Source organism: Lysinibacillus sp. GW821-FHT14F06, from assembly GCF_058803665.1.
The window spans coordinates 1-50,179 of the sequence record NZ_JBXAPF010000037.1; the positions used below are offsets into that span (position 1 = coordinate 1).

Sequence of the window (50,179 nt, forward strand, 5' to 3'; positions counted from 1 at the left end):
TGCAACTTCTTTTACTAAGTCATCCACACACAATTTTTCTTTAGTGATTTGAGTTTCGATTTGTTTTAAAGGATCCACAATGCAAAACCTCCTACTATTGCTGGCACCGTTTGTGATAAGTGTGTAATAACATTCGCTACTTCCAATCCGAACATCATTGCTGTTCCAGCAAACTCAGATTCGGTAACTTTTAACCATTTAGCATAAGTGAAAATATCTATTGTCTTTCTGCCACTTTCTAATTTACTGATAGCTGATTGTGTACTATTTAATTTATCTGCCATTTCCTCCTGAGTAATATTTGCGTCGACTCGGAATTTTTTTAACATCTTTCCGACTTTCGCGAAATCTGCAACCATATTCATTTGCCCCTTTATTCCAATTTAGAATATATTCCATGAAGGAATACTAATTTCTACCAAGTTAACTTAATATAGTGATAAGAGGTAGTTGCCCCTACCTCTTTTACTAGATTGGTAGTTTGATTTACATTGAGGCCATTTGCCCTGGCCTCTCCTATGCTCTTGGTTGTTGTTTCAACCATTTGAGTAAAAATTCACTTGCTTCTTTGGCTGGTATTACCCATTTCGTTCCAACCTTATATCTAGGGAAATCAGGTAAAAAGAAGAATGTTTCTAATACAAAACTGCGTGACATACACGTTTTTTCACATAAGGTTTTTAAATCCCAAAATATAAATTCAGATTCAATAGTTTGTAATTTAGCTTTGATTTCTTCACGTGCCATGTCGATAACTACTTGTCTATCTACTTGTACTTGAATCATGTATGACACCTCCGATGTTAGTTCATGCTTTTCCCAAGTGATCTATTGTGGAGAATTCAGTTAAAAGTATGTTTGCAAGAGCCACTTGTCCTTTACCAGTGATTAATGGCGTTCCTGTTTGCATGTCGCCTTCTGTTCTAGCAACAATTGCAGGTCTTACACGAAACCATCCGTTCATGATATATTTTTGTTTAGGTAAATTGCGTTCAGCACCATGTTGTTTAATTAAGTAACCATTCTCACGTAACCAAGCCATCAGTTTGTTACGTCCAAGGTTTATACCATGTTTTTCATAAAGCATTTTAGCGAATGTACCAATATTTATAGCGCCATCAGATATAGCTACTACTTTTCCGAATTTCGTAAATGGAGCATCTTGCTCAATTTGTTGATGTAGTGCTTCATTCTCACGCTTTTGACGTTCAACTGTTTTTTGAGCGATTAGAAAACCTTTGGCTAAAATAGTCATTTCATCATCATCTTTTGTAGTTACGATGTAGCCACCATTAAGACGAATTTCCTTTAAAATGTCTTTAACTTGTTTTTTAAATTGTTTAGCGATGGGTTTTCGTGATTGCATTAACACTTCATACAAACCATCTTCTGTTAAAAACCATGTTTCTTGAGGTCCTCCATGGGTGTAAACATTGTTTACTACCTTCTCGTCTGCATCTACTGATTTCAACATCATGCGTGTATTACTGTGTTCAATCCAATCAGCTACATCCTTTGCAAGAAACAATGGATTTTCTGATGTTCCATATACCTTGAATTTTTTTGTTAAGACTTCTTGTTCGTGAATAATTTGTAGTTGAGTCATTTTTAAACCTCCTTATTGTAATAGGTGGATAATCAGGCTGTTTTATTCTTAGAAACTAAGAATTTTTCTTTAAAAAAATTTGCTTCTACATTTAAACCAACGCAAATCTGTTCATACTCATCCGCCGATAGGATTGAGTCACCATTAATAACGCGGTAAAACCTCTTTAATTCAATAGAAGATTTATCAGCAACATAATTCATTTTCAATCCATTAGTCTCTATATACCGACGAATTCTTTCGTGTACTTTCACGTGAATCACCCCTTTTTCTTAATATCTAAGAACTCGTTAAACTAACTATAATTCTTAAATTCTAAGAAGTCAATAAAAATTCTAAGTTTTTAAGAAAAATATTCTTTATTTTTGAGATTGTGATTAAATGTTCTTAAACTTAAAGAAAAAAAGGTGGTGTTATAATGAGTAATTTAGGCGATCGACTTAGAATGGCTCGTCAAAAAAGTGGTTTAAGACAAACGCAAGTAAAGGAAAGAACTAACATTAATAACAAAACGCTCAGTGGCTATGAAAATAACGTTAGCGAACCTGATATGAATACTTTGACTGTTCTGACTGAATTATATGGAGTTTCTTATAAATGGCTTTTAACTGGTGAGGGCGAAATGGTTGCACCTAATTTAACAACGAAAAAAACATCTTCTTTATCTGAAAAGGATGAACGCGATATAGCAAAACGGATGGCCGAACTACGTGAAGATTTATCATCTGCAAACGGTTTACTATTCGAGGGTGAACCTATGAGTGAAGAAGCAAGAGAATCTTTGTTGGAAGCTATGGAATTCGGAGTACGTCTTGCAAAGAAAAATAATAAAAAATATATTCCTAAAAAATATCGAGAAAATGATGAACAATAACATGATTCGAGGGGTTGCGGATGGGATGGATCAAAAAGAAGGTCCAGTGTTTATATGAAAAATATAATACTAGAAATCCATTTACATTAGCGAAGTATTTAAAAATAGAAATTCTTTATTGGGATTTACCTCCCGATATAAAAGGATTTTATCAATATGAAAAACGTAATCGATTTATTTTTATTAATAGCAACTTAAGTGTCGAAGAACAACTTATTGTTTGTGCTCATGAACTAGGTCACGCAATTTTACATACTAAATTAAATACTCCTTTTATGAGAGCCAATACTTTGTTTTCTGTTGATAAAATTGAAGTACAAGCAAATACATTTGCTGCATATCTATTAATCCCAGATGAAAATTTATTTGATTCATATGATCGAATGACAATTTTTGATATAGCTGCCTTATATATCGTTCCAGTAAAGTTAGTGGAATTAAAATTTAAGGGGCTATTTTAATACCTAGAAAAGAACATATATTCTTATTTTGAGGTGGTGAAATTATGGCTTACTTCCGTAAACGAGGCAACCACTGGGAGTATCGTATTAAATACAATGACGCTGGTAAACAAAAAGAAATATCGAAAGGTGGTTTCAGAACTAAAACTGAAGCACGTTCTGCTGCTGTTTTAGTAGAAGAAAAATTACTAAAAGGTGGAGTAGAGAAGTTAAGAAAAGGTGAAATTCTCTTCGAAGATTGGTTGGAAATACATAATAAAATGAATAACCAACATAGAAGAGAATCTAGTAACATTTCAGCTTTGAATGGACAAAGAAAATTACTTAATAAATTCAAAGGGTATAAATTGAATAGAATCAAGAGAGCAGAATATCAACTGTTTATTAATGATCTATTATTTCATTTTGATTATGCTAAAAACACTGTTGATAGAATTCATGGCGAAATGATGTCTATTATTAATAGTGCAGTGGAGCATGATGAATTAGAGAAAAATTTATTAAGAGGAATACAAATTACTAAAGATGAAGAAGAAGAAAAAACCGTATTTTTGAACAAAAATGAGGTAAAACAATTACTATCGGCGATTGAAACCGAAGATATTTTTAAGCGTGTAATGGTATTTACTTTACTTCATACTGGCTTACGAAGTGGAGAAATATTAGGTTTATTTTGGTCTGATATTGACTTTGTAAATAAAACACTTACAGTTGATCGTCAACGCACTAGAACAGGGTTAGGTCCACCGAAATCTAAATCAAGTTATAGAACAATCAGTATCGATGATAAATTAGTTAACGAATTACTTGATTATAAAGCTTGGCAAGAAGAAAATGAAACGTCCAATAGTAACTACCAAAAATCTGAATTTGTATTTGTTGACGAGAACGGAAAAATGTTTTATCAAACGAAACCTCAAGACATGATGAAAAATCTACTGAGGTATGCCAAGTTACCTCCTAGAAAATCTACTCACTTATTAAGGCATACTCATGCAGTTATGATGTTAGAGGCTGGTGTAGATATTAAAACTGTTAGTACCAGACTTGGTCACAAAAATATAGACATAACTGCAAACACCTATTTACATGTAACTCCTGAACACGAAAGAAATGCCCTCAAAAAATTCGGAGATTATCTAGAAAATTGATCTTTTGGGGGCAAAAAAGGGGCAATCTAATGATTACCCCTCTTCGAAGCCTTATATACCAACGTTTTGTTGCTGTTACCCTATAATTACACGTTCCTTCGGATAGTGATAGCTTGATTTTTTACCTCTTCCCCCACCACCAAGAGTATACAAGAAGGAAATTAAGCCGACACGACCAACAAACATTAAAATAATAATGATAATTTTGCCAACGATTGATAAATCAGAAGTGATACCTAATGACATGCCACATGTACCGAATGCTGAAGTAATTTCAAAAATAATTTGTATCAGTGATGCATGTGGCTCAGTTATAAGTAAAATAATAGTCGCAACTAAGACCATAAAGAAAGCCAACAGAATAACAACAAACGAGCGGAAGACATCAATTAAATGTATTTCTCGTCCAAATACTTGAATATCCTCTCTTCCTCGTGCGAAGGTAATGAGAAATAGGATAGCCATGGCGAATGTTGTTGTACGTATCCCACCACCAACTGAACTAGGTGAAGAACCGATAAACATGAGGAAACTCATAAAAATATCTGTCGCTTCACTAAATGATGTTACATCATATGTTGTAAGGCCAGCTGAGCGTGTCGAAACCGAATGAAACATAGCAGAAAATAGCGCTTCATGCCAAACCATTCCTTTAAATGAATGAAATGATTCCAGTAAAAAAATGACGATTGCACCAACTACAAATAATATTGCATATGTAGAGGTAGTAATTTTTGTAAATAAACTGAATCGGAAATTTGCATGACGATTCATCAAAAAAGTTTTTACTTCTATTAGTACTGGGAAGCCTATCGCGCCAAGGACAATTAGTACCATCGTTATCAATTGGACAAAATAATCGTTATGAAACGGTAGCAAGCTCATTCCTGTAATATCGAAACCACCATTAGTAGTTGCAGAAATAGAAGCAAATACACCATGTAGAAACGCTTCCTCTAATGTATCGAAATAATTAGTAAAGTGTAATGTGAGTATAAATGCACCTACAACTTCAATACCAATTAATATTTTTAATATTTCCCGTATTAATTGAACAACCCCAGATAAATTATATTGGTTATGGTCTATCATAATTAATTGACGCTCACGCATCCCTATTTTCTTCCCAACCAGTAACCAAACAAAGGTACCAAGTGACATAATACCAATGGCTCCTAGCTGCAGAATAACAAGCACCATCACAAGTCCAAAGGTTGTATATGTCTCTGATATATTAAATGTTGTTAAACCCGTTACACTAACTGCACTTACTGCTGTAAACAAGCTATCTAATAACGAAACTTTCACACCTTCTTGATGAACGCCTGGAAGTCGTAGTAACAGGAAGGAAATCGCTATGGCTATAAAATAATAAGATACTAGTACCTGAAACGGCGTTACAAGCCTATTCGAAGATTTTTTCCAAGGCACTTTCATAACTCCTTCCATACTCTAAACTCGATAGATATTAGTATAGAAAAAATACGTCAAAAAAGAAAGAGGAATAGATATGACTATTCCCATAGTGTTGAAAAATTAAATAGTCAAGGGACTCTTTGTGAATATTTAGTCAAAATGAAGGTGATTTCCGTTCCAGGGTCTCGTCTGTCTCGCTATCCCACGGGAGTCGAGTAGCCTTGCACTCCAATCAGCAATAGTGTAGAACTTTAAATATTTTCTTCCCTCAAAAGTAGCATATTACTCACCATCATTAAATGGATAGAATATTGGTACAATTCTACAGATGTTAACCTACATTTTATGCGGAAAACAAACTACTTTGTAACTTTACATAAAATACTCTTCTGTTTTCGCATAGAAAAATGTTATCAAAGCTCCATTTTTGCACAATATAGTGATAGCTAAGACTTCAAATTTATCACAATATATTTGTGTGAATTGCCAGAAGTAAATACGATGAGCAAAGGTTGATTGGAGTGTAGACTGAGTGACTCCTTGGGGATTCAGCGTCACAGATGAGACCCTGGAGCGAGCATATTAGGGGAACGAAGGCTAAAAGCATCACGTCCTGTGATAACGCCTTCGTGACCAACCTCCTGTTGCCCCAAGCGGCTCATCGGACGCCCCCAGGAAGCTCTGCTCTGCGCGAAAGCGAAGCGTCAGCGGCAAAGCACTCAGTCGGAACGGAGATCAACCCCTCGTTTTGAAAAAGGGCTATACTTTTTAATTTGTCACCTTGATTTCATTGACATAATAGTATTTCAACAACATGGGAATAAATATGACTATTCCTCAAAAAAATTAATGTGTCTGATTTTTATTCCGTACACCTACTAAATAACCTACTAGTGCAATGGCTACTAGTACAACCCAAAAAGTTACCTCCCACACTGTAGAATGAGGGAACTCCACTGGTAAAATACCAACTCTTTCGTGTGACAATGTTAACACAACAAGCTTCACACCAACCCATCCTACAATTAAAAACGCAGCCGTTTCAAGTGAAGGATAGTCATTTAATACTTTTACAAACCATTGTGCAGCGAACCGCATCATGATTACGCCAATAAATCCGCCAAGTAACATTACTGTAAATTGACCACCATTGATACCGCCAATATCAAAATGTCCTAGCTCTGGTAGCGTGACTGCTATTGCTACTGCTGCAAGCATAGAATCAATAGCAAATGCAATATCCGCAGCCTCTACCTTAAGCACCGTCATCCAGAAACCACTACCTCTTTTCGCTACTTTCTCATTCGTTTCATCTGTTGAATCCTCTTTATGGCGTAAATCATATATATTTTTAGCTGACATGAATAATAAATACGCTGCTCCAAGTGCTTGAATTTGCCAATAATTCACTAGCACTGTAATAATAAATAGCGCTGAAAATCGGAAAATTAATGCGCCAAATAATCCGTAAAATAATGCTTTTTTTTGTTGATCACGCGGTAAATGTCTTACCATTACAGCCATTACGACTGCATTATCTGCTGCCAATAACCCTTCTAAAACAATAAGTACAATAAGTACCCACCCATATTGTAATAAAATTGCTTCCACGTTAGTGCCTCCTCTTTCTCTGTATACCCAAATTAGTCATTACTATACAGGTACAAAAGAAAAGACCTCTGCCCTATGAAAAGGCAAAGGTCTCGCTAAGTAAATAAATCCCTTCTTCAAGAAACTTCATCTCTATACTAATGAGCATAGAGTTATTTACTATCACATCCGATGGTAAAAACCATGTCCTGACGAATGTGAAACCAGCTACAACGCTCGTATCTGCTAGCTACTCCCCTTTGACAAAATGTCGAAGGTGTTCTTCTGTAAAAATTATTATAGCACTATCATTAATTGGTGGCAAAATTATCTATCTACTAGTTCATCTAATAGCTGATTGGATATATGTGAGATGCTATTTTATCTGAATTTGATAGTTTTTATCTTCTTTATGTGCTAAATAGAAATCAATCATTATAGGCATCGTTTCTATAAAATCTGGACATGTAATCCCACCCTTTGTTAAAATCGCCGCTGCTTCAGTTGTATCGAAATGAGCATTCCACGTTAAGTAGTCTAACGTTTCCAGTTCTACCCCAAGCTTTTTTCGAATAAGCGGAACTTGCAAAGATACTTTTGCTAGAATCAAGGGTAATTGTCCTTTAGGATTTTGATTCGTTAACAACTTTACCATTGATCGATATACTTCCTGTATAGGATGTGGATTCGGATCTGTTAAATGTAAGGTCTTTCCTTCAGCAGACTTTTCATCAACTAGATACGTTGAAGCATTAATAATATAATCTACTGGAACTACATTAATTGTTGAGGTAGATTGACCGATATACGGGATAAAAGGCAACCATTTTAGCTTGTCCACCATATTTAAAAAGAAGTAGGGGCCATCAAATTTTATTGTTTCTCCCGTTTCCGAATGACCACGCACAATACCAGGGCGAATAATCGTTAATGGAATTTCTGATTTTAAATCTTCTACACGATGCTCTGCCTCATATTTTGTTTCCTCATAATAGTTTTTAAATGCAGGAGGACGAATGAGTTCATTTTCTTTTAAAACACCTTCACGTGTACCTGCCACATAGGCTGTACTAAAGTACATATAACGTCTTAAATTCGGAAGACTTCGAACAAAATCATTGACCATCGTTGTACCATGCACATTTACCTTCCAAGCTATATCACGTGGTACTGCTAAATCATATATAGCAGCTAAGTGCCAAAGCACTTCTATTTGAGATACAATTTCCTGTACTGTTTGATTTTCTAGCCCAAGATTCGGTAATGTAATATCTCCCTCCACTATGCGAATCGAACAATTTGGAAACTCCGCGATAATAGAATCTTTTTCAAAATTAGCCTTTATTAATTCTCCCGCCAAAACGATAACTATAACTTCCTGTGCCTGATTTTTTCGAAAAATCTCCCTTATCAATTGACTTGAAATGAATCCTGGAAAACCTGTAAAAAATTGAACTCCCATCTCTCATTCCCCCTGAGCCTACCGCATCTTCCGAGTTTCTTTATCCATTAAGCTATAAACTGTCGGTACAATATATAATGTCAGCAAAGTTGATGTAACAAGTCCGCCAATAACTGCAATACCCATAGGCTGATTCATCTCTGTTCCTTCACCAAAGCCTAGTGCAAGTGGTAGCAAACCTAAAATGGTCGTGAGTGCTGTCATTAAAATTGGGCGGAGCCTGTCCTGGGTAGCAAGTAAGATCGCATCATAGGTCCCCATTCCCTTAGACTTTTGCTGATTAATATAATCTACAAGCACAATTCCGTTATTAACGACAATACCTACAAGGACTAAGATGCCTATAACAGAGGTCACCCCAATTAGCGTATTCGTCATAAACATTGCTATGGCAACACCAATAATCATTAATGGTACCGTAAACATGATTACAAATGGATGCTTAAATGATTCGAATTGTGCTGCCATTACGATATATACAAGCACTACAGCTAGTGCAACGGCTAATAGCATATCATTGATGGCACTATCATAAAGTTCACGATCTCCACTAAAGACTACTTGTGTTTCAGAAGGTAATTTAGACTTTTGCAATGCTTGGTCTACTTTAGCCGAAATACCTCCTAAAGATTCCTTTGTTTCATACTCTACAAAAAATGCTACAGCGGCCGCTTGATCAGAACGTCTAATTGATACTGGCCCTTCTTGAACAGCAACAGTAGCTATATCCTCAAGCTTTACAAATAAGCCAGCAGGAGAACGTAGCTGCATTGATTTTAAAGATTCAATACTATCATTAAATAAATGTCCAAAGCCTGTATAGACAGGTAATACTGCACCATCCTCTGCAATGATTTGTGTAGTTAGCTGTCCCTTTGTCATTTGATTAACCATTTGTGCAATTTGTGCAGGAACAAATCCGTAATCTTTTGCCCTTTCTCGGTCTACCTCCACTTGAATTTCTTTTACAGTGTTATCTAAATCTGTGGAAACATTAGTCACAGCATTTACCTTTAAAAGCTCCTGTTGTACTTTATTGACAGCACTATGAAGCCTCTGCTCATCAGAATCTGTCAATCTAAATGTCAAGGTATTTGGAGATGAGCCAGTTGATGTGGAGACATTAAAAGTGATTTCTGCCTGTTCACCTAGCTCTGCATGTATATCTTGCTCAAGCTCCTCAACAAATTCAAAGATTGAACGTTTTCTATCTGCTAAAGGAACCAGCTTTACATAAAGCTCAGCCTGATTTGCACTTGTTTGTCCACGAGCCTGTGATTGTTGTGTACCACCGACTAAGCTGACATATACATCCACATCCTTCTCCTGTTTTAAGCGATCTTCAATTTTCGCAACTACTTTCTCCGTTTCAGATACAGCAACACCCTTCTCTAAATTTACATTAATAGAAGTAAACCCTTCATCGGTTGGAGGCAAAAACTCTGTACCAATTCGCATAAGACCAAACAGCGCGATGCCAAAACATACGATTGTTGAGATAAGGATAAGCATTCGATGTCTCAATACCCAAACAATGGAAGCTTTATAATTTTTATATAAGAATGACTCATTACGTTTCTCATAAATGTTCACAGCTTTTATTTTTAAAAGACGGCTTGCAAGCATTGGAACAACCGTTAATGCAACCACTAAAGATGCAATTAAACTAAAGGAAATCGTTAAGGCAAATTCTGTGAAAATCTGTCCTATTAATCCCTCAATAAACATGACAGGAATAAATACTGCAATTGTAGTAAGAGTGGAAGCAGTGATGGCAAGCGCTACCTCTTTCGTCCCTTCTTTAGCTGCTATTATAGGGTTTTTACCAATTCCTAGATGACGCTCAATATTTTCAATAACAACGATGGCATTATCAACAAGCATCCCAATCCCAAGTGCTAAAGCTCCCAATGTCATAATATTGAGGGAGAAGTTCGCAAAATACATTAAAACAAATGTGACAATTACCGAATATGGAATAGCAATGCCTATAATAATAGGACTTTTCACGCTACGTAAAAAGACAAATAGCACGAACATTGCAAATAAGCCACCTAAAAGTAATGACGATCCAATATTGCTAATCGCCAAATCTACATAGTTTCCTTGATCTGTTAATACATCAGCAACAATTCCTTGATATTGTTTCTTTGTTAATAATTCATTTAACGCATCTTGAAAAGCCTTCGATACCTCTGCTGTATTCGCATCTGATTCCTGTAGAACAGACATTAATACAGCCGGATGGTTATTTGCCTTTGTTGTCGTCATGGATTTTTGCTCTGCACGTTCAACAACTGCTACATCTCCAACTGTCAAGGCTTTACCATCTAATGGATTTACTGAAACAATTAAATCAGCAATGTCTTCAGGTGTACCTAATGTGCTCAGGATACGTGTAGTTAGCATTTTTCCATCGTTTGTTAATACGGGCTCCCCTGGAAGAGATACATTATTCGATTGAATGATTTGTATTATATCGGCTTGCGTTAATCCCCTTTCAACTAGCTTTGATTCATCTAAAGTTAGTTGAACTTCTTCTACAAGCTTACCAGAGACATTTACACTTGCGACTCCTGCTGTTCGACGAAGCTCTTTTTCTAAGTCCTCCGCCAATAATCGTACGTCTACATCATCATTTTCTGCACGAAGTGAAAGCTGTATAATCGGAAATTGAGATGGGTCAAACTTTAGAAAGCTAGGCTTCTCAGCATCATTCGGTAAGGGGGTCATATCAATTCGCTGTAAAATATCAAGCTGTACATTCTCTATATTGGTTGACCAATTAAACTCAAGTACAATTAAATTGGATCCTTCTTGCGAGGTAGACTGTAGTTTTTTGATACCTGGCAGGGTTGCAAGCGTTGTTTCTAAAGGCTTGGTTATCTTTTCATTCACTTCTGTTGGACTCGCACCAGGATAAGAAGTAACAACGACGCCTATAGGTGGATGTAGCTCAGGAATTAGCGTAATTGGTATTTTTAATAAAGAAACTCCACCTAAAATAATGACAAATAGCATTGTAACAATTGTAAAAACGGGTCTTTTAATTGAAAAATCACTAATGTTCATTTTGTACAAACTCCTTCTCTATCTCTTCCTTCCTATGATAACCGAAAAGGAGAATATTTTATAAATGGGTAAATGAATTAAACCTCTATTGACGAGTTTACTTGTAACGGCAATATTTTATAGATGGATACGGAATTTTTAGAAAAGTCTAAAAGATGTGAGGGTAATATCAATTATTACTCAAGCATGTCGACCTGACTTGTAGTGATAAACTGCATTTCCTAATATTGTATATATTCTACATGTTGCTCCAATTTTCCTTGTAAAAAAACACGAATCGCAAATTGTCGATTCGTGTTTGTAATTTATAAAAGACTATATAGTTTAATGTTTTCGTTTTTATCAGCAAACCAACGCATAGCAAACTCATTTTCAAATAAGAAAACAAGATTATCAAAGCGGTCTTTAACAAGCATTGAACGTCCTGAAGACATGGATTCTTTTACATCCTCTACATTTTCAATCCATCGTGCAATTTTCGAACCAACTGGCTCCATCTTCACTTCAACATTATATTCGTTTTTCATACGATGCTCAAAAACCTCAAATTGTAATTGACCAACTGCTCCAAGAATAACTTCTTCTGTATGCAATGTTTTATAATATTGAATGGCGCCTTCTTGCACTAATTGTAAAATCCCTTTATGGAATTGCTTCGATTTCATCACGTTTTTCGCTGTAACACGCACAAATAACTCTGGCGTAAATTGTGGTAATTTTTCAAATTGGAATGTTTTCTTACCACCTACAACAGTGTCTCCAATTTGATATGTTCCTGTATCATATAAGCCGATAATATCGCCAGCAACAGCTTCATCTACTGTTTCACGATCATCCGCCAGGAATTGTGTAGATTGTGTCACTTTGAACGATTTGCCTGTACGAGATAATGTCATATTCATACCGCGTTCAAATTTACCGGATACAATACGAACAAAAGCGATACGGTCACGATGAGCAGGATTCATATTTGCTTGGATTTTGAATATAAAGCCTGAAAATTCACCATGTTCAACAGGATCAATAAACAGTTCGTCTTCGGTAATTCTAGGCTGAGGTGTCGGGGCAAATTGTAAATAAGTTTCAAGGAATGTTTGGACACCAAAGTTCGTTAAAGCAGAGCCAAAGAAAACTGGAGTTAGCTCACCACGTCGAATCTTTTCTTCAGAATACGCATTTCCCGCTTCATCAAGCAACATAATATCATCCATCGCTTGTGAATAATAAGAAGTGACCTTCATAGGATGCTCAACAGCAAGTTCTCCATCTTCATCAATTGGCAAGAAACGCTCTTCTTCATCAGTACGGAATTGCTCGATACGTTTATTATAACGATCATAAATACCTAGAAACTCTTTACCCATACCGATTGGCCAGTTCATTGGGTATGCGTGAATGCCCAGTACCTCCTCAAGCTCTTCAATCAGCTCAAGTGGCTCTTTCCCTTGACGGTCTAGTTTATTGATAAAAGTAAAAATTGGAATACCGCGCATTTTACAAACTTTGAATAGCTTTAAAGTTTGTGCTTCAATCCCTTTGGCAGCATCGACAACCATAACAGCACTATCCACAGCCATTAATGTACGATACGTATCCTCTGAGAAATCTTGGTGGCCTGGAGTATCTAAGATATTGACACGTGAGCCATTATAATCGAATTGCATCACGGAGGAAGTTACAGAAATCCCACGTTGCTTTTCAATTTCCATCCAGTCAGATGTTGCAAATTTACCTGTTTTTTTCCCTTTTACTGTACCAGCATCACGAATCGCACCACCGAATAGTAAAAGCTTTTCTGTAATCGTCGTTTTCCCAGCATCAGGGTGACTGATAATGGCAAATGTCCGACGTGATAATATATCTTTTTCTAAATTTGAATTCATCTCGTCATTCTCCTTTTTTCATACTTACTAATAATAAAAGAAGACTTGCCTTTCGTACAAGCTTTTTACATGAATTCCCCAAAAAGAAAACCCTTTAGTGACTACTAAAAGGGTACTTTAACATCCATCAGTATGTCTGAGATATTGAAATTTGCATATTGTCGCTTAAAAAATTTCAAACAGACATTGATAACGGGTCATTCATTATACGAATTTTAATCGACCCGCTTCTATGGCAATCTCTGCATCACTATGTGGATATTTTGTATTCTCAATAATTTGGTAATCCTCATGACCTTTACCAGCAAAAATAATCATATCTCCTGGTTCAGCAATCTCAATTGCGTGACGAACAGCCTCTGCACGATCTCCAATACAAGCATAATGTTCATGAAGCATCCCTTTGGCAAGATCGCCTGTTATACTATCATAGTCTTCGTAGCGCGGATCATCTGTCGTTAAAATCACATAATCTGCTGCTGATGCCTTCTCCGCCATTGCTGGACGTTTTGATTTATCACGATTACCACCTGTACCCACAAGGAAGATGAGCTTTCCTTTTTTATACGGTTGCGCTGCTGCAATCGCTTTTTCAATCGCATCAGGGGTATGTGCATAGTCCACAAAAATTTGCACTGGTAAATCTGAGCAAACTTTTTCCATACGTCCTTTTACTGGCGGCAATTGCTCAATCTGCTCAATAATTGTTTCCATAGAGTAACCACGACCATAAAATGCAACCATTGCAGCAAGTACATTGTAAATATTAAATTCCCCTAGTAAATTCATTTTTACGCGGAATATCCCTTCCTGCATTTCGACGTCAAAGGAAGTCATATAATCATGGTACTCACAGTTAATGGCTCGGAAATCAGCTGTTTCATTTATTAAACCATATGTCCATACTGGGAAGGGTGTCATTGCAGCATAGCGTTCTGACCATGCATCATCAGCATTTAACACCGCAAATTTATTTTTTTCTAAATCTTGTCCAAGCTGAGAGAATAGTAAGCCTTTTGCATGGCCATATTCCTCCATCGTACCATGGAAATCTAGATGATCATGAGTAAGATTTGTAAAAATGGCTACATCATAATCGACACCAGCCAAACGCCCTAATGCTAAACCGTGCGAAGAAACCTCCATTGTCATAAGACGACAGCCTTCCATTTTGGCACGGAAAATCATTTGCTGTGTCGATAAAGCATCGCTTGTTGTATTAGCAGATTCATATAAAATTCCATTTAAGTTAAAGCCAATGGTTCCAGTTAATGCAGATTTCTCTCCCATACCATGCATAATATTCTGAATAATACCTGTAACCGATGTTTTGCCATTTGTTCCTGTTACTCCTATCATTGCCATATCCTTTGAGGGATAGTCAAAGAACTTAGCAGCTAGTAAGCCAACTGCTCTGTCGGTATCTTTCACAATAACCTGTGCAATCGATTCTCCTAATGGTAATTCACGTTCAGTCACTACGATTGTCGCGCCACCCTCGACTGCTTTTTCTGCATAATCATGACCATCCACTGTGTAGCCCTTTATACAAACAAACATGCTATTAGGTTGCACACTTCGAGAATCCACCACAATATCACAGACTTGGTCTGGTAACACTCCAATTATTTTTTTCAAAGGTAATGCACTTAACAATTCCTCTGCATACATTTCATAGTCCTCCAATCAATCTCAACACTCATTTCATCATCCATTGTTTTTTCGACAAAAAATGACAATATGAATTCCCCCACTTTCTATTGAATTTATTTTACTACTTATTTCTCGATAAATAAAATGTCTCATGAGTCGTTTTTTCAATGAAAACGCTATCATTTCAATATAAAGTTAATAATCCGTCAAAATTGGTCTTTCTTATTAATAATCGCCATTTATCGACAACCATAATTCAAGTAAGTAAGAAAATGTGGTCTTTGGAGAATCAAGCACATAAAACAGAGAGGTGTCAAAAATTTTATAGTCTGACACCTCTCTCAATGCTATTTCATAATTGTTCGCACAATCTTAACTTTTTGTTTATATGGTGGAAAAAGAACATTTGTCTCCAATTTCGAAGATTTTTTTAGAATGGACTTTGGATGTGTAAAGTTTTCAAAGCTGGCCTTCCCATGGTAAGCTTTTACTCCTGACGGTCCAACACCGCCAAATGGTAGATGTAAATTGCCAACATGTGTAATCGTATCATTAATGCAACCGCCGCCAAATGGCAGCTCCTCTAAAAAGTACTGGATAGCCTTGTCATGCTCTGAGAAAAAATAGGCCGCTAAAGGCTTTGGTAACTGACGTATTTGATGAATTGCTAATGGTAAATCGTCATACATCATAACCGGTAAAATGGGGCCAAATAGTTCATCTTGCATGGAAGGATTTGACCATTTCACATATTCAATAATGGTAGGCTCAATATAAAGGTCATCACGATCTGTTCTTCCTCCAAATGTTATAGCGTCGCGTTCATCCTTTAAAATTTTCTGAAGACGATCAAATTGTCTTAAACTTACGATACGACCGTAATCAGAACTTTTCAATGCATTTTTCCCATAAAAAGAACGAATGGTTTCCTTTAATAATTTAATAAACGGGTCATAGACATCCTTATGGACTAGCAGATAATCTGGTGCTACACATGTCTGTCCAGTATTTGTAAATTTCCCCCAGGCAATTCTTTTAGCCGCTACTTCTAAATTAGCTGTTTGATCAACAATTGCAGGGCTTTTTCCCCCAAGCTCTAAGGCAACTGGTGTTAATCTTTCTGCTGCCGCCTTGGCCACCACTTTACCTACTGCCACACTACCTGTAAAGAATATATAGTCAAATGAGGCATGAATGAGGGCTGTTACTTCCTCCTTTTCCCCCTCAACAACGCGAACATAGAAGGGATGGAATGTTTCCTCAATTATTTTCTTTACAATCGCTGCTGTATGCACGGACGTTTCTGATGGTTTTACAATAGCCGTATTTCCTCCAACAATAGCTCCTACTAATGGCTCCATAACAAGCTGGAATGGATAATTAAATGGGCCAATAATTAGTGTCACTCCGTAGGGCTCTCGCACAATAAAGCTTTTACCCATCTGATATTGGATAGGAGTTTTAACAGCTTCTGGCTCCATCCATTCTTCTACATGCTTCACCATATAAGATATGCTGTCTAACACAATACCAATTTCTGTTGCGTATGCCTCAAATTCACTTTTTCGCAAATCTAAATACAGCGCATTTAAAATTTCTTTTTCGTATTTCAAAATAGATTTCTTCAGTTTAATTAATTGTTCTTTTCGGAATTTAGCACTCTTTGTCGCTCTTGAAAAATAAAATTGACGTTGCTCTGTAATCATATTTTCCACATCTTGAGTCGTAAAATTCATCTTAAAGCACCCCTTTTTTTAAAAATGGCATACATAGTTTTTTCATTTCGAAACAAACTATCATTGTCTATACGATACAACATTGAAGACAAAAATTCCTCTTTCTAACAAGGTGGTGTTGATGATTCAATGAGCTTAATCTTTTATGAGGTTTTAGTTTTTTGTTTTTTGGAAATATACAACTACATATTTAAAAATTGAAGTGGGGGCGTAGATGAATGACAACAACAACAGGAACTTGGTGGGAATCTATTTTTTCGGGACCATTAGCACACGGTATTTGTGAAGAAAAAATATTGCTATTGCAAGATGAGGCTTTCTTATATCTCTCTACAACATCGACAGAGAAAAATGATGAGACAGAAGTCAATTAAAAATAGCGCATTATAGGGGTGTATTTCCTATAATGCGCTATTTTTCATGCTTCATACATTTTCATTAATTAACTATCACTAATTGCTCTATTTGCTTTAACTCTACATCTAGTCGTTGGATAGCTTCTTCCTCAATTGCAAAGCCTCCATTTTCAAGTCGAATAATTTGTTGATCTAAAATATATACAGAATGAGCAATGTTTGTGGCCCCTAAGACTGCCAAAATCGGTTTTAAAGCATATTCAAGTGCAAGTAAATGGCCAATAGAGCCGCCCACTGCAATCGGCAAAATTAGCTTTCCAAGCAATGCCTTTTGCGGTAACAAATCTATATACGTTTTTAAAATACCTGTATAGGATGCTTTATAAATCGGCGTTAAAACTACAATGATGTCCGCTTCTTCTATTTGCTTATTTTCAGAAATAATAGCCTTGCTTGTAAAATTAGCTGTTAGCAAATCCTCTGCAGGCAATTCGTATACAAAATTATTGTGGACAGTTATCCCCTGTGCTTTAAAAAAGTTCTCCACTTTTTCATGAATAGCTGTTACACGAGAATTTTTTGAATTACTTCCATTAATGATAACTGCTTTTGTCATCCTGACCACTCCTTTTAATTAGTAAAATAATTCCTCAAACATATAACATAAACAATTAACATCTCATGTTGACCGGTTCTCCCTCTATCCCAATAGGAGACATAAAAATAATAAAAAAAGCCTCTATATCTACAAAGTGAAAATTCGCTTTGTAATAGAAGCCTCTAGATGTCTAGTCAACTCAATAACGCAAAATACCAAGTAATCTTATAAATTTAATTTATCATAAAAACCTACAAAGTCAATAGGCTTTTTACCAAAAAAATCTACATTCATTTTATTTGATAATGAATGTAGATATACAGGTTATTGATGTATAGCTTTATTAAAAATGCCTTTTGCTGCGTCGCCAATATGCTCTGATACTGTTGGATGTGGGAATATCATTTTTGCAAGCGTATGAGCAGTGCCACCAGCATTTTTCGTCGCTAAAATTGCATTTAGTATTTCTGTTGCCCCATCAGCAACTACACATGCGCCTAATATATGCCCCTCTGCTTTTGTAGCAATCAGCTTTACAAAGCCTTCTGTATTTTCCTCCATTAGTGCCTTAGAATTGGAGTGAACAGGCATTTTTACAACAGTATATGGCTCCTTCACCTGATTCTCTAATAAACCAAATGTAGCAATTTCAGGATGTGTATAAACACAACGAGGAATAGCTTCTTGTTCAATTAATGGAGGTTTATTTCCTAAAATATGATCGATTACATGAATACCCTCTGCACTAGCTGAATGAGCTAACTGATAGCCACCAACTAAATCACCTATTGCATAAATATGTGGCTGACTTGTTTCTAGATGCTCATTGATAGCAATTAAACGACCGTCAAATGTTAATCCCAATTGCTGAGCTATTTCTGTATTTGGACGTCTACCTGTCGCAAATAAAAGATTTTCATATGTATAAATTCCTTTAGATGTATGAATTTCATTGTCTTTAAAATGGTTAAATTGAAAATTCGTTACAAGTTCAATCCCAAGTTTTTTCATTTTTTGTCGTATTAGAGGTCTTGCATCCGGTTCTTCCGTCTGTAAAATATCCTCACTATGATTCAGCATTGTTACCTTTGTTCCAAGTGGCGCTAAGCTAAATGCCATTTCTACTGCAATAACACCGCCGCCAATAATGGTTAACTGCTTTGGTAGCTCATCAATAGTAAAAAAAGTATCTGTCGTATAGTATCTAGATGACTCTAAACCTTTGAATGGTGGTACAAATGGTTTACTTCCTGTTGCTAGAATAATATCCGTCGCAGTAAAGATTTTTTTTCCGACAGTTACAGTCAAATCCTTCGTAACTGAAGCTTCACCGCGGTAAAACGTGATGTGATTACTTAAAATATAACCTTCAATATTTGCTAAAAGTTCTTTAATCAAGGAATCCTTCCGCTGCATCAACCGTGGAAAATTCACATTTACTTCAGGTGTTTCAATACCCCAATCATTACCGCGTTTTATTTCCTGCACAAGCTTACTATGCTCCAGCAAGATCTTAGAAGGGATACACCCAACATTGTAGCAGGCACCTCCTACTTTATGACGTTCTACTAAAGCTACTTTCTTACCACTTTTAGCTGCATAAATAGCTGCCACATAGCCGCCTGGACCTGCGCCAATAATTGCAATATCAAATTTTTCCATAAATTTCACCTCATTTACCACCATATCACTTACAAAATTTGAATGCAATGAGATATCATTTACAGAAAATTTAGTAATATTTTCTTGATTAAAACAGGTACGAACCATGAAAAAGTTTTGTTAAGTTATGATGCAACATTTTGAATATATGGTAAGCAGCAAAAAGTCTCTCATCTTCTTTTTAAAAACATGAGAGACTTTATTAATATCGAATAAAGTGTCACGCATACATGGTTTACTCGACTCAGTGTAAAAGTATGATGCAAATCAGTTAGCCATTCCTTGTGGATAAATACGACTAGTTAATAAATATTACGCTGCCAAAATCGTTGCTGGGCAATGGCATCAACATACTTTCTTGCAAAATCTTTATTACCCGTTGCCAACACAATCCCTGGTCCTACATTTGCATTGGACATATTAAAAAATGTCGTTCCCGTTGTAGCAATACCAATTGGCTTATAATGACGATACGATTCGTTCATGTAGTTAACAATATGAGTATTAAACTTCGCCTGATTATTTGCCTTTACACCTACAACATATAATGAATCAAATAATACTGCATCGGTTGTAATGAATGTTTCACTTGCGGTTAATTGTACACCATTACTACTAGTCACTACCCCTAGCCTATCTGAAATAATACTGTATCGTACGCCTTGCCTTGTTAAATACTTCAGCACTTCTCCCACCTCATTAGCGTCAAAACCATCGCCAATAAGCACACCAACCCTTAGTGTTTGAGGTACTTTTATTGTATTCGCCTGGCTCAGCGCTGGGGAGGATGCTGTAACATTTATTTGTTCACCGGTTGGGCGATTGACCCCAACATTATCCGCTATTGTTGTTGCCATCGCTTTATCCACTCGAACAAACATATTGACGACCTGCTGGCGTACTGATTTACTTTTTACTTTTCCTACCTCAAAGCTAAAGGCTTCAATAATATGCTGCTTTTCAGGAGGCGACATACTATTCCAGAACAACCTAGCCTGTGAAAAGTGATCATCAAAGGATTTGCTTCGCGCTCGTGTAATACGCCCTTCCACCTTTTCCTCATAGTGAACATAGCCGCCCTCCTTTGCTGTAGATGTCGAAGGAGTATTATTTGCCAAGGAGTTTTTATGGTAACTGACCCTTCCTAAATTGATGGTTTGTCGACTAAAGCCATTGCGTTGATTGTTGTGAATTGGGCAGACAGGTCGATTAATCGGTATTTCCGCAAAGTTAGGTCCACCTAGGCGTATGAGCTGTGTATCTAAATAAGAAAATAGACGCCCCTGTAAAAGTGGATCATTGGTAAAATCTATACCTGGTACTACATTTCCTGGATGGAAGGCGACCTGTTCTGTTTCAGCAAAAACATTATCCACATTACGATTCAAGGTCATTTTGCCAATTTTTTTCACAGGCACCATTTCTTCAGGCCAAAGCTTTGTAGCATCTAAAATATCAAAATCAAATTTAAATTCATCCTCTGGCTCAAGCATCTGCACGCCTAGCTCAAATTCAGGGTAATCGCCAATTTCAATAGCTTCCCATAAATCACGTCGTTGAAAATCTGAATCCTTTCCACCGATAATTTGTGCCTCATCCCAAACCAATGAATGAACTCCTAGCACAGGCTTCCAATGAAACTTCACAAATCTTGACTTTCCTTTTTCATTGACGAAACGGAATGCATGGACACCGAAGCCCTCCATCATCCGAAAGCTTCTAGGTATTGCTCGATCCGACATAACCCACATCACCATATGTGCAATTTCTTGATTATTCGCGACAAAGTCCCAAAATGTATCGTGCGCAGAGGCAGCTTGGGGCATATCATTATGAGGCTCTGGTTTTACAGCATGAATTAAATCAGGAAACTTAATGGCATCCTGAATAAAAAAGACAGGAATATTATTGCCAACTAAATCATAATTGCCTTCATCAGTGTAAAACTTCGTGGCAAACCCACGTACATCTCGAGCTGTATCCATCGAGCCGAGACTTCCCACTACTGTCGAAAACCTTACAAAGACAGGCGTTTTTTTTCCAGGTTCCTGTAAAAACCTTGCCTTTGTATACTCTTTCATCGACTCATACAATTCAAATTCGCCATGAGCAGCAAATCCTCTTGCATGAACGACACGCTCAGGGATACGCTCATGATCAAAATGAGTTATTTTTTCTCTGAGGTGGAAATCCTCCATTATCGTTGGACCACGTACTCCTGCTTTCAAGGAATCTTCATCATTCGAAACTTTAAGCCCCTGATTTGTCGTCATCTTTGTTCCATCATTATCAACACGAAATTGCTCTAACTGCTGATCCTTTGCATTCTCCTCTAAATCTTTGCGTTGATTCGACTTAGATTTATCCACACAATCCCCTTTCATTTCCATACTCATAATTCTCAATATACACTATATGTTTTTCTGGAATAAACATGCTTTCAAAAGAAGTCCTCAAAGAATGATAAAATGTGGCAACGTTTTTCCTATTAAATGCAAGAAAACCTTGATTGGCCATAAGCCTCTCAAGGTTACTCATTGTTATTCTGCGATCTTTATAATATTTGTCATTTTCTCAAGCTGTCGGACCGTTGGTGTTAAATTGGCAAAGAAATAGGCCTCTCGAAGCTTGCGTGAAGGTGCACTACCAACGATATAACCAGCAGATCCATTGTGCAACATATTTGCCTGTACTGCCGCCAATGTGGCATAGACTGTCTGTAGGCGAAGCTGACAAATTGCATATAAATCCGTTCCACCTGCTAGCACGATTGATTGTAAGGCTTCTTGTAATTGTTGAAGCTCTTTTGCAAGTTCATCTGCCTGAACCTGTAAATAATCATTACAGCCATTCTGCTTTGCTTTCACTTTTTCTATTCCTTCAATGCACGCCTCCAGCACACCAAAGCCTAGTGGTATTTGATACAGTACAAATGTCGGTCGAATCGTATCAACAAATATATTAGCATCGTGTGCAACTACATATTCATCAGCTACAAAGACTTGATCAAATTTGCAGCTATAAGTGGCACTACCATTAACTCCTAAGAAATGAACTTTTTCTTTCAGAGTGATTGATGAATTATTTGTATTGACGAATAGCATCACTTCTTTTCCTTCATAGCAGGCAATGGCTCCAAACCAATGATTATCGGCTAAGTTGGAAACGGCAGGTAACACACCGTTTAAAAGATAGCCACCGTCAACACGTTCAGCTGATAAATGCAGCTTTTCTAGACCTGCGTAAAACTTCATAGGATTCGATAAACCTGTGGCTCCAAGCAGCTCTCCACCTTCAAGTAAAGGTAATACTGCTGCACGTAACCCAGAATTGCTCGTTTTACGAATATAGGTTAATGCAGCAAGGTGGCACCATAGGCAAAATGCAGTTGTCATACAGACCTTTGCCGTTTCTTGTACAATTGTTAGCTCATCTAGAAGTGTACTTTGTTCATCCTTTTGTGATGATTCGAAAAAACCTGCTTTTCCAAGAGCAAATAAATATTCCTCCGCATAATAAGCTTCCTCATCAATCTTTTTTACAAACGGCTTTAATTTTTCATCTATTAAAGCCTGTAAAACTACTGCTTCTACTGCCATGGCTCCCACTCCTATCCTTCACTTAACCTGCTATTTTCTTAACTTTACTTATCTGCTAATTCTGTTAACGATGTAATTGGTGTTTGTACAGCCTCCCGAGCTCGTTTTACTGCCGCTTCATCTGGTGCATCGTAGAAGCATAAACATTTTGACATATCCTCACAAACATAGGTGCGAGAAAAATGTACTTCAGGTACTTCTTCATAATGAACTGAATTTTTCTTTTTACGTGCTAAGTATTGATCCATTGTTATCTCCGCAGGAATTTCCCACTCCACTAAGTAATTCACTACTTCCTGATTTTGTTTGACATCTTCAAGCTCTTTACCAACAAGACGTACTTCCTTCACTAAATCTGCTTGTACATGCTGAGCTCTTAATGCCTCAGTTGCTTGTGCTTCTTCACTAGCTTCTACAATGAAGTAAGCGCGGCTAAAATCTTTAGCTACCTGCACCTCAATCACTGTCACATCCTGTGAATCACTGATACGCTCCACTAATGCTGAAAACTGCTCTTTGTTTGTAATTGCACTTACTGTTGATTCTACCAAATATAAACTCATAGTAAATACCTCCGAATAGTTAGTTTTTTCTTTATGTGAGTTATTTTATTATACTTACTTAATAAAAACAACTGAATTTACTAAAAATTATATTTTGTGCTACACTACTGCATGGAGGGAATACTATGAAAACACGTTATGACTTACCATGCAATATTGCACAAACTTTAAATATTATCGGTGATCGCTGGACTTTACTCATTTTGCATGAGCTTTTAATTGGTCAAACAAATTTCAATGATATTAAATTAAATTTGCCAGGACTTTCAGCGAATCTCTTATCTGCACGCTTAAAATCATTGGAGGAAGCTGGATTAGTAGCATCAACCCTTTATTCAGCACATCCACCACGCTATGCCTATTCACTCACAGATTCAGGTAAGGCATTGGAGCCAATATTTAACGCCATGATTTTATGGGGCAGTGAACATTTAGATCAGTGCTACAAAGAAATTGTTGATGCAAAGACAGGGGAACGTGTAGAAATTGGCTATTATGCAAAAAATACGGGTGAGCGCATTGATACCATTCAAATACGTCCTATTGCGAAATAAGCTAATTGAACCACTTATAGCCTCTACATAGCCAGGAATTCTGCCATACTTCGGCAGAATTCTAGCAGCTATCCTATGCTCCCTGTCCTCCCCAGATTTTTGTCACCCAATTTTCAAAATAACGGATGGCTTTGTCTAAAAGTAAGCCTAGTACACCAATTACAATAATAGCTGCCATGACTAAATCCAGACTTAGTGAATTTCGTGCATCCACTATTAAAAATCCCAGACCAGATTGTGCACCTACCATTTCGCCCGCCACAAGGAATATCCATGCACTACCTAAAGCCATATGCAAGCCATTTGCAATCATTGGAAAGGCAGCTGGAAAAACTATTTTTTTCAATAAATGGAACTGAGACATTTCAAAATTTGCTGCAACTCGTAGATAAACATTATCCACTTTTTTCACTGCTGACACGGTTGATAGTAGTACAGGAAAAAAAGCAGCAATAAAAATAATTACAATAGCTGGCATATTTCCAATGCCAAACCACAAGACAATAAATGGTGACCATGCAATTGGCGAAACAGGTCGTAGTACTTGCACAATTGGATCTAAAATAGACCAAACCTTCATCCATCTACCTAGAAAAAGCCCCAAAATAACTGCTACTACCACTGCTAATAAATAACCACTAAAAAATCGAAATAGACTAATTTGTATATGCTCAAAAATAGAGCCATCTTTGATAATTTCAATTAATGCTGTTAAAACATCTAATGGTGGTGGAAATAATGCTGCATCATGTCCTCCAATAACCGTAACTAGTTGCCAAATGCAAAGCAATAGTATTAATCCAAGTAAAATAGGTCCTATTTTTTTCATTCAACTATCACCCTACTTTTCTTCAATTAATGAAGTATCCACAAATTCATCATAAGTTGGCGGATTTTCTGATAAGCCCATTTCTATTAGTGAATCTCTTAAAATCTTATAGGCATCTTCTTCAATTTTTAAATTATTATATGAAATCCAATTCAACGATAAATCTAACACTTCTTTATCCACTTTTATATACTCTGCTACTACCTCATGAGCATGGTCATCATTGGCATTCATCAACTCACCTGCTGCCGCATAATCCTTAACAAATTGTTTAGCAATATCTTTGTGTTCCTCAATAAATGCATTTCGTAATACTAAACCACAGTCAATAGAGTTTGACCAGATTTCTTCAGACTGGAATAAAACCTTTCCTTTTTTAAGTGATACAGAAATCGCACCAAATGGTTCTGCAACCACATATCCTGCAATTCGCCCTTCTGCTAAAGCAGCTGGCATTTCTGCTGGAGGAAGCTCCACAACATCAACATCCTGATAATTTATACCAGCGTCCTGAAGCATTCGATACAATAAAATATTATGTGTGGAGTATTTATTTGGGATAGCGAAGCTTTTTCCCTTTAAATCTTCAGCTTTTTCAACATTAGGTGCCACAACGATAACATTACCATCACGATGTCCTAGTGCTACAGCCTTTAAATCTATTCCCTGCTCCTTTGCCTTCATTGCAAGCTGAATTAGTACGGATGCGCCGTCTATTTTACCTGTATTTAATGCATCCATTAGCTCCGGCCAAGACCCGAATTTTACAAGCTCAATAGCATAGCCCTCGTATTCTTTATCTGTCTGCATGTAAAGTGGTGCCGCATGAGTAATAGGTAGGTAGCCAATTTTTACAATTTCTTTTTCGTCTGCTGTGTTTGTACTGCCATTCTCTTCACTTTTTCCACAAGCTGATAAAATAAGTAATAAAGTCAATATAAAAAATAATGGTAAATATTTTTTCATTGATATTCCTCCGTATTAAATGTTGTATTCAATCGTGTCCTGCGATTGTGTGAATTGGAATTCATTAAAAATAACTTCTCGGAAATGTTGGAATTCCGAGTCTGCTCGATCTCTGGGCTTAGTACTTCGTAAATGTAGTTCACGATGAATACGCCCAGGATTTGGACTCATAATAAATATTCGATCTGCCAAATAAATCGCTTCATCAATATCATGTGTTACCAATAAAATAGTTGTTCGCTCTTCCTTTTGAATGGCGAGAAGCTCATCCTGCAAATAATAACGAGTAAATGTATCAAGTGCTGCAAATGGTTCATCCATCAAAATTACCTCAGGTCGTATTGCTAGTGCACGAGCAATTGCTACACGCTGCTGCATTCCTCCTGATAATTCACTAGGTAATGCGGAAAGACGATCATCTAAACCTACAAGCTTGAGATAGTGTTTAGCACGCTGCTGACGCTCTATCTTAGATAATGCCTCCCCTTCTAAAGCCAGCTCCACATTTTTTTGTACAGATCGCCAAGGAAGTAGCCCATAATTTTGCATCAGCATAATACAACGCTTGCTTGCCTTTGTTACAAGTTGATTATCTAGCAGCACTTGCCCAGTTGTTGGTTGTTCAAAGCCACCAACTAAATTTAAAAGTGTACTTTTACCACAACCACTTTTACCTAAAATGGCGATTATTTCACCCTTTTGAATATCCAATGAAATTTGATTAAGCACTATTTGTTCGATAAATTTTTTACTTACCTGCTGAATAGAAATTAACGGTGCTGTCATCTGAATAATGTCACCTCGTTTATTCTTATAATTTTACTAGGTTTAATATGTTTTAAGTTATTTTATTATACTCAGTTTAAAATTACAACCTAATTTTATGAAAAAAAATTGTATTCAGACAATTTACTACTTAAGAACAATAAAAAGCAGATTTTCTATAGTAACTAGAAAACCTGCCATTTCATTTTAAAATATGTATTTTATCATTTCATGTATATTGCAATAAGGATTGTCACGACTTTGCGTTTTCCGAAATACCATCATTTCTGTGCAATTTTTTATCGCAACCTCATGACGCAGTGCAATAGGCGCAATAATAGACTCGTCTGCCTTATGACGAAAATAGCGTGAAACACCTAGGTGCTGTTCCATTTTGTCATTTAATACAGCACGAGGATACTTTTCTGAAATATCAACCTCCTCAAAATGCAAAAGTAGCCATAGTTCAAATGCTTCATTTGTATAAGCAATATGAATGTTTTTCTCCTCACAAAAATCATTAACTTCCTCTAATTGCTTTTCCGTTAAATCATCCTTATCAAACACAATCCAGACCTCATCAAAATATTGATAGCTTGAATCCCGATACGCATGCTGTGCTAGCTTAATTGCTGAACGTTTAACATTTTTTATTTTGACACTTACCAATTTAGAGCGCTTTAAAATACGCAATTGCTCAAAATAAATGCGCTCTGTTTCACCTTCACAATAAATTAAAATAGTTTTACGCAGTGTTCGATTCCCTTGTTGACGTACTCTCACTGCTCAGATACCTCCACTTCACCTAAATATTGATTTGATAAATATTCATTAATAACGGGTGTTGCACCAAACTCTCCTTTTAAGTAACGCTTTGCATAGGAAATATCTCCACGCTTCTTCTGCAAATCTGCAAAATCAAATAGGGAGTATAATTCTGATTCATTTTTAAAGCTTTTATTGACAAACCAAATTTGATCGGAACGGAGTGGCTGATCTAGTAAATCAATTTCATGGCTAGTGACAACAAATTGATTACAGACGTTTCGATTACTGTTCATAATAGCCATTAAAAATTCGCAAATGGATACATGAAAGGCCGTATCAAATTCATCTATAAAAATGGTCTTTCCTTTATTGTATGCATCGACCATAACACACGCTAAATGCAGCATTCGGACAGTTCCCTTTGAATCCATTGTCCAATTAATCGTCTCTGTTCCAATTGGAGCACCTGTTTCATCGAACGATAAATAGTGCAAATCAATATCAACCTCTTGAATAACCTCTGGTGTATCAAATTCATAGCCAATGGTATTTTTCTCTCTGCGTTCAACTCGTCTAGCTGTTACATCCTGAATAGAAAAATCAGCAATTTTTAGTAGCTTAATTACCTCTCTCTTAAATGGCTCCTCTTCAAGTTTACGAATAAGAGGGTGACTTGATAACCGATTTGCCTCATCTAAAAACAGAATTTTATGTAAAAACCAATCAAATATTTTGGTTGCATCAGAATCATTAAATACATTTAAAACAGATAAAAAAGCGGTATTATTCCTCGTATATTTTGTCAATTCAAGAGCTGTGTGTTGAGCCGTTTCATATAAATATTCTGCCCCATCCCACTGTCTGCTAAAGAGCTGCTCCTTCGTGGACTTTGTTTCCTTAGTAAGGCTCTCATAAAGTACCTGTGATGCATTATACTGTACCTCATAATCATATAGAATCCCATCTAATAATAATGAAATCATAAACTCAGTTGGCTGCTCTTGCTGCCCCCCTAGCTTAAACGGTTGGTAGGGCAAGCGTAGTTGTTTAACATTATTAAGGTTTTCAAAATTAAACAATAACGTACGCAACACTTTAATAGCTGTAAACAAATTTGATTTTCCACTGCCATTTGGTCCAAAAATAAAGGCACTTTTTACAAGTCGAAAGGCGTCTAGTTGAATAGTATGTGAGTCCTTTAATTTTCGAATACGGCTTCCCGCTACCATTGAAAATAGTGTTTCATCTTTATAACTTAAACAATTTTTCACTCTAAAATCTACAAGCATGTGTAAGCCCCCGTTCAATTCCACAACATTCCTTTAAAAGATTATTATACTATAGACGTGAAAAAAATTAGCTATAAAAGGTGAAACATGGTATAGATTTAGCTTCCAAGTCTAATCAAAAAAATTGTAGACAAATATAGCATGCAAATTTGTCTACAATCGTATAGAAATGATTAAATTTCAATAATTTTTTCATTTTGTAGTGCTAGCAATGTACATTCTATGCCCTCTGCAAAGGAAATCTTAGGCTTCCATCCTATTGCATTTGCAAGCTTTTCATTGTTTAAAAATGAATGCTCGATATCACCTTCTCTAGCAGGAGCATATTGTATTTCTAATGGATGGTTTAAATGCTGTAATAATAAAATTACTTGATGAATAGACCATGCCTCATTCGTTGACACATTATAAATTCCTTGTAATTTCGCTTGAACACCAGCATAAATCGCATCCGCAACATCATCTACATAAATGAAATCACGTGTCTGTTCTCCATCTCCATAAATAGTAAAAGGCTTTCCTTCCATACTGCTTTTTAGCATACTAGGAATAACAGCCGCTTCTCCCTGCATATATTGCCTTGGACCAAATACATTCGCAAATCTGTAAATTAATGTTGGCAATCCATAATCCTTTTGCCATTTTTCACAGTATGTTTCCCCAATGCTTTTATTTAGCCCATACATTGAAATGGGTTCACTAATATCCGTTTCTTCTAACGGTGGATAATGACTATCTCCATAAACAGACGCTGATGAAGCAAAAACAAAATGCTTTACCTTATATTTTGACGATAAGAAAAGCATCTGACTAAGCCCTATAATGTTCGTCAATATATCCTTCACTGGCTCTTGCATTGATTTTTGAACACTCGTTTGCGCTGCACAATGCACAACAACATCAAATGAAATTTCCTTAAAGAAATGCTCACACACCTCATCTTCTACATTCAAAAGATAGGATTTATGTTCAAATTCGACATTGCGTAAATGACCAGTGCTTAAATTATCAATGATATATATATTTGCCCCTTCATTATGAAATCGCCTCGCCACAGCACTCCCAATAAAACCGTAGCCACCTGTCACTAACACATTCATCCCATCGCCCCCAAAAACAATATGGTGTTTTATATGCAAGCATTGCCAAAAATATGCAAGCAACTTATTTATGGATTATTTTAACAGAATGCTGTTATTTTGTGTTTATGGGAGCTTCTTTGGGGGAGAGTAAATCAAAAAAACTGTGTCCAAGTATACTACTCAGACACAGTTTATCAAGTTTATGCTGGATTAACTTCTAATTCAACTGTCACTTTAATATCTTTACCAACTAGAACGCCACCTGTTTCCAATGCAGCATTCCAAGTAAGGCCAAATTCCTCACGATTAATTGTTGTTTCAGCTTCAAAGCCATAGACTTCTTGGCCCCATGGATTTGTACCTTTCCCATTAAATTCAGTTTCAAAAGTTACTGATTTTGTTACATCTTTAATTGTTAAATCACCTGTAAGGGCATATTGATCTGCTGATTTTTTAGTAATATTTGTTGATTTAAATGTAATGGTTGGATATGTTTCTGTATCAAAGAAATCTGCCGCTTTTAAGTGATTGTCACGATCTTCACTACGTGTATTAATACTTGTTGCATCTATTGTGAAGCTAATGTTTGCTGTTGTTAAATCTGCAAGGTCTGCTGCTTCAATATCCGCTGTATAGCTATCAAATACACCTTTTACTTTTGATACCATCATGTGTTTTACTTGAAAGTTAATTGCTGAGTGTCCTAAATCGATGTTCCATTTTGCCATTTTAATATTCCTCCAATTGAGTTGTTTTTTATCTCGATTTCGAGATATAAGATAAAATATGAAGCAACTACATTAATTATGTTACCCAAGGCAGTGTGGATTAAACATTGTAGTTACTTTATTTGTACATCCATTATCATAATAGTTACTAAAAGTAATTGATTACTTTATGTAACCTACTATATATTAATAAACAATTTACGTCAAGTAATTATTTAAAACTTTTTCAAATACATCATGAATGGTTGAATTTCTGTGATTCGAGCAGTTATTGGCTTGACCTGAGCGTTTTTCCCTGGGACCTGAGCTGTTTTGGGCCCGGCCTGAGCGTTTTTCCTGGGGACCCGAGCTGTTTCAGGCTCGACCTGAGCGTTTTTCCTGGGGACCCGAGCTGTTTCAGGCTTGACCTGAGCGTTTTTCCTGAGGTCCCGAGCTGTTTTGGGCCCGGCCTGAGCGTTTTTCCTGAGGTCCCGAGCTGTTTTGGGCCCGGCCTGAGCGTTTTTCTTGGGGACCCGAGCTGTTTTGGGCCCGCCCTGAGCGTTTTTCCTGAGGACCTGAGCTGTTTTGGGCTCAGCCTGAGCGTTTTTCCTGGGGACCCGAGCTGTTTCGGGCTCGACCTGAGCGTTTTTCCCTGGGACCCGAGCTGTTTCGGGCTCAACTCGAGCGTTTTCTCTAGAGCCTGATCAATTTCTAGCTTGGCCAGAGAAATCTCCTTATTTCTAAAGTATTTTTATCAAACAAAAAGAAGCTTCCCAATCTAAATTGAGAAAACTTCTATCTTTCAGCGTTTTACTAATTTACCTTGAACAACAAAACGATGATCATCACTTAAGACCGCATCTTTACAAGTGGAGAGAGTCAATATTTTATCCTCCGGGCCAATATCTACATTCATTTCAATGACAGATCTTGCTTGAATATCGTGTAAAAACGTTTGAAAAGCCTCATCGCTAACAAATTCTGTTTCAATATAATAAAAATCAATGGTTGTTTCATAAGCCGCGAAGACTTCAACATCGTATCCTTCATATAATGTGTCTAAGTAAATAATAGGATATTGATTTGCATAGTCTTGCTTTAAATAATTTTTTAGACTGCCAAACATTGTGTCGTTTTTCATAGCATGGCCATACAAAATAGTATTTCGATTGATAGCCTGGATATCATTACGATAATCCATAAAGACACTCCCGGCACGACTTTCTCTATCTTTAAAATTATGATTTAAATAAAAATCATTGTTGTCACTTTGGAGAATAGGGTTACTTAACTTTGTGCCATCGATAGAAATCCATCCAACGATATTTTTATTGACAGCAAGCAAGTCATCAAATTGTGGTCGAATAGTATAGGGAGATAGGGGCTCCGCAGTCTTTTCTTCTTTAGATACTTTATCATGAGCAGCCAATGAAGATTCATAAATCGTTTGCACTTCTTCCAAAGATTTAGAAGTTTCATAATACGTATATAAATACTTTGCTAAAGAAAAGCCCGAAAATAAAAAAATAGCTAAGTATACAATAGTTAACAACTTTGAAGTCCATTTTTTCATGCTATCACCCACTAAATACCAAGGGGAACCATGTAGAATCCAAGCTGCTTATCTTCGTGAAAAATCGCCTCTACCCCATACACCTCTTTAATAACTTCCCTTGTAATGACCTCTCTTGGTGCTCCCTCTGTGACAATTTGTCCTGTCTTCATTAATATAATATGGTCGCTATAACGAATCGCCTGATTAATATCATGAAGGACCATAACAATTGTGAAGCCATGTTCCTCATTTAATGTCTTTACTAGTTCCAATAATTCAATTTGATAGAAAATATCCAAATAGGTTGTCGGCTCATCCAAGCATAAAATTTCAGATTGCTGCGCTAAAGCCATGGCAATCCATACTCGCTGACGCTCTCCACCCGATAAAGCCTCTAAATCGGTATGGCGTTTTTCGAGTAGATTTGTACAAGCAAGAGCCCATTCAATAGCTTTAGCGTCCTCCTCATGATTTCTTTTCAGTATCGTATTATGTGGTAGACGTCCAAAGCTTACTAACTTTTCAATCGTTAAATCCTTTGGAATTTCATTTTGCTGATAAACAATGGCTAATTTTTTAGCAAACTCTTTTGATTTATAATGCAATAAATCCTTGTTTTCTAATGATACATTCCCTGACTTTGGCATATTATTACGTGACATAACACTTAATAATGTTGATTTTCCACAGCCATTAGGTCCTATGATTGTTGTGATTTTCCCCTTTTGGATCATCGTTGATACACCATCTAAATGATTTCGGGTATTATCATGCGATACGATAATATTTTGAATCTCCATGTTTCGTCACTCTTTTCGTAATAGGAATATTAAGAACGGCCCACCGATAATCGCCATAATGGTTGAAGCTGGTATTTCAATGGGAGCAACTATTGTACGTCCAATCGTATCAGCCACTAATATCAGTAATGCTCCAGATAATGCTGTAAAGGGAATCAGCACCTTATGATCATGCCCCACTAAACGACGAGCAATATGCGGCACTAACAAACCAACAAATGAAATAACGCCCGCTACAACAACAGAAACAGCCGATAATAATACTGCTACAGCAGCAATGATTAGTCGAGCACGTGCAACAGGAAAACCTAAGCTTTTTGCTGTTTTATCTTGTAAAACAAGGAGATTACACCAACTATACAGCGCGAAAGCTGCTATTAAACCAACAGTACCATATGTCACAATCGTCGAAACATCTTTCCATGTACGCATCGTTAGATTTGAGCCAATGACACCCGAAACTGACGTATTTAATGAGCCACCTAGACTTATAAATGCCTCTGTTAGTCCAGTAAACATAGCATTAATCGCAATCCCAACTAATATGAGTTTCAAAGGGCTTAACCCTGACTTCCATGACAACGCAAACACAAGGGCACAGGCAAATGCCCCACCTATAAAGGCTAATACAGGTGTCATGAAAAATAATGCGGGAAAGAAGGAAATTATAAAGAGCTGTACAAATGCTGCCCCTGAAGATATACCGATTACGCCTGCATCTGCTAATGGATTGCGCATCACAGATTGTAACAGGACCCCCGAAACAGATAAAGCCGCTCCAGCAAAAAGGGCAACGATAATGCGCGGAAAACGTAAATCCCGGATAGCTTCCATTTGATTATTTCCATCCTCAAACAATGCCACAATAAATTCGAAAAAACCCATCTTAATGCTACCCGTTGTCGCTGCATAAACTGCTACGACAAGTAATAATACACTTACAATTGAAAAACTTACTATTTTTTTTGTCATATTGGACTTCCTTTTTCATTTCAAATTCCATCATTTTATAAGAAAAGCGCTCTATGACAAGACTATGCTTGTGATACGAGCGACATTTCCAGATTGCTATTTTCGATAGAAGATTTCCATCAGTTGTCCTAAAGCTTGTGGTACTTGTAAGGAGGCTGTAGTGCCAAATAATTCCTCCTCCAAATCGTAAACCTTGCCATTTTTAACCGCTTCAAAATGCTTCCAAATATCATTTGTTTTAAATTCCTCATCAAACATTTTTACTACTTCGTCAGGCATGCCATGAGATAAGCGCAAAATAATATCAGGATTACTATTATGAAGATACTCAGTATTTGATGCTAAGTATTCAGCGTCCTGTCCTTCCATCACATTAATACCACCAGCACGCTTCACTAAATCGCCCGCATAAGAATTTTCTGTTGCCACTAAATAACTTCCAGGAATCCCAAGTAAGATGAGGACGCGAGGTCCCTCTTTATTGCCAGCTACATTTTGAACAGCCTCAATATTTTTTTGTAGTTCCTTCACTAATTCTTCAGCTTGTGCTTCGCGCTCATAGCGTTCACCAAGTTTTTGAATCTCAGAAAGCATCGCATCTACACTTTGAAAGTTTAAAAAATTAACTGGAATATTTAATTGCTTGAATTTATCTTGTAAATCATACTCTAACGTAGATACTGATAACACATCTGTCGGGTTTAATGATTTTACAATTTCCATGTCCGGCTCCATTGCATTACCGATAGTTGGTAATCCATCAAAACGTTTTGCTAATTTTTTCTCCGTCTCTGGTACTGCTATAGCATCCAACTCAAGCTTATCCATAATTTCTGCAATAACAACAGTACCAGCAATGATACGTTGTTCATTCTTCTCAGTAGCTTCAGCAGAAGCTTGCTCTTTTTCAGTCGAATCTCCCTTAGTTTCTTGTTTACTGCTATCACTACAGCCAATAACTAGTAATACTAATGACATCAATACTGCCATTAACAGCAACCATTTCCGTTTCTTTTGCATACTGTCATCTCCCTATTTATTTCTGTTCAGTCATATCTTTTTTTGAATTTTTAATACGGCGAACGAGCAGTAAGCCCGATAACATACAAACTCCAATAAGCAAGACTATCTTCACTACATTTAACTGTGCAAGCTGCTCATTCACTTTTGAATCTTGCATTGGTTTTTCTGTAGTGGTTTCTTCCTTTATTTTTGCCTCCTCAGCTTCTTCTTTAACTGCATCTTCAGTAGGAGCGTCAAGTGTACGGTCAAACGCTAATTGCTCCTCCTTCGGCATAGGTGGCTGAACTATAGGCAACGTTGGAAGAGCTGATTTAGATATACTTTCCTCTACCACTATTACTGGAGTTTGCTTTTCAACTTTATTCTCAATTACCTGTGGTTTCACGCTATTCACTTGCTTAGAGGCATTCACTTCAGAAGACTTATTGAAAAGTTTGGCAACTTGCTGCTGATCAAACTTTAGATTAACGAAATATTGATGATAATAAGAAAGCTCTGGAATATCAACTTTAACCCACATACGTATCGGCTGCTCAAAATCATTAACTGCAATTTCAACAATTTTAACATTGTCAACAACAGAGACTAGCTTTGGTTCTACCTGATTTCCTTGTTGATCCACAGTAAGTCCAGTTACCCATGCTGATTTTAATATTGTCATTTGGGCATAGTAAATTCCATCGTTTTCTACTATCTTTGCCAGTGGTTTTACATATGTATTCATTATAGAAGGCTCATTTTTTCCATCTACCAGCAATACATAATTCAATGTCCATTCTTCAGATAATTTATCTTTCAAAGTAGTTTCTTCGTTATCTGAATCTAGGACAGTCTCCTCATTTAGTGGCGTAAGAGTTTGGGCATTTATTTGGAGTTCCTGCGCAAAAGAGAGGGACTCCTCTGTAGATGTGTGTACTACACCGTTTACCCTAATCGGTAGATGTATATCTTTGACATCAAGCTGAACTAAATTTTCGCGCCCAACAGTGGTAGTTATTTCATCATCTAGCTGTTTCATTTGGATGTCTGAGACAATCATTTGTTTTTCCAGTGTTAGCTCTAGTTTATACTGACCATTCTTTACATCTAGAGTCGCCACTTCACTAAAAATATTTTCTCCCAGTCCTTCCATAGATGAAAAACTTAGTTCAACTTGATAGCTTCCATTTTCAATTATAGTTTCTTCAGCATTGACCTGGAGCCAATGAAAGGGAGGGAAAAACATCAGCAAAAGAGTGCTGAATAGGAATACTTTAAATATTTTTTTGTTGCTAATCACGATGAAAATCCCTCCAAATTCTTGAAAAGCACAGTAACTTCCTTCCTCAATAAGTGAGAAAGGAAGTTGCTGTAATAGTACTATTTATTCATGTATTGTAATGCACCATTTAATATTTTTGCCATTTGTGTGCGTTTTAAAGGACTGTTTGCATTAATCACTGTTTTACCTTCAGCATTGACAGAGCCAGTCATAATTTTACCTGCATTTAGAAGGGCAAACGCTTTTTTCGCTTCTTCACTTGATACAGTTGCACCATCAGCATAATAAGATAGGCTTGGATCACCATAGTTCATTTCTTTCCCTGCAACATGCGCTACTGCGCGGTAAATCATTACAGCAGCCTGCTGACGAGTAAGTGTACCATTTGGATTAAAGTTCTCTGCTTTCACAATAATTTTAGCCTCTGCTAAAGCATTGATTGCTTGTTTACGTTCTGCATCAAGTGCTGCTGTATCTTTAAATCCAGCATCTATTGTAGATGATAAATTTAATGCACGAGCAATCATTAACGCAAATTGAGAGCGTGTAATATTGTCGTATGGTTTGAAGTTATCTTGACCCTTCACAATTCCTTTACTGTATAATGCTAGAATTGCTTCTTTATTACCATCATTGCTAATATCTTTAAATGGATTTACTACCGGCTTCACTGCGCCTTCTACAGCAAAGCTAAATTGTACTTGGTGGTTGGCATCATAGTTCACGCCTTTATCTGGCTCATTCACAATAATATGCAGTTGAGCATTCACAAGTTTCTTTAAGTCCGCCACTTCAAATGAGTACGTACTTGCATTTGTTGCTTTGTCTTCACTTACTAAAGTTGCTTGTTTCCCTTCAACTGTGAATCCTTTAACATATTGACCTTGAGGGAATGTCATTGTTACGATGTTTTTACCGTCCACTACTGATACGCCTACTTTAGGTGCAATATATTGCTTCATCATAGATTCTTCAGAAGTACCGTTTTTGTAAACAGTAATTGCAACATCATTGACTTTAACCTCATCTTTTACTTCTTCCTTAACTTCTTCTTTCACTTCTTGCTTTACTTCTTCTTTAACCTCTTCAGTTTTTCCATTTTCTTCAGTAGTCGTTGCTTCTTTATTTTCTACTGCTTTTAAATCAAATTCATACCATTTATCCATCGGACCTTGAGGTGTTTCAGTTACTACATGAATTTTTGCTGCTAACACTTCATCAGCTACAACTGGGAAACTATATGTAATTGTACCATCTTCATTTTTCACTTCAGTAGCATCCACATACTTATCACCTTGTTTAATTTGTAAGCCTGCAATCATTGGCGCAGATTTTGCTACTACTATTAATTTTGCTTCAAACTTACCATCTTTCTCAACAATTGTACCCTGTGTTACAAGATGAGAGCTGATAGCAGGTTGAGCTTCGTTCGTACCTGGTTTAAAGATTTGGAAGTTAACAATCTTTTCGGCTTTATCTGCTTTTGTAGTCTCGGCCTTTACTTCCGTGTTTGTCGTAACTACCTCAGCTGCTGATGCAAATGATGGTACTGTTAAAGATGCTGCTAACAATGATGCTAGAACCATTTTTGTTGCGCGTGATTGACGTTTTTTAGTCATTATTGACCCTCCGTTTTGGATTGTAGTTTTTTTCTATAAAGTAAAAATGCTGATCCCACTAATGCAACGATTAATAAATAGGGTGTTGTATCGCTTGTTTGTGGATTTGGCACTTGACTTTCGGCAGTTGAATTTGTTGAAGCTTTTACATCATTAGCTTTTGGCGCCGCTGAGCTACCAGTAGATGCTGCATCAAAAACTAGTGCAACGCTATATTCATGGTGATAATTAATATCATCAATATCAATTTTCATTGAAGTCACAACAGGTTTCGTTAAATCTTTCACTGTGAATTGCACCATTCGCGTATCTGCTGCCTTATCTTCACTGACTACGGTTGCTCTACCAGGTGGTTGAAATTTAGTAATCCATTTACTATTTTTCAAGGTAATTTGAACGGTCGCCGTACCATTTTTCACAGTGACCTTTGCTGGTTTTACAAAATAATCATTAGCAATGGATACCGAGCTGCTTTCAGGCTTATTGACCTGATATTTTATGGAATGAGTGCCGTCAGATAGCTGGGCAGATGCTTGTGTTAACCCTAAATTGAAAATAACTACCGTTACTAGCATGACGAACATCATTATTTTCTTCATGTACTGAACTCCTCCTTTAATGGAATATATTCGTTTAATTTCCACAAAACATTATAATTGAAAAAAATTTCGTTCACAATATTTAGATTGAAAGCATTTTCATGTAAACGAAAATTATTCTCAATTACACTTCTATTTCCAAGAATAATCGTTGATACCAACGTATGTCAACTGCTAAACCAAATTCGTCCTTAATATGTCAAATTTTCTACAATAAAAGGGATATCACGGAAAAATTTGTGATATCCCTTACGTAATTTTATTTAAATGGACTATTACTATCCTAAAATCTCCAATACTCCAATCATTATTAGTAACCAGCCTGATATAGCCGCTGAGTATTTCCCAATAAAAGTATTAGTTAGTAAATTTCCGAAATGACTGCCGATTCCAACTGTAATAAATGAAAATGTTCCAATAGAAATCACTGTCCAGATGACTGAAATACCGTGAGCGCCAATAGCAATGCCCCCCGCTAAACAGTTAGCAGATAAGATAAAACCAAGTGTTATTGCTTCTCTAAATGAAATAATATAATTTTTATCCTCATCAAATAATTCAGGTTGTTCTGCAATCCCTTGCTGAGAAAAACGATTAGACACTAATGTCCACAATCCAATCGTACAAAGCAATAGACTCCCCAACAAATTTGCGATATGAGGGGATATATATTCAACGATCGTCCCCCCCGCTGTTACTGCAACAAATGTGACAATCATTGACATAATAGCAATAACTGCGTTAGATAGAGCAGGTATTTTCACCCGTTTCACACCATAAGCAAGACCTATTCCTAAATTATCTAAATTAGCAGCTATTCCAATCAGAATGATGGATATCCAATGCATTCTAAGCCTCCTCAAACCCAAGTATCCATTTTCACCTATCTTATGTGGGCAAAATTTTGATTTATGGGCTTCCCTAAATGCATTTGATGGCGAGTCATTAGATATTCTCCCATTACATTCCCACTCTGCTCCCTGTCATTCCTAAAAATCCATGGACAAAAAGTTTAGATCGCTAGTCATCTAGCGAATTTTTCCATTTTAGTGATTTGACAAAAGTAACAACTCTTCGTTAATTTTAAGTTGTTACTTGTTAATTTTTAGTTTATAGTATTTTTATTTTAATAGAAGTAACTATTCATGCAGTTTATCTGAAACATAAAACTTTATAGTAAGGAGAGATTTTATGAAGTTCGATAAATTATTAAAATGGGGATTTGCATTGGGAATCATGCTGTTATTAACTGCGTGTAGCTCAGATGGCGATGACTCAAAAAATGAATCGATTAATTTAGCCTATGTGGAATGGGATACTGAAGTTGCCTCTACACACGTAGTAGGACAAGTTTTAGAGAATTTGGGATACGATGTCACATTAACCCCTCTTGATAATGGTATTATGTGGGAAGCACTTGCGAATGGTGAGGTTGATGGTATGGTATCAGCATGGCTGCCACAAACGCATGCCCCTCAAGTTAAAAAGTATAAGAATAAAATAGACGATTTGGGAGAAAATCTATCAGGTGCTAAGATTGGCTTAGTTGTCCCAAGTTATATGGATGTAAATTCTATTGAAGATTTAACAAACGAGGCTAATCGAACAATTACAGGTATTGAACCAGGAGCAAATATGATGGTCACAACAGAAAATGCTTATAAGGAATATCACAACCTTGAAGGCTGGCATGTACTTACCTCATCAGCAGGTGCCATGACAGCAGCACTTAGTCAGGCATTAGCTAAAAAGGAGGAAATTATTATTACTGGTTGGTCCCCTCACTGGATTTTTAATGCTTTTGATTTAAAGTATTTAGTCGATCCTAAAGGTATTTATGGTGCTGAGGAATATATCGGCACATTTGCACGTAAAGGGTTAAAAGATGAGAATCCAGGCGCATATAGTGTTCTTAAAAACTTCCACTGGACTGCAGAAGATATTGAAAGCGTTATGTTTGATATTATGGAAGGCGCTGATCCTAAAGAAGCAGCAAAAAAATGGATTAAAGATAATGAAAAGAAGGTTTCAGAGTGGTCAAAGGATGTAAAATAAAGACAGTTGTTTTACATATTATAATATAAAACGTCAAAAACATTCGCTAAACAGATGTAATCTAAAAGAGTCGATTCCAGGTATAAAATGGAATCGACTTTCTTTAATTTGATTTATGTCATATCGTACCCAATCATTGAACAATGAAATTAGTGGGTCGTTTTAATTATGTACTTTTCCATATTAAACGCTTCACACCTAGTATAACAAGTGAGACAATGATGCCCCCAATAACCATTATACTGACAGAGATTAAGGCACCGAGTCCAGGTACTGATTCGGAGTAGGTTATGATTGGTGAAACACCATATTGATTCGGTGAGATGGCAAATCTCATGATCTCTAAATATGCTAGGTGAAAACCAATCGATGTCCAAAGACTCCCAGTCCATAAACGAAGTAGCTGCAAACATATTCCAAAGCAGAAAATTAAAATAATATAACCGATGTTAATGGATACTCCCGGAGTTAATCCCACAAGCGCTTGAATCAAGTCAACTGCAATAGTGACTGCTACAAATAGTAAGGTTTGCAATAATACTGAAAGCCAAGTGGCGAATCGTTGACGTAACACATCATATAACAATCCTCGTAACCCCAATTCCTCAGGTAAAGCTTCATAAAAGAAAGCAAATATTATATTGATCAGTAACGCACCATACCACTGATTAGGGACATGCCATTCTTCAATAATTATCCACCCTTGATAACCAGCTATTATGAATCCCAATGAAACCAATGCAATTGCTATGAAAACCCCTGTAAATAAGTGATACAGCCTTTTCCATGAATATACGGGCGTACTGGGTTTAACACCAGTCATCCGATAGACATGCTGATATAAATACAAAACAATTGGAACGACCAGCCCACTCATCACAAGACCCTTTATAAAATTTTGAAAATCCCTTGATGCATCAAATAACTGTGCAGAAAGTTCACCAGAAAGAGAAGCTAAGAAAAGACTTGCAACTAACGTTGACCATCCTATTAATAAAAGTTTTATCCATTTCATAAATAAATTTCCTTTCCTAAGGATTATAATGTACATTACCTTTTTAAAACTTCTGTACCTCCGATTCAGATATTGTGTATATACTTTATATACAATATATACATATTTCATAAGTTTTGCAAGCTCGTTTTTTTTGAAAATAAAAAACATGAGATTGTTAAATCACAAATCTCATGTTTTACCACTAAGTTTGAAGTATTCATCTTAAGGGACCTATTCCACATTCGCCTCACGATGCTCTATCCGTCGCTTTAATTGTTCTATCCGTCGATCCTCCGTTTCTATTCTTCACCTCAGCAATTCTATCCCTCACTTCTACATACGATCAAAAAAAGACCGCCCTCAAAAGGCATCATTCATTGCCTTTTGGGACTGCCCCTTGATTGTTAACCTTTACTTCAATATTTCCGGATGGAATCCATCTTTTTGGAAGTAATTGTCATGCGACCAAATATTTAATTTTTCTTGTTCGGCATCCTGCTGAATATCTCTGAATTCATCCTCAAACGTATTATTTGGTTTATGGATAAAACGTACTGCCGCAAGCCCTTCTTTCAATAACGATTCCTGTAATAACACATCATCTACAAAAACATAGGCTAACAGTCGATCGTAATTGTCCGTTTCTGGTCCTACATCGTAAACTGCTTCTATCTTATTGGCGTTTTCTAACAATTTAATTGTATAGTCTCTTGCCTCTTCAGCAAAAGGCTGTGCTTCACCTTTGTTGTAATTCATTTCAGGTGTATCGACCATTAGTAAGCGGATTTTTTCCTTCCCGCCATTTATTGACGCCTGAATTGTATCTCCATCATATGCTTTAATAAAGTCGACTGTAAAACGTTTATTTCCTGTTTTTTCTTCAACCTGTTCAATGGAAATAATGCCGTTTTGGTCTGTTGATGTTACATCTTTTTCTTCAGCTGGTGATCTACCAAAAATCATATATAGTGCAACAGCTAGAATGATGGTACCACTCGTTATTAACGTTTTTATATCCTGCATCTTCATGTTATAGGTCCCTCACAACTATTCGTCTTTCATTACACTTTAAGGAACCTCCCTAAAGTACAACTAGCTCCACTAATCATCTCTAGGAAAACCGTAACCCTAGTAATTGAAAGTTTCACGTTGCTTCTATTGTAAAATATCAAGCTACTACATTCAAGCTATGTAGTTGCAATGGCCACCCAATGATTTGGAGATACTTCAACAAGCTGACTATTTTCAATCTCATAGCGTAGTTGTGTTTCTTCATTTTCAGTTTCCGCATATTTTTGCTTTTCGATTGCTGGGTCAGGAATTGGTATGGAGCGTAATAAAGCTTGTGTATATGGATGTTGAGGATTAGCATAGAGCTCCTCACTTTCTGCAAGTTCGACAATTTTACCACCATACATGACTGCTACACGATCACTAATATGCTTCACCATAGACAAATCGTGGGCAATAAATAAGTATGTTAAGCCCAGGCGCTGCTGTAAATCCTTTAACAAATCTACAATTTGCTTTTGTATTGAAACATCCAGTGCTGATAGTGGTTCATCACAAACGATAAAATTTGGCTCCACTGCTAAAGCTCTTGCTATGCCAATACGTTGACGTTGACCACCTGAAAATTCATGTGGATAACGCATTGCATGTTCTTTGTTTAAGCCTACAAGTTCAAGTAATTCCTCCACACGCTGCTGACGTTCTTCATTTGTTTTGACTAGCTTGTGAATATCTAAAGCTTCCCCAATAATATCTACGACTTTTCTTCGAGGATTTAACGAAGAATATGGATCTTGGAAAATAATTTGCATATGACGACGCATTGCCTTCAACTGTTTCTTCGTTAATCTTGTAATGGGTATTCCTTGATATAAGACTTCTCCATATGTAGGTTGATGGAGCTGCAAAATCGTTCGTCCAGTCGTTGATTTGCCTGAGCCTGATTCGCCCACTAATCCCAATGTCTCTCCAGGGTAAATATGAAATGATAAATCATTAACTGCCTTTACTGTTTGACCACGACCTAATTCAAATTCCTTTGAAAGATGTGTTACTTCAATTAATGGTTTATGTTGATTGCTGCCAGTGTGCATATGTGCATTCGGTTTTGGCTGCTTTTTCTCATGGAGTTTTGGCAAAGCATTCAATAGTTTTTTTGTATATGGATGTTGAGCATTCGCAAAAATCTCCTCTGTTGTTCCCTGCTCGACAATTTCTCCCTCTTTCATGACAATCAGTCGATCACACATACCAGCCACAACGCCTAAATCATGCGTTATCAAAATAATCGAGGTACCCATTTTCTTTTGCATATTGCGCATTAATTTTAAAATTTGTGCTTGAATCGTTACATCAAGTGCTGTTGTCGGTTCATCTGCTATGAGTAAAGACGGATTACAGGCTAATGCCATAGCAATCATGACACGTTGCCTCATCCCTCCCGAAAATTCATGTGGATATTGCTTATAGCGTTCTTCAGGCTCCCGTATACCTACAAGCTTTAATAGTTCAATTGTTTGTTTATAGGCCTCAACTTTGGACATTGACTGATGCTTGATTAAACTTTCAGCTACTTGTTCCCCAATTCGAATAGTTGGGTTTGTGGATGACATAGGGTCTTGAAAAATCATACTAATATCTTGTCCGCGGATTGCTTCCATTTGCTTTTCACTCAAAGAGGTTATTTCTTGTCCTTTAAATAAAATACTGCCTGACTTCAAAAATGAAGGGGGTGTTGGTAATAACCGCATGATTGAACGAGCCGTAACGCTTTTTCCACTACCTGACTCTCCTACTATTCCGAGCGTTTCACCTTTATTTAGATGAAAGCTAACACCCTTTACTGCTTCAAATTCTGTCTCCCCTGTCAGAAAGGACACACGAAGATTGTTGATTTCTAGAAGCTTTTCACTCATTCCATCCACCCTTTTTAAATTTTGTGATTGACTTAAGTACAAGTATAATCCATACTTTACAATACTGATAGGAATTATACAATATAGTACAAAACATGTCATCCCGCATCCAGTCAGTAGGACAATCACTTCTATAACGAGTCAACGAGATATTGCATAAACTAATCAGTAATGAAGGCTTAATTGCTTAAACCTTACTTAACTTACGTTTGGAGGAAATGCATGGATATATCAAACAATCATTCAGCAACTACAGAACATGTATTCTTTTTCGCGGTTTATCAAAAGCTCACAACTCAAAAACTCTATAATGTGTTGCTCTTTCTTTTAAGTATCTTGGTCCATCCTATTACATACTATTTCTATCGTAAAAGAAAACAATCACAACAATACAAACAAGCTTTTGAACAACAGTGGCTGTACTATGAGGAAAAAGGTTTATTGGCAAAATGGCAATCTACATTTGCAGAACAAGAATTAGCAAAGGCTACTTTCTTTCATGAAACTGTATCTGAAAAGCAAATACAGGAGACAGCTTCTAAATTAGCCCAAGCAAAAATTCAGCAATTTATTGAGCAGGATTTATTAAAGGAAGGCATAGAGGATCTCTCATATTTACAGTTTTTTAGTGAGCAACTAAAAAATAGAAAATTCCTGACTTTTACGTTTTTGCCTGCTGCTTTATTTTATGTAGTACTCCTTTTAAATGCGAATCCATTTCTACAATTCATTATTGAACGAATACTACAAAGCTTTATTGTTATTGTAGGAGTGGCTACACTAGTTTTTACAATTTTGTATTTGTCTCCATTTGATCCCGCAAGAAATTTACTAGGGGTCGAGGCAACGGCTGAGCAAATTGCAAATTTCAACCGTATTCACGGCTTAGATCAACCTTATTTCTCTCAGTTGTGGAATGCTTTATCTGGCCTATTCTCCTTCGATTTAGGTACTTCCTTTGCAGGGAAAGAAGACATTACCCACAGTATTGCAAATAAATTTCCTGTCACACTTGAAATTGCCGTCCTTTCATTGTTAATGGCTATTGCTATCGCCATTCCAGTTGGCATTATTTCAGCGGTTCGTCCAAATTCCTATTTGGATTATACATTTATGTTCATTGCTTTAATCGGCCTATCCATTCCAAGCTTCTGGCAGGGCTTGATCTTTATTTTGACATTCTCGTTAAAGCTACAGTGGTTACCAGCTACGTATAATCCGCAAAGCTGGCTATCTCTAATTATGCCAGTAATTGTTTTAGGTACATCTATTACTGCTTCTATTGCCCGAATGACCAGATCTAGCATGCTTGAGGTCATACATGAGGATTACATTATTACCGCAAAGGCCAAAGGTTTAAATGAATTTAAGGTCATTTCAAAGCATGCGATTCGTAATGCTATGATTCCTATTATTACAGTAATCGGGCTCCTCTTCGGCGGCATGTTAGGAGGAGCATCAGTTACAGAAAAGGTTTTTAATATCAGTGGTATTGGTAGCTATATCGTTGACAAACAGTTTATCCCTGATATCCCAGCGATTCTAGGTGGGGTCGTATACATCGCTATTACAATTTCGATTGTTAACCTCTTCATTGATATTTTGTATGCCTTTTTCGATCCGCGCATTCGCTCAAAAATGAAGAAGTCTTAAAGGGGGAGCATCTGTGAAAAACATCTTACATGTCAAACTACTCTTGAAGATTACACAGGAATATGTCAATGCTCATTTTACATTTGTCTTTTCCTTCCTGTTCTCTTTATTGTTTCTAGCTTATAGCTACGATTTCTCTAACCAAAGCTGGCGGCCAATTGTATGTACCTTTTTCATAATTTATGCGATTACCACCGCTTATGTCGGTTTCCTTACTGTTCGAATCAAACAGAATTTAGCAAAGCTAGGAGATATCAAAAAAAGCACTCGTCTCCTTGGATATCCATTATTTTTAACAATAGCTACAGGCAATATTTTCTCAGCATCATTTGCTTTTATGCTTGTGTCTAAGAAAAAGACAGCTGAATATACTTTTGCTGCGTATGCACTTATTACACAGCTATTCATCGTCGGTATTTCAGCACTAAACCTGTTTAAGCCGTATGTAACAGATACCTTTTTAGTTGCGATGGGGCTTTTCCTGTGCCTTGCCCTCTTTTATATTGTGATGCTAATTTTATGTACCAAATTTGTTACACCAAGATCTGCTCCAAAATGGATGCTGTTACCTGGTATATTGCTGTTATTTGCGACTCTTACTGGTAATCTTTTTGCAACATTACTAGGTTATAGCCTTATTCAAAAGGCCCGAAAGACAAATCCATCATCCATAGAAAAATGGCAAAACATTTGGGAAAAGATTTTACGTAATACAATGGCCGTTTTTGGGTTATTTTTCATAGTTTTAATGTTTTCATTATCTGTCACAAGTTCGTGGACATTTGACTATGATTTGGCTACGGAAAATAACTATGGTGCTTTGCTACAAACACCATCACTGGAATACCCACTGGGTACTGATAATTATGGCAGAGATTTATTTTCTCGCATTATTTTCGGTGCACAAATATCGTTGATTGTTGGCTTTTTCTCAACCATTATTCCAGCACTTATTGGAGGGGTGCTTGGAGCGTTTTCAGGTTTTTATGGCAAAGCTACAGACAACATCATCATGCGTAGCCTTGATATTTTATATGCGATTCCTGGTATTTTACTAGCTATTGCGATTATTGCTGCTTTTGGAGCCAATACGGTTAATTTAATCATTGCTCTTAGTGTTGGAGCTATTCCTACATATGCTCGTACAATGCGGGCTAATGTTATGCAGCTTGCTAATTTCGAATTTGTGGAATCAGCTAGAGCATTAGGTGCTTCTGATGCTGCAATCATCTTTAAGCATATTGTTCCTAATTCGTTAGCACCAATGATTGTTAAAGCAACTCTAACAATTGGTGGAGCTGTTATTTCAACAAGTAGTTTAAGTTTTTTAGGGCTTGGCATTGAGCCACATATCCCTGAATGGGGCAATATTTTAAAGGTTGGTAGTACGTACCTGGAAACACACTCTTATGTTGCGATTTTCCCAGGTCTTTGTATTATGCTTCTCGTTCTTTCCTTTAATTTCTTAGGGGATGGATTACGGGATGCTTTAGATCCAAAAACAAATTAAAATGGAGGTTCTTACATGAAGAGATTACTTATATTGTTATTGATAGCAGTATTAGCACTGTCTGGCTGTGTTCAAACAAAAAAGGACGTAGAAGGCAGTAAAGATTCAAAAGGAAAAGGCAATACAACAATTGAACTTTTAGGCATGTCCGCTTCTGAAGAGGATATGAATATTGTGCGAGATCAATTAGTGAAAAATGGCTTTGATGTAAAACTCAACATTCAGCCTGATTATGGTTCATTTTCTGCCCAAAAAGAGGCGGGCAATTATGATTTAGCACTTTCTAGCTGGACAACAGTTACAGGAAATCCTGATTATGCTGTTCGTGGTTTATTTAAAACGGGTGGTGACTATAGTGTTGTTGCTGACTCAAAATTAGATGCTTTAATTGATGAAGCAAGTACATTAACAGGTGATGAAGCTACTGCAAAATATAAAGAATTAGAGCAGTTATTAGTTTTCGATCAGGCATATATTGCGCCTTTATATATTTCTAATAAATATCAAGGCATTTACTCTGAATTAGTGAATCCAAAAACTGTTCATTTACCTAAATCGCGTGCACAAGTTTGGGAAAGCATTGAATTTAATGATGCATCTAAAAATGCGACAGAACCATTGATTTTACACCAGACACTAGATTCATTAACATCCCTTGATCCGATTAAAGGTAATGATGGCTCAATAAATACATTGAATACAAATATGTATGTTCGACTTGTCAACTTAACGGATACAGATGAAGTCGTGTCAGATGGATCACTATCTTATAACCATGCAACTGCTGAAGGTAATCAAGAATATTACTTCATTTTACGTGATGATATTCACTTCGCAGCTATCAAGGATGGTGCTGCAATAGATACAGGTGAATTAGTGTCTGGTGAAGATGTTGTATTCTCATTAAATCGTGCAAAAGATTCAACTTCAGTACCAGATCACCGTACTTATAGTATTCATGAAAACATCGAATCTGTAGAAATTGTTTCTGATTTAGCAGAATTACAAAATAAAAAAGTAGCAGGATCAGACCAATCTATTTTAGATGTACTTTCTCAAAACCTACCTGCTTCTGTAACACAATTAGCAACAGATAAGGCTGCTGTAAAAAATGCAACAGGTACTTACCAGGTTGTAAAAATTACAACACCAACACCATTCCCTCAGGTGTTAAATTATTTAGCACACCAATCTGGCGGGATTGTATCTGAGAAACAAGTAACAAGTATCAATACTTATGATGTAGCTAGCTATGATCCAGATAAGGATATCTCCTATGGTGATCAAGCAACAATAACAGAGGGTACAGCAACATATAACAACCATTTATATGCAAGCGGACCTTACATTCTTGTGAAGAAAAATGACTATGAAGCACAATTTGTGAAAAACACAGCATACCGTGTTGGTAGTGAGTTTGAACCAAAAATTGCGAAAATCAATGTTCGTTTTATCGCGGATAATGATAGTGCCCTATCTGCACTACGTAATGGAGAAATCCATGTACTTCAGACAGTACCTGAAACAAAACTAGATATAGTAAAATCTGATAATAAATTAACTTTAAATACCGCTGATAGTAACGCCGTATCATATTTACAAATGAATACATCGGGCCGTGCCGTATCGGATTCAGTAGACTTACGTAAAGCCATACTGTACTCAATCAACCAAGATGAATTTATAAGCTACTACCAAGGCAATAAAAAACCCGCTGTATCCACTGTTTCTACATTAGTTAACACTGGATTAGAGCTTAAGGCTGACAGCGAAAAAGTAAAAGAGTTTTTAAAAGCCTATAAAGACGCAAAGTAATTTTTTCATATTATAAATTAAATACAGCTATTTAATGTTTTCAAAGCTCAAACCCCGTTCTAAATGTAGGACGGGGTTAAAAATATGGTTGTTTAATAAATAGCACTCGTTACTTGATTAATTTCATCTTCATTAAGGATAGTCCTTTATGTATTCAATAGACATTCATAAAATTTTTAGTGTTATTTACAATACTACCTCAAAAAAGTGTACCCTTAAATTTCTCTGGTTTTTTTACATAGCCTTCGATTATAAAACCACATGCTGTGCAAATAATATATTCAATATCCGAACCTAAACTCATCTTACCATCCGGGTACATCGTCCCATATCCACTGTGCTTACCTTTACCCAACTCCTTCCCACCACATTTTGGACATTCAATTACATTCGAAGAATTCTTCAATATATCCCCCTCCTCTTATACATTTGTGAACCAACTATTTTACTGATAATTCTACTATCTAATATTACGAATGATCTGTAAAATGGTTCCATTTTATTCGACAATTTTCCACTTCTACCAATTCGTTCTCTTTCTAAAAAATGCCCCGTTTATTGAATGGTTTCATTCTTTATACAACTTTTTTTGTCACTTTACATAAACATACAAAGTAAAATTTTAACCATACTAAAACAGAGCCTCTTCAATTTAAATTTGAGGAGGCTCATTATTGTATCTTTTGAAAACCCCTTGCTATGCGAGGGGTTCTAAAGAGCTTCTAGCTATGGACAAGAAAAAACCCCCAGC

General features: G+C 36.5%; 44 protein-coding genes. 9 read left to right on the forward strand and 35 right to left on the reverse strand.

Going from position 1 to position 50,179, the window contains the following annotated elements; genetic code table 11:
* Window positions 1-65: 65 nt before the first annotated feature.
* The 4 genes from AC1RNS_RS22530 to AC1RNS_RS22545 form a co-directional block, all read right to left on the reverse strand.
* Window positions 66-359: a helix-turn-helix domain-containing protein gene (locus tag AC1RNS_RS22530; RefSeq protein WP_492995901.1), complete on the reverse strand. Its 294-nt coding sequence runs from the start codon at window positions 357-359 to the stop codon at window positions 66-68.
* A gap of 157 nt (window positions 360-516) precedes the next feature.
* Entirely contained in the window at window positions 517-786 is a 270-nt protein-coding gene (locus AC1RNS_RS22535; protein ID WP_492995903.1) for a group-specific protein, read from the reverse strand.
* A gap of 22 nt (window positions 787-808) precedes the next feature.
* Entirely contained in the window at window positions 809-1,606 is a 798-nt protein-coding gene (locus AC1RNS_RS22540) for a phage antirepressor (RefSeq protein WP_492995905.1), read from the reverse strand.
* 32 nt (window positions 1,607-1,638) lie between these two features.
* Window positions 1,639-1,860 carry a helix-turn-helix domain-containing protein gene (locus AC1RNS_RS22545; protein ID WP_492995906.1) on the reverse strand — a complete coding sequence of 74 codons (222 nt, stop codon included), beginning with the start codon at window positions 1,858-1,860 and terminating at the stop codon, window positions 1,639-1,641.
* 164 nt (window positions 1,861-2,024) lie between these two features.
* Between AC1RNS_RS22545 and AC1RNS_RS22550 the strand changes: the two genes are divergently transcribed.
* The 3 genes from AC1RNS_RS22550 to AC1RNS_RS22560 are packed head-to-tail and all read left to right on the forward strand — an operon-like array spanning window position 2,025 to window position 4,092.
* On the forward strand, window positions 2,025-2,480 hold the full coding sequence (locus tag AC1RNS_RS22550) for a helix-turn-helix domain-containing protein (protein WP_492995908.1): 456 nt from the start codon (window positions 2,025-2,027) through the stop codon (window positions 2,478-2,480).
* A 20-nt stretch (window positions 2,481-2,500) separates the two neighbouring features.
* Window positions 2,501-2,941, forward strand: a complete 441-nt coding sequence (locus AC1RNS_RS22555) for an ImmA/IrrE family metallo-endopeptidase (protein WP_492995910.1) — start codon at window positions 2,501-2,503, stop codon at window positions 2,939-2,941.
* Window positions 2,942-2,985: 44 nt separating this feature from the next.
* The gene (locus AC1RNS_RS22560) at window positions 2,986-4,092 is read left to right on the forward strand and encodes a site-specific integrase (RefSeq protein ID WP_492995912.1); all 1,107 of its coding nucleotides are present in this window, start codon (window positions 2,986-2,988) and stop codon (window positions 4,090-4,092) included.
* A gap of 75 nt (window positions 4,093-4,167) precedes the next feature.
* On the opposite strand, the gene AC1RNS_RS22565 is transcribed toward AC1RNS_RS22560, so the two are convergent.
* The 7 genes from AC1RNS_RS22565 to AC1RNS_RS22595 form a co-directional block, all read right to left on the reverse strand.
* Window positions 4,168-5,523: a TrkH family potassium uptake protein gene (locus tag AC1RNS_RS22565; RefSeq protein ID WP_492995914.1), complete on the reverse strand. Its 1,356-nt coding sequence runs from the start codon at window positions 5,521-5,523 to the stop codon at window positions 4,168-4,170.
* Between the two features lie 831 nt (window positions 5,524-6,354).
* Window positions 6,355-7,119, reverse strand: coding sequence for a TerC family protein (locus AC1RNS_RS22570; RefSeq protein WP_492995916.1), 765 nt, complete (start codon window positions 7,117-7,119; stop codon window positions 6,355-6,357).
* Between the two features lie 355 nt (window positions 7,120-7,474).
* Window positions 7,475-8,560: an SDR family oxidoreductase gene (locus AC1RNS_RS22575; protein WP_492995918.1), complete on the reverse strand. Its 1,086-nt coding sequence runs from the start codon at window positions 8,558-8,560 to the stop codon at window positions 7,475-7,477.
* 18 nt (window positions 8,561-8,578) lie between these two features.
* Window positions 8,579-11,632 carry an efflux RND transporter permease subunit gene (locus AC1RNS_RS22580; RefSeq protein WP_492995920.1) on the reverse strand — a complete coding sequence of 1,018 codons (3,054 nt, stop codon included), beginning with the start codon at window positions 11,630-11,632 and terminating at the stop codon, window positions 8,579-8,581.
* 305 nt (window positions 11,633-11,937) lie between these two features.
* On the reverse strand, window positions 11,938-13,515 hold the full coding sequence (locus tag AC1RNS_RS22585; protein ID WP_492995922.1) for a peptide chain release factor 3: 1,578 nt from the start codon (window positions 13,513-13,515) through the stop codon (window positions 11,938-11,940).
* 204 nt (window positions 13,516-13,719) lie between these two features.
* On the reverse strand, window positions 13,720-15,186 hold the full coding sequence (locus AC1RNS_RS22590) for a UDP-N-acetylmuramoyl-L-alanyl-D-glutamate--2,6-diaminopimelate ligase (protein WP_492995924.1): 1,467 nt from the start codon (window positions 15,184-15,186) through the stop codon (window positions 13,720-13,722).
* A gap of 329 nt (window positions 15,187-15,515) precedes the next feature.
* On the reverse strand, window positions 15,516-16,904 hold the full coding sequence (locus tag AC1RNS_RS22595; RefSeq protein WP_492995926.1) for an aldehyde dehydrogenase: 1,389 nt from the start codon (window positions 16,902-16,904) through the stop codon (window positions 15,516-15,518).
* A 218-nt stretch (window positions 16,905-17,122) separates the two neighbouring features.
* Here AC1RNS_RS22595 and AC1RNS_RS22600 point away from each other — a divergent pair, with 218 nt between their 5' ends.
* Window positions 17,123-17,278 carry a hypothetical protein gene (locus tag AC1RNS_RS22600; RefSeq protein ID WP_492995928.1) on the forward strand — a complete coding sequence of 52 codons (156 nt, stop codon included), beginning with the start codon at window positions 17,123-17,125 and terminating at the stop codon, window positions 17,276-17,278.
* A 64-nt stretch (window positions 17,279-17,342) separates the two neighbouring features.
* On the opposite strand, the gene ssuE is transcribed toward AC1RNS_RS22600, so the two are convergent.
* From ssuE to AC1RNS_RS22625, 5 genes are all read right to left on the reverse strand, one after another.
* The gene (ssuE, locus tag AC1RNS_RS22605) at window positions 17,343-17,876 is read right to left on the reverse strand and encodes an NADPH-dependent FMN reductase (RefSeq protein ID WP_492995930.1); all 534 of its coding nucleotides are present in this window, start codon (window positions 17,874-17,876) and stop codon (window positions 17,343-17,345) included.
* 306 nt (window positions 17,877-18,182) lie between these two features.
* Window positions 18,183-19,520 (reverse strand): dihydrolipoyl dehydrogenase, encoded by a 1,338-nt coding sequence (gene lpdA, locus AC1RNS_RS22610; protein ID WP_492995932.1) that lies wholly within the window; start codon window positions 19,518-19,520, stop codon window positions 18,183-18,185.
* 302 nt (window positions 19,521-19,822) lie between these two features.
* Entirely contained in the window at window positions 19,823-21,904 is a 2,082-nt protein-coding gene (locus tag AC1RNS_RS22615; RefSeq protein ID WP_492995983.1) for a catalase, read from the reverse strand.
* 156 nt (window positions 21,905-22,060) lie between these two features.
* Entirely contained in the window at window positions 22,061-23,119 is a 1,059-nt protein-coding gene (locus AC1RNS_RS22620) for an acyl-CoA dehydrogenase family protein (RefSeq protein ID WP_492995934.1), read from the reverse strand.
* A 44-nt stretch (window positions 23,120-23,163) separates the two neighbouring features.
* On the reverse strand, window positions 23,164-23,682 hold the full coding sequence (locus AC1RNS_RS22625) for a DUF4242 domain-containing protein (RefSeq protein ID WP_492995936.1): 519 nt from the start codon (window positions 23,680-23,682) through the stop codon (window positions 23,164-23,166).
* Between the two features lie 125 nt (window positions 23,683-23,807).
* On the opposite strand from AC1RNS_RS22625, the gene AC1RNS_RS22630 reads away from it, so the two are divergent.
* Window positions 23,808-24,236, forward strand: a complete 429-nt coding sequence (locus tag AC1RNS_RS22630; protein WP_492995938.1) for a winged helix-turn-helix transcriptional regulator — start codon at window positions 23,808-23,810, stop codon at window positions 24,234-24,236.
* Window positions 24,237-24,309: 73 nt separating this feature from the next.
* On the opposite strand, the gene AC1RNS_RS22635 is transcribed toward AC1RNS_RS22630, so the two are convergent.
* The 15 genes from AC1RNS_RS22635 to AC1RNS_RS22705 all read right to left on the reverse strand — a co-directional run bounded on the left by AC1RNS_RS22635 (window position 24,310) and on the right by AC1RNS_RS22705 (window position 39,319).
* Window positions 24,310-25,065 (reverse strand): ABC transporter permease, encoded by a 756-nt coding sequence (locus AC1RNS_RS22635; protein ID WP_492995940.1) that lies wholly within the window; start codon window positions 25,063-25,065, stop codon window positions 24,310-24,312.
* Window positions 25,066-25,077: 12 nt separating this feature from the next.
* On the reverse strand, window positions 25,078-26,031 hold the full coding sequence (locus tag AC1RNS_RS22640) for an ABC transporter substrate-binding protein (RefSeq protein WP_492995942.1): 954 nt from the start codon (window positions 26,029-26,031) through the stop codon (window positions 25,078-25,080).
* A 15-nt stretch (window positions 26,032-26,046) separates the two neighbouring features.
* Complete coding sequence (locus AC1RNS_RS22645; protein WP_492995944.1) at window positions 26,047-26,817, reverse strand: ABC transporter ATP-binding protein; 771 nt, start codon at window positions 26,815-26,817, stop codon at window positions 26,047-26,049.
* Window positions 26,818-27,003: 186 nt separating this feature from the next.
* Entirely contained in the window at window positions 27,004-27,579 is a 576-nt protein-coding gene (locus AC1RNS_RS22650; protein ID WP_492995946.1) for an RloB family protein, read from the reverse strand.
* Window positions 27,576-28,853 (reverse strand): AAA family ATPase, encoded by a 1,278-nt coding sequence (locus AC1RNS_RS22655; RefSeq protein WP_492995948.1) that lies wholly within the window; start codon window positions 28,851-28,853, stop codon window positions 27,576-27,578. Before AC1RNS_RS22655 ends, AC1RNS_RS22650 begins: the two co-directional genes overlap by 4 nt.
* Window positions 28,854-29,026: 173 nt before the next feature.
* Window positions 29,027-29,953, reverse strand: a complete 927-nt coding sequence (locus tag AC1RNS_RS22660) for an NAD-dependent epimerase/dehydratase family protein (RefSeq protein WP_492995950.1) — start codon at window positions 29,951-29,953, stop codon at window positions 29,027-29,029.
* A gap of 182 nt (window positions 29,954-30,135) precedes the next feature.
* Window positions 30,136-30,663 (reverse strand): YceI family protein, encoded by a 528-nt coding sequence (locus AC1RNS_RS22665; protein WP_492995952.1) that lies wholly within the window; start codon window positions 30,661-30,663, stop codon window positions 30,136-30,138.
* Window positions 30,664-31,444: 781 nt separating this feature from the next.
* Window positions 31,445-32,215 (reverse strand): class B sortase, encoded by a 771-nt coding sequence (gene srtB, locus AC1RNS_RS22670; protein ID WP_492995954.1) that lies wholly within the window; start codon window positions 32,213-32,215, stop codon window positions 31,445-31,447.
* 11 nt (window positions 32,216-32,226) lie between these two features.
* Window positions 32,227-32,997, reverse strand: a complete 771-nt coding sequence (locus AC1RNS_RS22675) for an ABC transporter ATP-binding protein (RefSeq protein WP_492995956.1) — start codon at window positions 32,995-32,997, stop codon at window positions 32,227-32,229.
* Between the two features lie 6 nt (window positions 32,998-33,003).
* On the reverse strand, window positions 33,004-33,969 hold the full coding sequence (locus tag AC1RNS_RS22680) for a FecCD family ABC transporter permease (protein ID WP_492995958.1): 966 nt from the start codon (window positions 33,967-33,969) through the stop codon (window positions 33,004-33,006).
* A gap of 96 nt (window positions 33,970-34,065) precedes the next feature.
* On the reverse strand, window positions 34,066-34,989 hold the full coding sequence (isdE, locus tag AC1RNS_RS22685) for a heme ABC transporter substrate-binding protein IsdE (RefSeq protein WP_492995960.1): 924 nt from the start codon (window positions 34,987-34,989) through the stop codon (window positions 34,066-34,068).
* A gap of 16 nt (window positions 34,990-35,005) precedes the next feature.
* Window positions 35,006-36,271, reverse strand: coding sequence for an NEAT domain-containing protein (locus tag AC1RNS_RS22690; RefSeq protein WP_492995962.1), 1,266 nt, complete (start codon window positions 36,269-36,271; stop codon window positions 35,006-35,008).
* A gap of 80 nt (window positions 36,272-36,351) precedes the next feature.
* Entirely contained in the window at window positions 36,352-37,872 is a 1,521-nt protein-coding gene (locus AC1RNS_RS22695; protein WP_492995964.1) for an NEAT domain-containing protein, read from the reverse strand.
* Window positions 37,872-38,471, reverse strand: a complete 600-nt coding sequence (isdC, locus tag AC1RNS_RS22700; RefSeq protein ID WP_492995966.1) for a heme uptake protein IsdC — start codon at window positions 38,469-38,471, stop codon at window positions 37,872-37,874. The genes AC1RNS_RS22695 and isdC overlap by 1 nt, the downstream gene beginning before the upstream one ends.
* 278 nt (window positions 38,472-38,749) lie before the next feature.
* Window positions 38,750-39,319, reverse strand: coding sequence for a manganese efflux pump (locus tag AC1RNS_RS22705; RefSeq protein ID WP_492995969.1), 570 nt, complete (start codon window positions 39,317-39,319; stop codon window positions 38,750-38,752).
* Window positions 39,320-39,662: 343 nt separating this feature from the next.
* Between AC1RNS_RS22705 and AC1RNS_RS22710 the strand changes: the two genes are divergently transcribed.
* The gene (locus AC1RNS_RS22710; RefSeq protein ID WP_492995971.1) at window positions 39,663-40,526 is read left to right on the forward strand and encodes a glycine betaine ABC transporter substrate-binding protein; all 864 of its coding nucleotides are present in this window, start codon (window positions 39,663-39,665) and stop codon (window positions 40,524-40,526) included.
* A 166-nt stretch (window positions 40,527-40,692) separates the two neighbouring features.
* Here the strand turns inward: AC1RNS_RS22710 and AC1RNS_RS22715 are convergent, their stop codons facing one another.
* From AC1RNS_RS22715 to AC1RNS_RS22725, 3 genes are all read right to left on the reverse strand, one after another.
* Complete coding sequence (locus tag AC1RNS_RS22715) at window positions 40,693-41,541, reverse strand: CPBP family intramembrane glutamic endopeptidase (RefSeq protein WP_492995973.1); 849 nt, start codon at window positions 41,539-41,541, stop codon at window positions 40,693-40,695.
* Window positions 41,542-41,934: 393 nt separating this feature from the next.
* Complete coding sequence (locus AC1RNS_RS22720) at window positions 41,935-42,552, reverse strand: thermonuclease family protein (protein ID WP_492995974.1); 618 nt, start codon at window positions 42,550-42,552, stop codon at window positions 41,935-41,937.
* Window positions 42,553-42,710: 158 nt separating this feature from the next.
* Complete coding sequence (locus AC1RNS_RS22725) at window positions 42,711-44,450, reverse strand: ABC transporter ATP-binding protein (protein ID WP_492995976.1); 1,740 nt, start codon at window positions 44,448-44,450, stop codon at window positions 42,711-42,713.
* Between the two features lie 222 nt (window positions 44,451-44,672).
* Between AC1RNS_RS22725 and AC1RNS_RS22730 the strand changes: the two genes are divergently transcribed.
* From AC1RNS_RS22730 to AC1RNS_RS22740, 3 genes are read left to right on the forward strand one after another with little or no spacing between them, the layout of a single operon-like run.
* Window positions 44,673-46,103 carry an ABC transporter permease gene (locus tag AC1RNS_RS22730; RefSeq protein ID WP_492995978.1) on the forward strand — a complete coding sequence of 477 codons (1,431 nt, stop codon included), beginning with the start codon at window positions 44,673-44,675 and terminating at the stop codon, window positions 46,101-46,103.
* A gap of 13 nt (window positions 46,104-46,116) precedes the next feature.
* On the forward strand, window positions 46,117-47,613 hold the full coding sequence (locus tag AC1RNS_RS22735; protein ID WP_492995979.1) for an ABC transporter permease: 1,497 nt from the start codon (window positions 46,117-46,119) through the stop codon (window positions 47,611-47,613).
* A gap of 15 nt (window positions 47,614-47,628) precedes the next feature.
* The gene (locus AC1RNS_RS22740; protein WP_492995981.1) at window positions 47,629-49,428 is read left to right on the forward strand and encodes an ABC transporter substrate-binding protein; all 1,800 of its coding nucleotides are present in this window, start codon (window positions 47,629-47,631) and stop codon (window positions 49,426-49,428) included.
* A gap of 199 nt (window positions 49,429-49,627) precedes the next feature.
* Here AC1RNS_RS22740 and AC1RNS_RS22745 read toward each other — a convergent pair whose 3' ends face one another.
* Window positions 49,628-49,834 carry a transcription initiation factor TFIIIB gene (locus AC1RNS_RS22745; protein WP_492995982.1) on the reverse strand — a complete coding sequence of 69 codons (207 nt, stop codon included), beginning with the start codon at window positions 49,832-49,834 and terminating at the stop codon, window positions 49,628-49,630.
* Window positions 49,835-50,179: the final 345 nt, after the last annotated feature.

What these genes read in the sequence shown, in the direction of transcription:
- lpdA (WP_492995932.1), bottom strand. Translation starts at nt 19,520, where the DNA reads ATGGAAAAATTTGATATTGCAATTATTGGCGCAGGTCCAGGCGGCTAT.
- AC1RNS_RS22665 (WP_492995952.1), bottom strand. Translation starts at nt 30,663, where the DNA reads ATGGCAAAATGGAACATCGATTTAGGACACTCAGCAATTAACTTTCAA.
- AC1RNS_RS22590 (WP_492995924.1), bottom strand. Translation starts at nt 15,186, where the DNA reads ATGTATGCAGAGGAATTGTTAAGTGCATTACCTTTGAAAAAAATAATT.
- AC1RNS_RS22560 (WP_492995912.1), top strand. Translation starts at nt 2,986, where the DNA reads ATGGCTTACTTCCGTAAACGAGGCAACCACTGGGAGTATCGTATTAAA.
- AC1RNS_RS22740 (WP_492995981.1), top strand. Translation starts at nt 47,629, where the DNA reads ATGAAGAGATTACTTATATTGTTATTGATAGCAGTATTAGCACTGTCT.
- AC1RNS_RS22575 (WP_492995918.1), bottom strand. Translation starts at nt 8,560, where the DNA reads ATGGGAGTTCAATTTTTTACAGGTTTTCCAGGATTCATTTCAAGTCAA.
- AC1RNS_RS22585 (WP_492995922.1), bottom strand. Translation starts at nt 13,515, where the DNA reads ATGAATTCAAATTTAGAAAAAGATATATTATCACGTCGGACATTTGCC.
- srtB (WP_492995954.1), bottom strand. Translation starts at nt 32,215, where the DNA reads ATGAAAAAATGGACTTCAAAGTTGTTAACTATTGTATACTTAGCTATT.
- AC1RNS_RS22705 (WP_492995969.1), bottom strand. Translation starts at nt 39,319, where the DNA reads ATGCATTGGATATCCATCATTCTGATTGGAATAGCTGCTAATTTAGAT.
- AC1RNS_RS22630 (WP_492995938.1), top strand. Translation starts at nt 23,808, where the DNA reads ATGAAAACACGTTATGACTTACCATGCAATATTGCACAAACTTTAAAT.
- AC1RNS_RS22595 (WP_492995926.1), bottom strand. Translation starts at nt 16,904, where the DNA reads ATGAATTTTACGACTCAAGATGTGGAAAATATGATTACAGAGCAACGT.
- AC1RNS_RS22725 (WP_492995976.1), bottom strand. Translation starts at nt 44,450, where the DNA reads ATGAGTGAAAAGCTTCTAGAAATCAACAATCTTCGTGTGTCCTTTCTG.
- AC1RNS_RS22615 (WP_492995983.1), bottom strand. Translation starts at nt 21,904, where the DNA reads ATGAAAGGGGATTGTGTGGATAAATCTAAGTCGAATCAACGCAAAGAT.
- AC1RNS_RS22675 (WP_492995956.1), bottom strand. Translation starts at nt 32,997, where the DNA reads ATGGAGATTCAAAATATTATCGTATCGCATGATAATACCCGAAATCAT.
- AC1RNS_RS22660 (WP_492995950.1), bottom strand. Translation starts at nt 29,953, where the DNA reads ATGAATGTGTTAGTGACAGGTGGCTACGGTTTTATTGGGAGTGCTGTG.
- AC1RNS_RS22540 (WP_492995905.1), bottom strand. Translation starts at nt 1,606, where the DNA reads ATGACTCAACTACAAATTATTCACGAACAAGAAGTCTTAACAAAAAAA.
- AC1RNS_RS22710 (WP_492995971.1), top strand. Translation starts at nt 39,663, where the DNA reads ATGAAGTTCGATAAATTATTAAAATGGGGATTTGCATTGGGAATCATG.
- AC1RNS_RS22680 (WP_492995958.1), bottom strand. Translation starts at nt 33,969, where the DNA reads ATGACAAAAAAAATAGTAAGTTTTTCAATTGTAAGTGTATTATTACTT.
- AC1RNS_RS22645 (WP_492995944.1), bottom strand. Translation starts at nt 26,817, where the DNA reads ATGACAGCACCGTTAATTTCTATTCAGCAGGTAAGTAAAAAATTTATC.
- isdE (WP_492995960.1), bottom strand. Translation starts at nt 34,989, where the DNA reads ATGCAAAAGAAACGGAAATGGTTGCTGTTAATGGCAGTATTGATGTCA.
- AC1RNS_RS22730 (WP_492995978.1), top strand. Translation starts at nt 44,673, where the DNA reads ATGGATATATCAAACAATCATTCAGCAACTACAGAACATGTATTCTTT.
- AC1RNS_RS22635 (WP_492995940.1), bottom strand. Translation starts at nt 25,065, where the DNA reads ATGAAAAAAATAGGACCTATTTTACTTGGATTAATACTATTGCTTTGC.
- AC1RNS_RS22720 (WP_492995974.1), bottom strand. Translation starts at nt 42,552, where the DNA reads ATGAAGATGCAGGATATAAAAACGTTAATAACGAGTGGTACCATCATT.
- AC1RNS_RS22640 (WP_492995942.1), bottom strand. Translation starts at nt 26,031, where the DNA reads ATGAAAAAATATTTACCATTATTTTTTATATTGACTTTATTACTTATT.
- AC1RNS_RS22600 (WP_492995928.1), top strand. Translation starts at nt 17,123, where the DNA reads ATGACAACAACAACAGGAACTTGGTGGGAATCTATTTTTTCGGGACCA.
- AC1RNS_RS22625 (WP_492995936.1), bottom strand. Translation starts at nt 23,682, where the DNA reads ATGAGTTTATATTTGGTAGAATCAACAGTAAGTGCAATTACAAACAAA.
- ssuE (WP_492995930.1), bottom strand. Translation starts at nt 17,876, where the DNA reads ATGACAAAAGCAGTTATCATTAATGGAAGTAATTCAAAAAATTCTCGT.
- AC1RNS_RS22535 (WP_492995903.1), bottom strand. Translation starts at nt 786, where the DNA reads ATGATTCAAGTACAAGTAGATAGACAAGTAGTTATCGACATGGCACGT.
- AC1RNS_RS22715 (WP_492995973.1), bottom strand. Translation starts at nt 41,541, where the DNA reads ATGAAATGGATAAAACTTTTATTAATAGGATGGTCAACGTTAGTTGCA.
- AC1RNS_RS22655 (WP_492995948.1), bottom strand. Translation starts at nt 28,853, where the DNA reads ATGCTTGTAGATTTTAGAGTGAAAAATTGTTTAAGTTATAAAGATGAA.
- AC1RNS_RS22695 (WP_492995964.1), bottom strand. Translation starts at nt 37,872, where the DNA reads ATGACTAAAAAACGTCAATCACGCGCAACAAAAATGGTTCTAGCATCA.
- AC1RNS_RS22530 (WP_492995901.1), bottom strand. Translation starts at nt 359, where the DNA reads ATGGTTGCAGATTTCGCGAAAGTCGGAAAGATGTTAAAAAAATTCCGA.
- AC1RNS_RS22550 (WP_492995908.1), top strand. Translation starts at nt 2,025, where the DNA reads ATGAGTAATTTAGGCGATCGACTTAGAATGGCTCGTCAAAAAAGTGGT.
- AC1RNS_RS22555 (WP_492995910.1), top strand. Translation starts at nt 2,501, where the DNA reads ATGGGATGGATCAAAAAGAAGGTCCAGTGTTTATATGAAAAATATAAT.
- AC1RNS_RS22620 (WP_492995934.1), bottom strand. Translation starts at nt 23,119, where the DNA reads ATGGCAGTAGAAGCAGTAGTTTTACAGGCTTTAATAGATGAAAAATTA.
- isdC (WP_492995966.1), bottom strand. Translation starts at nt 38,471, where the DNA reads ATGAAGAAAATAATGATGTTCGTCATGCTAGTAACGGTAGTTATTTTC.
- AC1RNS_RS22580 (WP_492995920.1), bottom strand. Translation starts at nt 11,632, where the DNA reads ATGAACATTAGTGATTTTTCAATTAAAAGACCCGTTTTTACAATTGTT.